This is a genomic window from Mojavia sp. (genome assembly GCF_059505145.1).
On sequence record NZ_JCACKA010000086.1, the window covers coordinates 5638 to 57299 of the forward strand.

Sequence of the window (51662 nt, forward strand, 5' to 3'; positions counted from 1 at the left end):
CCATTGAGAATGTCAGCACCAGCCCCACCATTGAGAATGTCAGCGCCAGCATCTCCATTGAGAATGTCAGCACCAGCCCCACCATTGAGAATGTCAGCGCCAGCATCTCCATTGAGAACATCGTTGCCAGCATCTCCATTGAGAATGTCAGCGCCAATTCCACCATTGAGAATGTCAGCGCCAGCCCCACCAATAAGACTGTCGTTGCCCTCATCACCAAAGCCAGTTAACGGTGTAGCTGTGCCGCTACCATCAAGCGTATCGTTTCCGGCACCGCCTGTAAAAGTAACCGCAGTTACGTCAGTCCCTGCTAGGCTGTCAATTTGGAGGCTATCATTGCCTCCAAGTCCATTGACCTCGAAACTTTCCACACCATTAACAGTCAGGGTGAATGGAACCAAGTTCAGCCGGTCGAATATGGCATTGCCGCCGTTCCCTTGTAAGCGGAATACGTCGCCCACTGCCGCGCCATTGACCTCAACCACGTCGCTGCCACCATTGCCATTCATGATGTCGCTGCCGTCACCGTTATTCCAAATTAGTCGGTCGTTGCCAGCCCCACCATTGAAAATGTCGTTCCCAGTATCTCCTACTAGGGTATCGCTGCCAATTCCACCATTAAGAATGTCGATGCCAGCCCCACCATTGAGAAGGTCATTCCCATTACCACCATTGAGAGTATCGTTGCCATCCCCACCATTGAGAGTATCGTTGCCACCCCCACCATTGAGAATATCATTCCCACCAAGACCATTTAAGACATCAGAAGCTGCATTACTAGTACCGATATCTGGGCCATTAGTTGGTACATTTGCGCCATTTAGACCTGGAATCCATGTTACTGCCATGATAGTTTCTCCTAATTGGCTATTTCTCAGAAAATATCGAGCTACTAGTACTTCATCTCTAGGAAGAGATGAAGTACTAGTATGTCAGCAACTTGTTATTTATAATTTTCTAATATTGCTCCTGAATTGCTGACTAACAATGTCTGCTTTGTTAATTCAAAAAGCAGTCCTCGCAAAAGTATATGAGTGCTTTATAGTGGGCTAAAAAACACTATCGGCGTCAATTTAAACTGAAAGCTAGACTTGATAAAGGTTTGAGAAATACCTCATTACCAGGTTATATTTAGCGGCAAGCTCTAAAAACTTTTCAGACTTAAATTGACACTATTGACAAAATACTAGATGTCTCAAACGAAGGTTTTCTAATTTCTAAATTTTGTCTTTCTTACACCCATAAATTTGTCTACTGGAAGATAGAAGACCTACTTGTAAGTCTATACAAGATGGCGGAAAATTCCCAATTCAAATTGTAAATTATTATGAAAATAATAATTTTACGTCAGTATTAGTTATGCTAAATTAATAATTAAAATTTTCTACAATTAAATTTCTAATTTTAAATTTATAAAACTTAGTAAACTTGTTGGCAGCAATTTTAATTGTTGTTTGAAAACTTGTTACTTTTTAGAACTGCCAATAACTACTATTTATCTGACTTATATTCGCATACAGGTCAGTAAGTTCTTGTTTTCTGGTTATTTAGCTCAACCTTGATACAAGGTTGTTTGACCTATTTCTAATCGTTGTAACTCAGATGGCTTTGAGCCTATCAAGTCTTGAGATGCGTCTTTTAACATTGTCTCAATCTCTTCTGGGCTGACATTGTTTCTTTGTGCTACATTCTTCACATCATTTTTTAAAATTTGATTGACAATATTTTTGGCAAATCGACAAGTATATGTTCTTCTTTTTTTGACAAAGTTAAATTCTTCACTGAATGGTTTATTACAGACACAACACTTGAATTGTCGGCGATTTATATCCAAATATACTGGTTGGCTCATTAATGGTAAGTCTTTCACCAGATATCTGTGATTTTGATGTATTTTCTGGCTGAGTTCTCCACATTGAGGACAGATAGATTTTTTCGATTCTGCTGTTAAATGCAATATTACTCCTACTCCCTCATGATGAATGTAACTTTCTACTTTCATTCCTTCCAGATTGAGTAGTTCTGTGAGAATTTTCGAGTGGGGTTTTGCTGTCATACTGCCCTCTCTGCTAATTTCTCTCATCTTGATAGGTTGAGCTAACAGTAATTTTATCTCGTTTGTCAATATATGTCAGCTTTTCAGCTTGATTGTAATAATGCTTTTTGCTTATTGAATGCAACATTTGCTATTTTATTGGCATAACAAGTACTATATAGCTTAAATAGCAAACAAGCCCAACTATAAAGCTATTAACTATTGTAAAACCAGATATAAAACCAGATAAATTCACACAGTATAATTCAATACTTTAAATTTAAAAACACTAACTATTATATCTATGATAATCTTAGAATTACTAGGTTAAATCGTTTCACATCACTCAGCATACTGCTTTTAAAAAAGCTCAAATTTTATACAGCTTTTACGTAACTCAGGGATATTTTCTGTCAATCTGTTCCGTGAGCATGATTAGTGAAAAATTCATAATTCTCTAAGCTGTGCATTGCTAGCCCTACGAAGTTTTCACAAATTAAGTTATTTCTTGTCAACGCTTGAGCCTCAACACCTTGCAGAACGTGGCAACATAAACTTCTGTTCCTCCGCTGCAAATTTACCGCGCACCATCAGCACCGCTTCATCAATGACGTAGGGAAGTGCTTGTACATTTTCGATATTGAGAAGCTCAGGACTAAAGTAAATTACTACCTCTTCAATGAGTTGAGGTATTCTTGCGAGGATGTTTTGCAAAGGGTATATCTGTGTTGCAACGATATCAAAAAGATGAAGTCGGGTATCTTCTATCTCCAAACAAGCGATCAAATCTAAATCTTGTGCATAATGCAAAGGGCGACTTCCCTCATTGACGCAGAACGCGGCTTTTTCGTTGACTACCCCAACTATATTAGAGACGGGAACGCGTGTTTCCAAAAGTCTGTGCAGCAATGTTAAATCTTGGGCATCTGCAAAATCCAGTGTTCTCAAACCATAAGTGCTACCTATGGAACCACACTTGACTTTGAAGATGTTTTCTTCAACTACGCGAAAGCCAAAAGGTTGGTAAAGCTCTGGTTGCGATGTCGTTAATACTAGTGTTTCATAAAGTTGGTCGCAATATTCCAGTACTTCGTTCATTACTTCACGGTAATAGCCTCTTCTGCGAAATTCGGGATGGGTAGATACTGCATGGATTCCTCCAACAGTCACTTTTTGCCCCATAATTTGCATAGGAATTTCTACTACTCCGACATGAGTAATGGCAATATCATCATGAAGGCGAATAAAGGGAGTCGAAGCAGCTTCCCAGGATGCACCTAGTTTTCTCGCACATTCTGCTGCACTGCTGATTCCAGGAAATGTGACTTCTAACAAGTCAAAAAGCTTATTACTTAAGCTAGGGTCAACAGAGAATGAATGTTTAAAGCGATACTGGCTCATAGTTCAAACTTAAAAGCTGCTAATAGTACAAACTTAGGAGTTATCCGAACCGTATTGCATATGAATGATATTTATCAATCTAGTAGTTTTAGAGTTGATTACTGAGGATCTTCAAATAACATTAAGCCAAACTCCTCTCCAGTAGCCTGAAAACCAATACCTTTATATGCTGCTTGTGCTGCCAAGTTTTCTCGATTTGTAAATAAGATAGCGCGTTCTACTCCTTGCGATCGCGCCTCTAGCAATGAGCCTGCTACTACGCTTTTAGCATAGCCTTTACCCCGCAATTGCGGAGGTGTCCACACTCCCCCAATCTGCACAATATCAGGTAGGCGAGCATTGAAGGCACTATAAGAAACAGGAGTATTTTTTACTACTAAGACCCAATGGCTAGCCTTAGCTTGATGGGACTCAAGTGTTTGGCGACAAGCTGGAAGCAACTCAGGAGTTTCTTGTTGTCTTAAGGCTTCCACATTATAGGCAACGCTCCACTTACTGAGCAAATCCAATTCATCTAGATGTGGCAATCGACATCGCACTTCCCCTGATGCTAAAGCTTTTGGTATCTGTAAGTTTTGCAGCGGCAAGGACAACAGTATTTCACGCTCATCTAAGTAAGTTGGTTCGTTAGCAAGCCCCAAGATTTTTTTTGTAGCTTCGACTTGTTTTGCTGGGCCAGCAATTCCAGAAATGCTTCTGCCAGACTGCGCCACAACTGCTTCCACCACGTCTGCAAGTTGCACTGGTGCTTGGACAATTACCATCCCGTTCCAATAGTGGGCGGCGACTGCCACTATCTTTTTATCTACGATCGCGGCTACATAAGTCCCTTGAAACCTGCTATCCTGGTCAAATAGCCCAGCTTCTCGCAAATTCGACCGTAAAAACATAGAAGTATCGGCGTGTTGTAAAAGAAAGGCTTCTAACAACACTTCATCTCCAGGTTGCAAAGTTTTCAAGGTAGGCACACAAAACTCCTAAATGTCCAACTCAGTTTGCCTAACGTATGAGACTTTTTCTACAGTAGTTGCTATGTTTATTTTTTTACCAACTTACAGGTCAGTTTAAGTGTGTTTGAATTTAGCATTGCCAAGGCTAGAACTATACAGGTATGTGGCGTTGTGTATTAAGGTTTCAAGGATTTGCCTCGCTTGATGGGATGAAGCAATTGGACAATAGCCTGCACTAACATCTCCGGATCAACAGGCTTGGAGATATGCATTTGAAATCCGGCAGCCAAGGCTTGTTGCTGGTTAATTTCTCCTGCATAAGCAGTAAGCGCAATCGCCTTCGGCATAGTTTCACTTACCGCCGCACACTTTCTAATTTGCCGAATCAAGGAATAGCCATCCATTTCAGGCATACCAATATCACACAGTAAAAGATCCGGGACAGACTGATTGAAGAAAGCTAATGCCTCTGCTGCTGAAGCGGCTGTGGTAACTTCTGCGCCAGATTGCGTCAGGATGAATTCTGCCAACTCCCGCATATCTGCATCATCATCTACAACCAATATTTGAATACCTGTTAAGGGAGCGCTGATTGCTGATTCCTCATTATTGAGTATTGCATTTTCAGTTCTAATTCTTTGTTGATCAATCCTATTTAACGGTAGCCGGACAGTGAATGTTGCTCCTAAATTTTGTCCTGGACTATCTGCCTCAACGATTCCTCCATGCAGTTGGGTTAAATGACGGACGATCGCCAGCCCCAATCCCAAGCCGCCAAATTTTCGCGTCCTTGTGCCATCTTCTTGCCGGAAGTATTCAAACACATAAGGTACAAATTCTGGGCTGATACCAATTCCTGTATCTTTGACTTGAATTTGAGCATATGTGCCAACCTGAGCCAGTTCCACCTCAACTCGTCCTCCAGATGGTGTGAACTTGACAGCGTTAGAGAGGAGATTCCAGACAACTTGTTGTAGGCGGTTGGTATCGCCGGAAACAGTGCCTGAAATTGAGTTGAGTGTGGTCTGGATTTGAATATTTTTGGCTTCTGCTGCTAATTGTACAGTTTCTTTGGCTGCTTCAATTGTGGCAGCTAAATCAACTGGGGCAACGTTTAAGGTCATTTTGCCTTGGAGAATGCGGGAAACATCTAATAAGTCTTCAATCAATTGTGCTTGCAACTTCGCATTGCGTTCAATCGTTTCTAAAGCTTGGTCAGCTTTTGTGGAATCTAGCCGCTTACTTCGTAGTATTTTTGTCCAGCCGAGAATTGGATTTAGGGGCGATCGCAATTCGTGGGAAAGTACAGCCAGAAATTCGTCTTTAATTCGGTTAGCGGCTTCTGCTTTGGCGCGATCGCTTTGAGCTACCCGATACAATTGAGCATTATCAATTGCTAAGGAAGCACGGTAAGCTAGTTCTTCTGCTAGTTGCAAATTCCTCTGGTCATATTTTTGCCCAGACTCAGCTGAAATAAAGGATATAACACCGAGAATCCGTGTTTGGGTTCGTAGTGGCACTGTCATTACAGATTTAAACCCAACAGAGCGCAAAATTTCTAAATGTTCTGCGTCACGGGCTGCTTGTACCAGCAACTCATCTGGAATATCCGCTAACAAATCTGATTGCCCAGTTCGCAATGTCAATGCAGCACCGCGAAGATCATCCCGGTTCAGAGGGTATTTGTCTCTAATTTGATTAGCCCATTCCAGTTTGGCAGGGTCGGAGTGAGCTACTGCAATCTGCTCAATCGCACCATCTTCTTCAACTATGTGGACTGTACACCAATCTGCCAACTCAGATACTGCCAGCTGTGCCACTCGCTCCAGGGTGATTTGATAATCAAGCGATGAGGCCAAAACTGCGCTCGCCTCTGCCAGAAAACGTTGGTTACGCTCTAACCTGACTTGCTCTGTCACGTCTAAGACATACACTAAAACATTTTTTACCTGCTGATTTGAGTTCGTTGTTGGCAGATAGTAAACGTTGTAGTAACCGGGAGAGCGATCGCTGCGTCCGGGAACTTTGACAGCAAATTTAGGTGAGATAAAAGGATTGCCTGTGGTGTAAATGTAGTCAAAAACTTCAACTAATTTGGGATCGGATTGACCAAACAGTTCGGGAATTGAATGCCCTAAGTGTTGTTCACGGGTGAGTCCGTTGATTTCGGCTAATGCTTCATTAATCGCAATAAATCGCTGCTCGGCATCTAACAGGGCAATGCCCACCGGAGAGGTTTCAAACATAGTTGCCAGTTGACGCTGTGCAGCTTCTGCTTGAGTCCGAGCAATGCGTTCACGCTCTAGCAATTGTTCCCGTTCTTGTTCAGCTTGCTTACGCTCTGTGATGTCAATGACAGCGCCGATTGAGTGTTTAGGATTTTCTTGAGAATCGTAAGTAAATTGTCCCCTTGTTTCTATCCAGTGAATCGAGCCATCCGGCCACCGCAGGCGATATTCGTGGTGATACTCCTTTTTTTCCAGCATAGCTTGCCGAAGTTTCGCCTTCGTTGGTGCTAAATCATCAGGATGCACTTGATTTGCCCAAACTTTATAGCTGGGTTCGCACTCATACGGTTGCAGACCTAAAATGGTGAAGTGTCCTTCTGACCAGATCATTTTGCCAGTCTGTGTATCCCAGTTCCACGTTCCCATACGTCCGACCTTGAGCGCAAATTGCAGGTAAGCCTCACTTTCTCGTAGTGCCTTTTCTGCCCGCGATCGCTCCACGACTAACCAAGTTTGTTCGGCAATTTGTTCCATCAGCCCCACTTCATTTTCTGTCCAGTGACGAGGAGAAACATGGTGCAACACAAATAGCGCCACAAACCGTCCCGCTTTCACCAAGGGAATACACAGAAGAGATTTCGTCTCAATTGCATCAAAGGCGGCTGTCCCAGATCCAGCAGTCCGAGGATCGGTATCGACATCATCCACGACTATTGTTTTGCCCTGCTTTAGTTCAGCAATAATTTCCGGGCCAAAGGAATTCATGTGGTGACTGCCAACCACACTGATTACACCATTACAATAGTCGCGATCGACAATTACGTATTCCTGCGTTGAATCAATTTCACCATAAGTACAGCGACTGACTTGGAACTGTTGCCCTGTGGCACGAACCACCTGCCACATAATTTCCTGCGGGTCTTGAATTGCCCGAATCGCGTCATTTAATTCGATCAGGAATTGCTGAATTTCTTCTTTCTGCTGGAGATGCTTGAGCAGTTGTTCAATTTGTTGCCGTGCCCGGACTTGGGCTGTCACTTCAATGTTATAAATTAACACGCCCTGAATGTTTCCCGACCCATCCCGCCAAGCTGTAAAGACGCAGTTGAAGAATGCCTCTTCCAACACACCATCACCGTTCCGATCCCAGTAGGTGGGCGACTCATCCCGAATGAACGTTTCTCCTGTGCGGTAAACTTGATCGAGTACATCAAAGTAAATTTGCCCCTCTAACTCCGGGAAAACGTCCCGAATCGGTTTGCCAATAATATCTGGAGTACGCCCAGCCACTTGCAGATAGGTAGGATTAGCAAATTCATACACAAGATCGGGGCCTGTAACAATTCCAATCATGGCAGGAAACTGCATCAGGATATCATACAGCCGCTGGCGTTCTGTTTCTGCTTCCAGCCTGGCAGCTTGTTCTCGTTCTAAAAGGCGATCGCTTTGCGTGCGAAGCATCTCGCGCTCGGTTATATTGTCAAATACCGCAACGGCTGCAACAATTTGCTCTTGGTGATCTAAAATTGGTGCTGAGTTCACACTAATGAAAATACGGCTACCGTCTTTCTTTTGTAGTTCGATTTCTTCGTTAGATACTACTTCACCTGTTAAGAGCGATCGCACCAGTGGATATTCGTTAACTGCGTAAATTTGTCCATCACAGCGAAAGGCTGTAAATGGAGTAATGGCTACATACTCCTCAAGCTCAAGCGACTGTTCATAACCGTACCCAACAATCTGTTTGGCTTGTTCATTGGTCAGAACCAGCTTACCAGAAGCGGCATCGGCAATCATCACGCCAGCAGGCATTTGTCGTAAAACCGCTTCAAACCGAGTGCGTTCTGTTTCTAACTCTTGCAGCAACCTCTCCCGCTCTGCCTCAGCTTGTTTGCGCTTTGTGATATCACGGAAATAGACTGCCACACCCTCAGCAGACGGATAAGCATTCACTTCTAACCAACGCTCGATCGGTTGTCCAAATTCTTCCCAGGAAACAGGGACTTGTTCAGCCAATGCCCGATGCAGTTCCTGGTATGCTATACTACCCACTTTATCGGGAAAAACCTCATACCAAACGTGTTTTCCAAGTAGCTCTTCTGGCTTTGTATGAAGAATTTCAGCCGCCGCATGATTCACATAGGTGTAGCGCCAATTGCGATCAAAGGCAACAAAGGCATCCGTAATGCTTTCCAGGATCATTGCCACCTTGCGCTCAGTTGCTTGGGCAGTTATGAGTTGGGTGCGCTGTTGTTGGGCAAGTCTAGTTTCGGTAATGTCACGGCTGATGACTACGACAGATATTGGCATTCCCTCAGCATTCAATTCGGGAACTAACCTAGCCTGATAGAACCGTACACCAAACGGGGTGGCAAATTCAAATTCAATCTCCTGTTCTTGAGCCGTTACAAATGCCTGACGTAAATGCTCTTCCCAAAACTGGTTAATTGGGTCTGACATAAATTCAGACATGGATTTACCCAGTAAAGCATCCCGTGAAAATCCCAAAGTTTGCTCGACAATTCGGTTAGCATATAGGTAACAAAGTTGCGAATCAAAGCGGGCGATTCCATCTGGAGCATTTTCCAGCAAAGTTTCTAATTCCTGTTTCTGATGCTGCAAGGTGGCGATCGCTTGCTGCTGCTCTATGATGCATTCTTGTAGCAAAGCGTTTTCACCATTCGCCCCATGAACATTGGAGAGATGTTGCTCACTTCCAAAGCTACGGGCAACGTGTTCAATCACTTCCGAACGGGAAATTCCTCGTTTTTGAGCTTCCTCATCGAGCGATCGCCACGCTGTACTGGTAAGAGATAAGCTAACTCGTTGTTTCCTTTCTGAGTCCCAATTACTAACAAACTTACCAGTGGTATCGCGCTTCATGAAGATTTATCCGTATGCATACACGGTCTCTTCTATTTAATCCGACTTACTCCTTAATCAGGATCTTCCTTAAGAGTGAGGTTATGGCTTTGGGGAAAGTTTGAATGAACTTGACACGGGGAAAAAACGAAAAATCGAAGGTTTTGGCGGGTGGAGTATGAGGGTGTAGGCGTTCAAAAGCCTTACACCCAGTCTCAAGGGATAAACTTGGTACGGTCAATCAGTGTTCCATCTGTTCGGCACAGTACCAGACCGACGGGACATTGTTCAATTAACTGACGGTTATATTCCTCAAGTTGGCTAGACATGGTTGTTTTCTTAGTGGTGTAAGTGGCTAGGTTGAGAACAACAGAACCAGGACAACAAGGTGGCGTAAAGCTTTAATGAAATTGGGTGGCGTTGAAATATGTAGTAAATTTGAGCAGGTGATGCAGCGTCAACTTCTGAATTTTGCTGCGAAAGTCGCCGGAGCAGTTGAGTATGTCGAATCAACAGCTCCGTAGGTTTGAGCATGGGAGTTGTTGATGGAATGAATCCGTCTGCATCAGGAGTAGGGGATGACTCGGTTGGGGAAATTGGCGGGGCGATCGCCTTTGGCACTGCGCGCAGCGCAATCGCCGTCTTCGGTGCAGAGGTGCAACTCTCGCCTTCAGCAGCTTCCATCACTGCACAATTCACCGGAATCTGAATCCAGAATTCTGTCCCTTCACCTGGCTGAGAACGACATTTGAGAATTCCCCGATGCCTTTCCACAACAATTTGGTGGCTGATTGCCATACCCAACCCGGTTCCCTTGCCAATATCTTTTGTGGTGAAGAAGGGATCGTAAATCCGACGGATTACCTCCTCCTTCATACCAGGGCCGTTGTCAGCAATGCGAATTACAACCCACTGGTCGTCAATAACTTCGGTGCGAATGGTAATAGTTGGGAGTGTTGTTTTTGATTTGTTTACCACTGGCCACTGACTACTAACTACTGACTCTTCTAGGGCATCAATAGCATTTGCCAGGATGTTCATAAAAACTTGATTCAACTGTCCGGGGTAGCATTCAATTAGGGGGAGTTCTGCATAATCTTTAACGATTTCAATTGCTGCATTGTGAACACCTGCTTTGAGACGATGCCGGAGAATCATCAGCGTCCCGTCAATGCCATCGTGGATGTTGACGGCTTTCATTTGGGCTGCATCATGGCGGGAGAAGTTTTTCAGGGATTGTACAATTTCCACAATGCGATCGCTACCCACCTTCATCGAATCCAGCAGTTTGGGCAAATCCTCCATGATAAATTCCAAATCGATATTGTCTAGCTCTGATTCCAGATCTGGCGGAGTAACAGGCAAGAATTTCTGATACTCTTGCAGCAGGTACAACAAGTCTTTGGCGTACTCGGCAACATACTTCAAATTGCCGCCAATGAAGTTTACTGGGTTGTTGATTTCGTGGGCAACTCCGGCAATCAGTTGCCCCAAACTCGACATTTTCTCGCTTTGGATTAACTGGGTTTGCGCTAGTTGCAAATCATGAAGGGCTTGCTGAAGCCTTTGTGTCTGGGCTTTTGCCTGGGCGGTTGCTTGAGTGCTTTGCTCGTAAAGTAAGGCTTTTTCAATGGCGATCGCTGTTTGTGAGGCAAAGATACTCACGAGTTTGAGGTGTTCGGCTTTGTAGGCGTAAGTTTTTTGCGTGCCAATGGCGATCGCTCCCAGTACCCGCTCCCTGGCTCTCAACGGTACACAAATCAGCGCACTCACGTTTTCCTGCCCCTCTAATCGAGGATCGGCTTGCACATCATTAATAAGTTCTGCCCGACCAGATTGCACAATATTGCCAATAATTCCCTTACCAGGTTCCGGCTGATTGTGGTCAAAAAACTGTCCAAATTCGGCAATGATTTCCAATGCAGTTGCATCCGAACTGAGGAGCAAAATCATCCCCGCAGACGAATCAATTAATTGACTCATTTCCTGTAGTACAAGTTGGGCAATCTGTCGCCTATCCAAACTTGTTGTGAGTTGCGTCGAGATATCCTCAAACAAATCAATTTCCTGGTATCGCTCCAGCAATTCTTTAGCTATTTCTTTCTTCTCAGCTTCTTGTTTTGCCAGAAGCGAGAGCAAAGTCGCCACTAAGGTTGCTTGTTCTTCCCCAACAACCCAACCAATGATTTCTCCTGACACCTCAATTGGATATCGGTTTTTTGAGGTTTGCTTTCCAATGCTCATCAGTTTTGTGCCATCTACCAGCTCAACATCAATCGCAATATTGAACTGGTTAACTAAATCCTGAAGCAGAGACAGCAACTCTTTTTTGTTCAAAATTTTTCTGAGGTTAACTGCGGACATGAAACACCTCATCTAAAGCGAGTTGGAAATTGACTGCATTCAAACCAAGCGAGTCATTATTTTCATGCGCCACCTTATAACCAATTGTCCGATAGAAAAGAGTTCGACTTTCAGGGTAAATCTCTTCGGTGATGTGATAGTCGGTAATCTCAACGGTTGCTTTAGCGTAGCTATCCGTTCGCCTAGCATCGCCGGGCAAGAGAGGAATTGCCATAAAAGTTTATCAATATTTACTAACAAGATTAGTTTTCCCAAAAAGATTAGCCGCTTAACGGTGAAGTTGAGCGGCGAGAAATAATGGGGACTGGGGATTGGGGGCTGGGAACTAGGGACTAGGTATTAGGGAAAAAGATTTTCATGCCTTCATTGTCGGCTTTTGCCCTTGGTTAGCAAGATATTTGAAGTTTCAAAGTAACTCTCTAATTCGTAAATTTTAATTCGTAATTCATAATTGCTTTTTCAATTACGAATTATGAACTACGAACTAGTAATTAAATGGCTACTTGGGTGAATCGGCTTGTCTGTAACAGGCAAATTCCATGGTGAAAGTTGCCATACCAGAAGTAAGCGATCGCAAGTCTGTAGAATAGCCAAACATTCGCGCTAGTGGTACTTCAGCCCGAATCACTGAATATCCTTGCATCGTCTCGGAACCCAAGAGCAAACCTCTACGGGATGAGAGGTCGCCTTGAACTCTACCCATGAATTCGTTAGGTGTTTCCACTTCTACAAGCATGATCGGTTCAAGGATGTAGGAATTGGCTTTGCGAATTGCCCCCTCAAGTGCTTGATGGGCTGCTGACCGGAATGCTAATTCTGAAGAGTCTACTGGGTGATAGGAACCCCCTTCCAAAACGACTTTCACCCCGGTGACAGGATAACCTTCTAGCTGTCCTGATTGCATCGCCTCGCGGAAACCCTTCTCACAGGCTGGGATATATTCTTTGGGAATTGCGCCCCCAACGACTCGGTTTTCAAAGACAAATGGCTCGTCTGTCGGTTCAATCCACCCGGTGACGTGGGCGTATTGGCCTGATCCGCCAGTTTGTTTCTTGAGTCGGTAGTCGAAGTGAGCTTTTTGCCCAATAGTTTCCCGATATGCTACGGCTGGTGTACCAACGTATACCTCAGCGTTATATTCGCGTTGAATGCGCTCTAGGTAAATTTCTAGATGAAGTTCTCCCATGCCAGAAATCAGAGTTGCCCCTGATTCAGGGTCAATGCTCAAGCGAAAAGTGGGATCTTCTTTTTGAAAGCGGTTGAGTGCTTTCGAGAGGCGATCGCTATCTTCTTGTTTTTTGGGTGTAATTGCCAGAGTAATTACTGGTTCTGGCACAAACATTTTCTCTAAGGATACCAGCGGCTCCCCACTACAAAATGTATCGCCAGAAGCACAATCAACACCCAACAGAGCGACAATATCCCCTGCTACGGCAACTTGCACCTCTTCTCGCTTGTTGGCGTGCATTCTCACCAACCGGCCAATTTGCACCCGTTTTCCAGTACGGGAGTTGTAAACGGTATCACCCGGTTTCAATGTCCCTGAGTAAATGCGGGTATAAGTTAATTGCCCAAAGGATTCGACAGTAAGTTTGAATGCCAAAGCCACTAAGGAAGCATCAGGATCGGGGTAGAGACTTATAGACTCTACGGTTTTGACTACTTCCCTATCTATAGGAGATGGGAGATACAGGGTAACTGCATCTAACAAGTTTTGTACTCCCTTGTTTTTAAATGCCGAACCCAGTAGCACTGGTGTGAGTTGTAGGCTCAAGGTAGCTTGGCGGATGGTCTGCCAAATCAGTTCAGGGGGAATCTCTCGTTCTGCTAGTAGCATTTCGGTCATTGGTTCCGAGAACAGCGACAAAGCATCTAGTAGCTTATCTCGTGCCTGTTGCGCCTGATCCATAAGTGCATCAGGAATTGGCTTTTTCACCCAGTTTTCTCCATTCTCACCCTCAAAGTAGTGAGCATTCATCTCTATGAGGTCTATCACCCCTTGGAATTGGTCTTCGCTACCAATGGGATATTGAAGCAGCAAGGGATTTAATTCCAAGCGATCGCGCATGGCTTGCACCACGGAAAATGGATTTGCTCCGGTGCGATCCATCTTGTTGATGAACGCTAAACGCGGTACGCGATAGCGCTTCATCTGACGATCTACTGTGATTGACTGGGACTGTACACCTGCTACAGCACACAGCACCATTACTGCCCCATCTAGTACCCGCAGGGCACGCTCTACTTCAATCGTAAAATCAACGTGTCCTGGTGTATCAATTAAGTTGATTTGATAATCGTGCCACTGACAGGTGGTAGCAGCCGAAGTGATGGTTATACCATGTAGTTTTTCCTCTGGCATAAAGTCCATCGTCGCACCCTTGCCGCCTCCCCGTACCTCCTCAATGGCGTGGATTCTGCCCGTGTAGAAGAGAATTCGCTCTGACAGCGTAGTTTTACCAGAGTCGATGTGAGCAGAAATACCAATATTACGGATGCGCGTTCGGGGAATCATAAAATTTCCTTTCGCTCAAGCAATAAACAGTCTTAGCTTTAGAGCGGTAACAAAATCATTATACTACATTTGTATTACAAATTCAGTTGATGTTTGTCCTTGCTGACATCTAATATCATCAGAACTTACGCACTCAGATCCCCCAACCCCCTTAGAAAGGGGCAGCCCTGCGCCCTTGCGGGTTAAGCGACTCCCTCAGTGGCGTGGCTTTAGACGTTCCCCCCTTTTTAAGGGGGGCTAGGGGGGATCGGGGTTTCAGGCTTGAGTGCGTAAGTCCTAATCATGTCCGGCAAATTACTTGTGATATGTCATTGCGTTCGCCCCTGGCGTTCCCGAAGGGTATGCAACGAAGTGGAATGTAGACACGAAGTGGCTTCCCGCAGGGTAGCAATCGCAAGGGTTTGGAGATTGCTTTACTTCGTACCCTTCTCCTGTCGGAGACGCTACGCGAACGGGAAGGCTTCGCCTACGCAATGAAAATTGTTCAACCGGACATGATATAAAATAAATATTCAAGCGGAGGAAATAAAAGCTTGAAACTGATATTGGTAGCTCCCAACCCTTTGCTGTGTGCAGCCTTTCAACAGAAGTTTAACTACTTGCCCAATGTAGAAATAGTTAATAACTATTTCGAGCGGTTGCCAAATTATGATTGTATGGTCAGCCCAGCAAACTCTTTCGGAATGATGGACGGTGGCATTGATGCTGCGATTATCCGTTTCTTTGGTGATTCTCTCATGAAGAGAGTACAGCAGCGCATCCTAGAAGATTATTTGGGTGAACAGCTGTACAGTGACTTTTTATTTGTCGCTGTGACAAAATAATGTCATTAAGAGTGTAAAGCTTGCAATCTCTAGCTTTACGCCTAGAATTAGCCCAAAGAATTTACAAGCCATATCAACAGCAACAATTGCAAACCTGAAGTGGGTAAGGCTTAAATTCATGACATGAATTTGTCTTAATGCCATTTAATTTGTCACTGTACACCAGGGCCATAAAAAGGCTAGCAATCGACAAAGCATCACTGTATCAAACAATAGAACACCGCTGCCGCAGCATAAATATATTGCGATTTCAGTAATTTCACTCCGACAAAACAAATTTTACGCTACACTCCGTAAAAGCGCATACTTAGGCTGTAAAAATTCCACAGTGTTTCAGTAGCAAAACTTCAAGAGGGGATGAGGCAGTGGTAAAAATCAAGCTCCTTTAGCAACAATGGTTATCTCATGACCAGCAGAAGCGAGAAAGCTGGGGATATTAGACTTGTCCAAAATATTAACTTAAGAAAAATTACTGCTGACAAAGCTAGATCTAGCGTCGTCATCAAGTCAGTTCTGCTGTAGCACATTTATAACTGCCTTGACCAACATTTCTGGTTCCACAGGTTTTGTGATGTGAGCTTGGAATCCTGACTGGAGTGCCTTTTGTCGCTCAAAATCCATAGCATAAGCAGTCAAGGCGATCGCTCTTATCTTTCCGCCGCGATGAGGTGGAAGACAGCGAATTTGCTCTATTAGCATATAACCGTCCATCTGGGCCATGCCGACATCACTGACTAGCACATCGGGAGTAGACTGTTCGAGTGCTTGCAATGCTTCAAAGCCAGAAGCAACAGCCCTCACCCTTGCTCCACTCTGGCTTAACACAAAAGCTTGAAACTCACGGGTATCTGGTTCATCATCTACCAGCAGAATTTGAATGCCTGCTAGCGGCAATCCTGCATCTGCTTGAGTTTGGATAGGTTGAGGTGCAATGGGTGATGTCTGTTGCATCGTCGGCAATTGTACAATAAACGTTGCGCCTTGCCCTACACCGTGGCTATCTGCCTGCACTGTTCCCCCGTGCATCTGGACAATTTGCCGCGCAATCGCCAGTCCTAATCCCAAGCCGCCAAATTTGCGCGTAGTTGAACCATCTTCTTGCCGAAAATACTCAAATACATGCGGCAAAAACTGCGGATTGATGCCTTTGCCTGTGTCAATGACTCGAATTTGTGCCAGTCCGTCAAGTTGCCGCAGTTCAACACTCACTTGTCCTTTATGGGGCGTGAATTTGACGGCATTGGTCAGCAAGTTCCAGACAACCTGCTGCAAACGAGCGGCATCTCCAGAAACCGGAGCAATCGCTGGATGAAAATCCAGCACGATCCCAATATTTTTTGCCTCTGCCGCCAATCGCACCGTTTCTACAGCAGCAGAAATCACAAACGTCAAACTGACAGGAGCTACGGTTAAAGATAGTTTGCCTCGCATAATGCGGGAGATGTCGAGCAGGTCTTCGATCAACTGCGTCTGTAGTTTAGCGTTACGTTCAATAGTTGCCAGGGCTTCTCGTTGACGGGCAGCATCGAGTTTGCCGTTCTGTAACAACCGAGTCCAACCCAGGATGGGATTGAGGGGCGAACGCAACTCATGGGACAGCACTGCCAAAAACTCATCTTTGATCCGATTGGCGTTCTCGGCGGCTTCTCGTGCGGTTTGTTCTCGCTGTAAGAGTTGTTCTCGTTGGGCCTGGGCGCGTCTGAACTCTTCAATGTCTGTGCTAGTGCCAAACCACTGCACAATTTGTCCCTGTTCGTCACGAATGGCGATCGCGCGGGAGAGAAACCAACGATAGGTATGATCAACTTGGTGTTTCAAACGCAATTCAGCTTCATAGGGTGTTCCTGTGGCCAGCGCAGTACTCCACAGTTGACTCGCGATCTCAAAGTCATCGGGGTGAATGGCTCCAGTCGCATAGTGAATGTCTTGAGTCTGCTCCAGTGTCAGCCCGGTGTAAGTTGTCCATTGCTGATTTACGTATTGCGTGTTGCCTTGAGCATCGGTAATCCAAACCTGTTGCGGCATTGCGTCCGCTAGTTGGCGAAATTGCGCTGACCGTTGCACAATTGTGGCTTCTGCTTGTTTACGAGCAGTGATGTCGGCATTTACACCAACGAATCGCAACGGTTCACCGTCGGCGGCAAATTCAAACTGTCCGTTGACTTCGAGCCAGCGTATTGTTCCGTCTTTGCGACAAATACGGTAACTCGTTTGGCGCAAACTGCCCGTTTGCATCGCTTGTGTAAATTTGGCTCTAAAGGCTTCAGCATCGTCTGGATGCAGGTAGCTGTTGAAAAACTCTTGAGCCGAAACTGAACCATCGGCGGGCGTGAGTCCGAACATTTCGTACAGTCGATCATTCTCCCAAATTGTGACATCCTCTGGTACTTTCCACTCGAATATTCCTAATTGTGCTGCTTGTGTCGCAATAGTCAGTCGTTGTTCACGCTCACGCAGGGCTTGTTCTGCCTGCTTGCGCTCGTGGATATCGATTGATGCGCCGAACCAGTGAACAATCTCACCCGTTTGCAGATCTCGATAAGGCTCGGCGCAAACCAAAAACCAGCGATAGGTTCCCGCCGCCGAACGAATCCGGTGTTCGACCGAGAAAATGCTGCCAGTGCGCCGCGCTTCGTTAAACGCCGCCATTGTACGCTCACTATCTTCCGGGTGAACGAAGTTAGCACTCACCTGGGCTGCCGTTGTCGGTTCGTAAGCGACTCCGGTGTAGTCGCTCCATTGCTTGTTGAAGAACTCAACGCGCCCCTCGGCATCTGTAATCCAAACAATTTGTGGAACAGCATCTGCCATCAATCGGAAGCGTTGCTCACTTTCACGTAAGGCAACTTCGGCACGGGCGAGTTCCACCGCGGCCCAAGTTCGTTCTGCGGTTTCTTCAACCAGTTTGATCTCGGTTTGCGTCCACTGACGTGGCGTGGATTGGTGAACGGCAAGCAGGGCAACGAATTGATTGTTTTTAATTAGCGGTACGTCAATGTGTGCCGCAATGTCGATCTCGCGGTAACTCGCCTTCTGAGCATCCGTATATTGCGGATTATTGGGAATGTTAGTGACAACCTGGGTAAGTCCAGCCTGATGATCAATGGTTAGGTTGCGTCGGTAGTCCTCCAAACGGTATCGTCCGCTCAATTGAGCTACACCATTCGTGTAGTTTACATGAACGATGACTTCTTCACCACTCGGCACCACTTCAGTGTAAATGACCCGGTTTGCTCCCAAAGACTCACCCAAAATGCGAGCGGCGAGCGCTTGGATCTCTGAAGCATCGGTGAGCGGGCGAAGCGCGTCCGCCAGTTTGACTCGGAACGCATTGAGTTGATTGGCTTGCTGTAAGGCTTCTGCGGCAGAGTTATTCTGTAGCATATCAGAGTCTAGCTGCGCCTTTTCGGGTGGCTTGGCTCGATCCAGTTGGGTCAGTATAATCTGCATTGCCGTTTTCAGGTCGTCTGACCATGTTTCCACAGCCCCTAATGAGGTTTGTGACCAATCGTGCGAGCGCAACAACGCCCCCAATTCGCCGCCCCCAACAAACAAATTCTCTGCCATTACCCCCAATTCCTCTGCCCTGTGCGATCTCCCTTCTCAAAGCAATAGTAAGCGATCGCATCCCTAGTGGTACACCACAGAAACTTTGCGTAGTGGTGAGCAGAGGAGCAGAGAGATTTTCTTTCCCCTCTGCACCGAATGGCACGCTTGAAAAGCACTTGAGGCTAGGGGAGCAAAGAAGAAAACTTGTATATATAAATATTAAAATAGCCTTGAATTCACTTATTTCTTTGTCTCCCCCAGCACAAGAGCGCTCCCCCCGCTCAAGAACAGCTTGCCTCAACAAATAACGCGCGCAAGCGTGCCATTCACCCCTGCACCCTTGCTGTCTCCACCCAACAATTTTGGGTTGGCAGAGTACTAGATAGTGCTGAATAGATCGTGTTCGAGAGTTACGCCAGCCTGGATTTCAGCCTTAACGACCAAAATTTTTCCGTTGCTAAAACTAAGCCACTTCGTAGAAAGCATTCGGAGTTGTTGCATCAACCCGACGCGATCGCTTCCCTTCGCCCCAAAACTCACACCATCCACTGCACCCAATCGGGAGCAGCCGCAACCAACTGGCCAAATTTAAGAGGCTCAACCTCATCAAACTCCAACATCACTCCCCATCTTTCGTCACTCGTCAGCGTACTGAGGAATTCTTTAACCGATTCCACACCATACTCCACCCTTTGAATCACTAACCCAGCATAATATTTAACCCTTCCCCACCACGAATCACTTCCGCTCTCATCGCCGTCCATACCCCCCCGATTATTACTTCCATCTTCATTAATGGGGGGGTTGGACGGAGGGGTGATACCATAAATAGTCTGCATTCTAGCCGCATAAGCCGCCTGATGTTCTTGTTTTTCCTGACGCCTCCTTTGTTTCTCCTCTCGCTGCCGTTGACGATACTCCAAAACCCGCTTTGCAAAAGCAACATCATCGGGATTGAGCCGATAGTACCGAACCCGTTGTCCATTCTCAACAGGACGACGAGACTGGGTAGACAAACCAAGTTGCAAAAGATACTGGCTTAAAATCCACACTGGGGTTTCATCAAGCGGTATAGTCATATTCAGAATACCCTTGATATGCGGCACATTCCGCTTGGAAAAATCAGCCAATGCTTCAATGATCGCCTCATCCCCTTTAATCTCAACCCCATCCATTAAATCCGTCAACACCGCCCTCAACCTCAGCCGATGACGTATAAGCCAGGATGTAGAATGATTGCCCCAGTCTGTACATATAGGCAGGCGATCGCGTTCCGACTTATCCCGTTCCGTCACCACATCCGGCGGCGTAACAAATTCTCGTCCATACTCCGAGGTGATAGCTTTCCCGGGGAAGCTATATCTATTCTTTAACTAATAAATATTAACAAATGCTGAAGTCAAAGCTTCGTCAGGGTACAACAAATATTTTCATGAAAAGCTGAGAATTGCTCAAGTTAAATAAGTAGAATAAATCTAGTGCATACAGCTAACATCAGTTGAAAGTAAAGTTTTTTACTTTTATAGCTTTATTCCCATCAAGCACAAAAATAACTGTTGAAGTTGAGCAAAACAATTTCAAGAGCGCAGTGATAGTTCTTCTGTCAACGTAGTCTACGCGTAGCTTGCTTAGACATAGGAGTACATCGCTAAGGCTGCTCCCGCTCGCAATTCACAATTAAATACACTTCCATCCACTTGAATAGTTGGATAATTTGTGGATTTCAAGCCGTCACTAATCTTTGAGTCAGTAGTCTTCAATGGGTGGCGAGTTCAAGCTCCCTAGAATTGTAACTGCAAATTGTTTTGACGCTAGCAGATAACAAAATTTTGAATGAAGTAAAAAAGTCTATGAGTCAAATTTCTTCATTTGGTAAACCTGTATTTCATCAAAGTGGAATAGGTGTAGCTGATATTTTGAAACTTTTGCTCAAGCTTTACACAACATTAAATATAAGGATGAATTCGTATGAGTAAACTGATAGTTCCTCCTAATATTATCGGTACAAATCAGTCCGACCTTGTTCAGGGAGTTGATAAGGGTGGTATACCTAGCATCGGTATTGAAGTTTTAATTAATGGCATTATTGATACTCGTTTAGGAAACGACACGATCACTGGTGAAGGTCAGGGGTTTTATTCTAGTGCAATTGGTATCTCTAATGACGGCACTATAAAGACTGGTTTAGGAAATGATACGATCGCAGGCACAGGTGAAGGCGCTAGTTTCCCTAAATACATCTATCCAGGAATCGGCATCTTCAACAGTACTACAGGTATTATTAGTGCTGGGTTAGGAAATGATACGATTACAGGCACAGGTGAGGGCGGTAGCGATAACGATGACAGTAAAGGTATAGGTATCTCAAATCAAGGCAAGATTAGTACAGATGCAGGCAACGATAATATCAAAGGCATCGGTACAGGAGGGATGTATTCAGGAGATGGGATTGGGATCTTAAGCAGTGGTAGTGTTGATGGTGGTACGGGAAATGACTCACTCATCGGCACTGGTAGTGGTAATACTATTGTCTATGGTGGCGTAGGTGGTCAGGGAATCGGCATCTCTAATACAGGCAAGATTAATGGGAATGCAGGGAAAGACGATATTATTGGGACTGGAACAGGCGGTGATGGCCCTGGGAACGGCGGCAAAGGAATCGGTATCCAAAACACTGGCAGTATCAGTGGTGGTTCAGAAGATGATTTAATTACTGGTATTGGCAAAGGAAGCAACAGCGGCGGCATCGGTGGCGATGGTATAGGTATTGCTAACACCTCCGACCTGGGTGGTGGCGATGGAAGCGATGTCTTGACGGGAATCGGTATTGGTGGAAAAGGGGGTTATGGGGCAAACGGGCATGGAGTCGGCATCTCCAATACTGCCGGGCGCATCAGTGCAGGTAACGGCAATGACCAAATTCTTGGCTACGGCACAAGCGTGGGAATCGAGGGCAATGGTGTCAATGTCGTTGGCATTGATGGTGGAGTTGGTGATGATTTGTTCAAAGCAAGGAAAATCAGCGGTTTAGACGCTAAAAACAATCCCATCGAAAGTGCCAATCAAAATGGATCTGTTTCCAGTATCTTCATCAGTGGAGGCAAAGGAAAGGATATCTTTGACGTTGGATTCGGAACTGCCAAGTTGAGTGGTGGTCAAGACTACGATACTTTAATCCTTCCGATTCTCGCTAAAGGTACTTACACGATTGGAAAACCTGATGTCAATGGCTGGTTGCAGATTACGAATACTGCGAGTGTGAATGTCTTATCAGTTAGCAGCATTGAACATATCTTATCTGGTGGAGTTACTCTTTTGAACGTCAGTTAGATGAGTTGAAACAGGCACAACAAAGCGCTCGTCTGGAATTGGACGAGAAATACGCACCGTGTCGAGAGCGATTGTGCTTCTTAGGCACTTTACAAACTAAAGCCTACGACTTCATTGCAGACTTCATCTGACCAATTTAAGCAGGGGTGCAGAGGCAGGGAGGGGGTAAGGGGGAAAAAATCTTGAAAATTGTTGCCTCCTGTATCCCTGCAATCTGATCGCAAGAAAGTGAATAAACTCTTTGAAACTGCCGTTAAATTCCTTATCGCCCACTAAACCCCTCCATTTATGGATCTGACTTTTCCCGTTAAGTTTCATTTGCAAGCTGCCAGCCTTCACAAAGGTCGTGCAATTTTAACCAACCTCGCCACAGTACTTGGATACCAATGGGCGTTTTACGTCGATGTTCGAGATAGCCACCAAGCCGAGCAACGGCTTCAACTGCCCAACTAACTGTTAGCACTTTGGGAAATTTAGGGGACTTAGCTTTTAAAATCTTGAGTTCAAGGGGATTGAGAATTTTAGTTGCCGGAGAATCGGGCTGAGTGCGGTGGAGATAAGTTAATTGCAACAGTTCAACAGCAATGACACTCAAGAAACCGATAAGAGTCTTCATCCCATCAGCAGCAAGCCTGTATTTTTCTACCTGACATCCCGAAAAAGAAAATTTTATGGTATTCTTCGACACGCCAGCGATAAGAGTACCAGCGCAAAACCATTGAAGCTGTCTCGATATCTGCAACAACTTCTGTAGTAAGCAATATCCACTCAACAGGGGTTTCACCTTCGGGGCAATCAATTTCTGTGGCATATACAGCATACACAGCTAGCGGGTCACGATTATCAAAACGGTAAGGAATACGGAGATTAACAGCACAGAATCTGATAGCCAGTTTTGTTTGGCGTTCTGGACGCTTTTGAGTCGCTGGTAATTCGATTTTTTGTTCAAAACTAATGGGTTGTGCTTTTAGCTTCGACCACAGATGTTCACTATTGGAATCTAAACTGCGGTTATGAGCCGCGCGAACCAGAACTCCAGTGTGTTGAAGTTGACGAGTTTTATCAAAAACTTCTGTGATATCACCAACAGGAGTCGAAAACATGGATCACTCGTGTTTGCTGACTTACAAGGTTTTCAACCCAAGTGAGTGCTTCTACCCACTTATAAGATTCTTTCTGTTCAAGCGGGTGATTTCGGGCTTCTTTACGAGCTGCTACTTGTCGTTGTTTCTTCTGCGTTGGGGTTTCATCTTGTAGTGGTTTCGGCTTTGGCTCCCGATTCCATAGTTTTTGCCACAACAAGCCCAAGGATTGACCATTCTGCGGTTCTATAGCCAAAGCACTGTGCAATATTAGACCGTTTCCTCCCTTACCAATTGGGCCGTAACCTTCTTTTTTCGCCTCAATACTGCCATAACCCTTGAAAAGTCGTGTCTCCAATGCACAGCACCACCTTGTGTTCTGCAACAGTCTCCGCCGTCATTTGGCAGTGCGGTTCAATCACGCTGGAAAATTGTACTTTTGGGTTGGCAAAAACTCATAGGCTCTCTTCAGCATTGTTCCACTGTTGAAGATTTCTGACAGCGCTTTCCCAAATCCTTGGCTTAGAGCGTAGCCTATCAACATTGCGCGCTCATTCAATCGGCGATCGCCCAGTTCTAGGGTTGCAAAATTCTTCTCCCACCAGTCCAGCATTGCTCGTTACCTTTAGCACCCGATTTCAATTACTCTCCCACAAAGTGCGATCGCCAAAGGTCACAGCGCAGATAAGTAGGTCGATGTTAAAAATTGTCGTTATGACAAGGCAGGAGGCAGAGGGCAGAAGGCAAAAGGGAAGAGGGTTTTAGGTAACTTTACTTTTCGTTACATACTTCGGTTTATTTGCACCGTTCTACTTATAGAGTTTAAAAAGGCTAAAGAAATAGTTGGGCGAGGCTGGTATCCTATTGTTTTGGTCAATAGCAAGACAAATTGACCCGACAGCAAAGGTGATGCTAGGGCGTGTTTGTGCTTTTGGGAGCAACTGAAAGTCGTCAACAAATTAACCCATCCACTGCACCCAATCAGGAGCAGCCGCAACCAACCGACCAAATTTTTCCGGTTCCACCTCATCAAACTCCACCATTACCCCCCATCGCTGATCACTGGTTAGGGTACTGAGGAATCCTTTAACTGTTAACTGCATCAAACCCTTATGATTAACGCTTTACAGAGCTTGTATCTGGCTGAAGAAGAATTGGCATCCCTCCCTGCCCAGAACCGACAATAATGATTTTAGAGTTTTGAGATTGGGCAAGTTTTTGAGTGGCTTCAATTGCTCGTAGCTGCAATACTTGAGTGCTTAATCCACTGGAAATTATCTTTTGTGAGTCGGCAATACCTTGAGCTTCAATGCGCTTGCGCTGGGATTCCTGGCGCTCTTTCTCAAGAATAAACTTCATCTGCTGACTTTCTTGTTCAGCTTTGAGTTTATTTTGAATCGCTGCCTGAAGCTCTGGTGGCATTTTGACGTTTCGCAATAGTGTTTCCTCGACAACAAAACCTAACGGTGGTAACTGTTGGGTTAGCTGTTCGTCAAGTTTTTGAGCAATTTCTTCCCGTTTGCTTGAATAAATCTCAGTAGCCGGATACTTCGCAGTGATAGCACGTATAGTTGAACGAAAGCGTGAAATAACTAACTGAGTTTCATCTGTACCAATATTTTTATATACTGTTGCAGCTTTTTTAGGGTCAAGTTTGTACTGAAGACCAACATCAAGATTCAAGCTCAAACCTTCTTGAGAAGTAGAATCTACATTTTCTTTGACATCCTTAAGCCGAGTTGAGAAATTTAAAACTTTAGCAAATGGATTAACAATATGAATGCCAGGGTCTAATACATCATCAGATACCTCACCAAAAAAGTTGATAACACCGACGTTACCTGGAGGAACGATTGCTAAAACTCGAAACACTGTAACTAAGCCAGCAATACTAGCGATGAGTATGGTAATACCACGTATAATTAGACGACTGCGCTCACTGGATATGCTACTGGAGCTAAAGTAAACCAGAATCGCCACTAAGCTTGCAAGCAGGGAAACTATAAAACCCATAATTGTCATTTGAGTTAGATGTAACGTGATTGTGTTGTACTGCCTAGCCACCTTTCACGACGATATAAACAAATTCAGTCTGTTTTATTTTCGCCGCTTGTCGATCTGCCTTCGCTCATCATTTCTGATGCCATAGTTTCCGACTACCCCTAGTAGTTTGTTAACTACTAAATTCATGATTGGAAACGGGGAACCCATCCACCGCAATGCCTCCGGGAGCTTTGCCTCAACGATAAATATTTAAGCCAAGCTACTTATTTTTCTTGAATGAGTTGCAGACTTAACCAGTCACTAAGTTCATAGGCCAGCCAGTCTAACTCAATCTCCGAGAGTAAGCCACCTCCACCAATTGTGAACTTTTTAGTTCCAGCCCAAATATTTATCAGCAAGACAAAGAAACTACACCTACTGTCAGTAATTTTTTGACTTTATTATTACCCATAAGTTTACCTTGCTCTAGTATGGGAGATCTAAACCAAATAAAATGCCCTGCCGTCAATGCGCGACCTCGGTAGCAAACAAGAGTAACTTAGATGTGTTTCCCCTAATTACGTAAGGTCTTCCATTCCACTATTCTTTTTAGCGACATCATTTAGAGATACAAAATACCCAGAAAAATCTCCAAAAATTTGAGTATAAATTGGGGGTTAAGGATAAAGTCAGCAGACTCAGAAGTTAACTTGTAGTTCTCAAAAAACTTAAAACTGAATTCAAAGCTGTCTATTCCAAAATTTCTGGTAGCATTTGTCAGGTTTAAAACAGTAATATATGTTAGATAAAATTGATGGGCACTGCAATATTCAGTCAGCATTCTAAGAAGTACAAGTAGAATCCAAATCAAATACTGTAAGCTTTCAGTGCTAATAGCAGCCCCGAAGTTTAGCCAATCACAAATAAAGTTAATAGCTATTTATTATTTAACAAATAGGCGCATAAAATTATCTGAAAAAATGCAATCAAAATTTACATAGGTTTCCTTTCTGGTAGAGTTATATATGTGTGTATTATGACATCAATTCAGAACTCAGATTTTTCGTAGAAAGCTGAAATATTTACAAAACTTGAGAATAGGAATTATCTAGCCATTGGTGTCAACTTAAGCAAAAACAAAGAGGTGGAGGGAGCAAGGCGTTCAAGCGTTAAATCTTCATGAAATCAGCAGAGGGAGAGGAAAGTGCCAGAGGAGAAAAGAAAATTATTTTAATTGGCTGTTAAATAGCTAAAACCCTTACAAGATAGAGAATATCCGCCTGAAAACATTTTCTTATTCTTGTGTTTCCTTCCAAGCGCTTGCCCAGCTTCAATGCCCTGCCATCTCACTTGCATCGCATTGCTCTTGTCTACATAAGGCGTGGATGGGCCAGCCTCGGTTTTCGATATCTTTGTGGGCGTAAATAATTGCATAAGCCCAAGGTTGCCTGACGGACAGTGCTTTCATATTGCTAAAACTCCAATAGCTGGATGTATGCGTCCAATGCTGCGTAGACGCGTAAGCGGCTTGTCGCAGACATCGCTGGGTGAGGATGAGGCTGAGACTTCAGCCCATTGCAGATAACCGCAGTAGCTCCCTGTTCACCAAAAGTGAATCCAATGCTGGAGTGTCGAGCTGCGCAGTGGTTGATAATGGTCAGCAAGATGAAATTGAGTTGTTGTAGAGTAAAGCCCTGTCCATTTTCTAAGCGCCAAGCAAAGTTTTCAGTAGTAATCAACCGCCAAGCATCGGTTGATTCACACTTTTCTACTGCTGGTAGGATTCGGACTTTAAATTTAAAATCGTGATTAGTTGTTTGGCATTCGTCAGGTGCAAGGGTGGCCCAAGAGTGAAGAAGTTTTTGGTATGTTGCACTCATGTTGTCAATCCTCAAAATGTTGAATTGTGTGCTTGCGTTGTTCCTGTTCTTCCTTCAGCCATTGTCGTGCGATTCCCTTGGGGTCAATTTCATGACCATTTTTTGAATTGAATTGATTTGACTTTGCGCTTCCGTCCAGTGCGATCGCAGTAACATCTGCGGCTTTATGAACTTTTGTAAAAATTTGGGATTTTCACGAAAAATCTGAGTTTTGAATTGATGTCATAGTACATGGATATGTATAACGTCTAATGAAGAGAATACTTTTATAAAGTTTAATCGCGTTATTTAATACTTTTAGTTAAGGCTGCTGGGTCTATACTTTCAAACCCAATTTAATACTCAAATATTTGTAGAATTGTCAAAATATTTTGTATCTCTAAAACACCTAGCTAATAAAAATAATAATCAAATGGAAGACCTGACGCAACGCAAAATCTTATCTGCTCTAAGTCATGGAGCAATATTTTTTAGCTCTACAATAGTTTCGATTGGAATACCAATTGCAATTTTGTTAATTAGTAAAGATACAGTAGTTAAAGAAAATGCTAAAGAAGCTTTAAATTTTCACGTAACCTTTTACATATATTTATTTATATCTATATTGTTATGTATTGTAGTTATTGGATATCTTTTATTAATTGTGTTAATAATAGCCAGTTTTATCATGCCAATTATTGCGATTGCCAAAGTTTTAAGCCAGCCAAATATGCCGTACCGTTATCCATCGATTTTTCATTTTTTTATTAATATAAATTAACCTGACTGTAACGTTATTTAAATTGTTAATCATACACAGGAATGTTTTCATGTTTCGAGTTAATAAACTAATAGAATTTACTGATGCTAGCTTAGAAGAATACCAGATTTTTTACAGACACAAGTTATATCTAATTGTTAAGTATTAAATAACTATTAACATAATTTGTGATTGACTAAGCTCTATTACTATTCGTGGAGTATTGCAATGTTTGGTTGCAGGTTAAATCATTGGGGCAGTGTCTTAGGTATTGCAATGTGTGCCAGCATTTCTGGTGCGAATTGTGCAATCGCTCAAATTAGCTCGGATGGCATTTTGCCTATTAACTCTAACGTTAATAAACAAGTACCCTGATTGAGAGTTCAGTTGAAGGAAGAGATGCTACTGGAAAGGGTCTCGTTGAGCAAGGAGATGCTGGCAACATCTCCATTCAAGCAGGCGGTAACGTTTCTTTTATAGATAGTACTAGTATCGCAAACTCTACCACTGGTCAGAAGAATGTTGGCAACGTCTCTATTCAAGCAGGCGGTAACGTTTTTTTGAGAATGAGAGTGAAATTGTTAACAGCACCTTTGGAGAGGGGAATGCTGGCAACGTCTTTATTCAAGCAAATGGGGATGTTTTTTTCGTAAATAGTTTCATCAAGAGCGGCACACAAGGCGGGGGTAAGGGAGGTGATATCCAAATTCAGGCGCGATCAATTTCTCTTACTGACGGTGCTGAATTTATAGCCGTAACCCAAGGAAGCAAAAATGCTGGAAATATTCAAATTGAAGCAAAAGATTCTGTTACTATTTCTGGGGTTAATAGTGTAGAACAATTCTCTAGTGGATTGTTTACAAATACTGATGAAGGAGCTAGTGGTAAGGGCGGTAATATAACAGTACGCACAGGTGCGTTATATATATTAGATGGAGCAGTTTTGAGTGCTATAAGCAGAAGTGACTTTGATGGGGGAGATATCACAGTTGACGTAAACACCCTTGAAATTACTGGTGGACAAATAGTTACAAATGCTTTTAGTCAAGGGAATGCAGGCAACATTACAGCAAATGTCTCACAAATCCGATTAAGTGGCTCTTCAAGTGGTTTATTTGCTCAGACAACTAATATAGGTTCGGCTGGAAATATAACTCTCCAACCTAATGGGCAAGAACAAAGCTTAATGGCTAATTTCTTTGACAGAGCGCAGATATCAGTTTCAACTTCAGGTAGTGGTTATGGAGGAAATCTTAAAGTCTTTGCACCTGAGTCCATCACTTTCAGTGGTAATGGCACTTTAGCCGCCGCATCTGAAGTTACTGCTAGTGGGCAAGCTGGAAATTTGTTTTTTAATACCGAAAATCTCACTATTGCTAATGGAATGCAAGTTTCAGCAGCTACTAATTCTGTTAATGCCGCAGCTAGTGGTGGTAATCTAACTGTGCAAGCTACACAATTGAACCTTACAGAAGGCAGCAGCTTAGAAGCTGGAACGACAGGACTTGCACCAAGTGGAAACTTGACAATTCAACCCAATGGTAACAGGAAAACCTTAGCTGTAAACTTCACCCAAGGAGCAACGGTATCAGCTGCTAGCTCAGGTAGTGGTCAAGGAGGAATCCTGAATGTCACAGCCCCTGAATCTATTACCCTCACTGGTGATGGCTCGCTAATTACTGCTGAGACAACAGGACAAGGAGCAGGTGGTGATTTGACGCTGACAACAGGAAAATTAGCAGTTGAGAATGGGGCGAAAATAACTGTCAGTAGTACAGGCTCAGGGCGTGCGGGTGACTTAAAAATTCATGCTAACTCTGTATATTTAAATAACAATGCCAAAATTACTGCTGACACTACAGGAGGTGGCGGAAATATTTTTGTGCGCTCCCCCTGGTTATTATTACGCAATCAAAGTTCTATCACCACCAATGCCAAAGGCCCTGGCATACCTGGTGGCAACATCGCTATTGATGCACTAGATGGCTTTATCATTGTTGTTCCTAACGAGGATAGTGATATTAGTGCCAATTCTGCTGACTCTCGTGGTGGAAATGTCGAAATCAGCGCTCAAGGAATCTTTGGGATTCAGCGTCGCAATACATCGACTCCAAAAAGCGACATCACTGCAACAGGAGCAAGTCCTCAATTTAACGGCACAATAGAACTCAACACACCTGGTATCGACCCCAACAGTGGCTTAGTGGAGCTACCCACAATACAAGTAGACACTGAAGTAGCCCAAGTCTGCGATTCTGCGGGTTATGCTCAAAGCAGTTTTGTCATCACCGGACGCGGTGGTTTACCTTCCAATCCTACGAAAGATGTTGCGGCTCCTGATGGAGTAGAAGTAGGTTGGGTATCGCTCAAACCAAGAGGCGATGCTAAAGGCGGGCTACGCCTACGCAACGAGCAATCCGTTATTACTAAGCCAATTAGCAATATGCCAGAACGTATTGTAGAAGCAAGTGGGTGGTCGGTGAATAATAAAGGAGAAGTGGTACTCACAGCTAATGTACCCAACACCAGCCGTAGTTCATGGCACAATGCTACAGCTTGCAATGTTCCTCACCGCTCACAAGTAAAAACGCACATATAGCGCTCCCTCAGATCAAGAACAGCTTACCTCAACAAATAGCGCACACTCTTGGTGCCATTTCCCTTAGCCCCAAGGGGAGATGGCATTGATGAACAAACCTGTTGAATTGTTATACCAGTCTGAGTGCGATTGCATCTTTGACAAGAGCGCGATCGCCTTGCCAACCCAACAATTCATTCCATCCATTGCACCTTGCGGGGCAATCGCAATCAATTTATCAAAACTAATCTTTTAGAATTAACTTCACTAACTCTTGTAATATTTATCTACCATGCCTATCTACGGCCCAGATGTAATTAATTTTGAAGGGGTGAATGGCGATCGCTACTGGTTTTACGAGCCTTTTGCTTATACTGGGATAGCTGATATTGATGAGCGATTAAGTGGCTTTCCTGTTGCTGTGTTTTTACCACAGAATCGACCTGTAGAGCATACGCCTCTGGTAATTGGTTTACAAGGGATGTGTGCCCCTTATGGCTGGAACGCCTTCATTGTGCCAACTTTGACACAGATGGGGATAGCTGTAGCTTTATTCGATACACCTTTGTCCGGTGAGCGTAGCCTAGTACGTAGTTTCACCGCTGTAGTAGAAAATGAGATTAAACCATTGATTGAGCGGGATGTCTGCTTTGACACTAAGCTACTGCTGCATATCTTTCAACAGATTGCAGTTGACATTGCTAGAATACGTAACTTCTGCTGTGAACGCTACGGCATCAGTGATAGTCGTTTGGCTTTGTTTGGAGTCAGTATGGGAGTTTTACAAGCAGCCTATGCCTTTAATGCTAATGGTCTTGGAGAGCGACTGCTGGGAACAATTGGTCATGCTAATCTTCAATCTTTTGCTCAAAGTTGGGGACACTGGTTTTTACCAGAATTAGCAGCTTCACCCTTTGGTGGACTAGCAGAAGTAATTTTGCAGCGAGTCAAACCAGAAATCAAACCTTTAGTTAAGATCTTACAGTTAGCCAATAATCTCAAATACCCTGACGAACATAGTAATGCCTGCAACCCAATGACTTATATTGAGCGGGTTCAGCCGACACGTCGAGTTCGCTTTCTGGTTGGTGCTAACGACGGGCTTGTCAGCAAACAAGATGCTATTGAATGTGCCAAGTGTTTTGGTGATGGTGCTTGTTATGTAGTTCCTGGCATGGGACATGGCACTCATAAATGGGGAGCTTCTTTCGTTGACCATGTGCGCTATTTTTTAGTAACACAGTTAGCTGATTGGCGAAATTAAAAAACCTGAATTGATTGAAATTTACTCTGCTCAACTACTTCAAGCTTAATTAGATAAATACCAGAAACTTTTCTAACTACGTTTTTAAGTAAGTTATTAAATATACAATTACATGATCAAATACTAATAAATTTATTTTCCGCCGAGTATATGAACTTTTGTAATAGTTTGAAATCTACGCGAAAAATCTAATTATCGAATTGATAACACAATAGAGGCAAAAAGTCAGATGAGCAGTGTGAATTTGTCTAGCTGTTTGTCTCAACTTGTGAACCTCATTTAAATCTCAAAAAATAATAAGTTTTGAATTCATCAAGTAGGAGGAATTTTATAGCAAGGTACTTCTACAGTAGTATGGGTAACGATCAAGAAAAATCTAAGGCTTTTTTGGGCGGGCGAGGCAATCATCTGACTGGTTGTACTCGGTGGAAATCTGAAGGGTTGACATCCGTGTTGAGCATTATTCACTAAAGTTCAGTCGTAAAAATGGAATCGCTTTGGCTCATGTTTTGAAATTTTTGTTCAAGCTTTACAGGACATCAAATATAAGGATGAATTCGTATGAGTAAACTGAAAATTCCTCCCAATATTATCGGTACAGATAATGCCGACCTAATTCAAGGTATTGACGAGAATGTCGATTATCAACAAAACGACATTGAATTTATTGGTATTCAAGTTTTAACCAATGGCATCATTGATACTCGTTCGGGAGACGACACTATCAATGGTGAAGGTCGGGGTTCTTATTCTTCAAAGGGAACTGGTATTTCTAATAGCGGCACCATCAAGACTGGTTCGGGAAATGATACGATCACAGGCACAGGTAATGGTTGGAGTTCTGGCCCTTTAAGCGGAACTGGTATTTTCAATAGCGGTACCATAGAGACTGGTTTGGGAAACGACACCATCATTGGTAAGGGTGACGCTGCTGGTTCTTCAAGCGGAACTGGTATTTTCAATAGCGGTACGATAAAGACTGGCTTGGAAAATGACACTATCCTTGGTGAAGGTGAGGGTGGTTTTGGTTTTTCAAACGGAGTTGGTATTGACAATAGCGGTACCATAGAGACTGGTTCGGGCAACGATACGATCACAGGCACAGGTAATGGCGGCGGTGCCCCTAAGTACTATGCGCCAGGAATCGGCATCCTTAACACTACCACAGGCATCATCAGTGCTGGAGGAGGAAATGATACGATCACAGGCACAGGTCAGGGTGGTGACACTAAAGGTATAGGTATCTCAAATCAAGGCAAGATTAGTGGAGATGCAGGCAGCGACAATATCAAAGGCATCGGCATAGGAGAATTTTATGGGGGAGATGGCATTGGAATTTTAAGCAGTGGTAGTATCAGTGGCGGTACGGGAAATGATTCACTCATGGGCACTGGCACTGGCGGTGATGACATCTTTGGTGGTACAGGTGGAGATGGAATCGGCATCTCCAACACGGGCAAGATTGATGGGAATGCAGGAAAAGACTCTATTGTCGGGACTGGAACAGGCGTTCAAGTAAGTTACATCTTAGGTGATCGTACTAACGTTGGTGGAGATGGAATCGGCATCTCCAACACGGGCAGCATCAGTGGTGGTTCAGAAGATGATTTAATTTCTGGTATTGGCACAGGAGGCAAAGGAGCGCAGGATAATGGATTTGAGGGCAATTTTGTAGGCCCTGGTGGTGAAGGTATAGGTATTGCTAACACCTCCGAACTGAGTGCTGGCAATGGAAACGATGTCCTGACGGGAATCGGTATTGGCGGAATAGGTAAGCCTGGCTCAAACGGGCGTGGAGTCGGCATCTCCAATACAGGTACAGGTCGTATCAGCGCAGGTAACGGCAATGACCAAATTATAGGCTACGGCACTACTGTAGGAATCGAGGGTAATGGTGTCAATGTCGTTGGCATTGATGGTGGGACTGGTGATGATTTGTTCAAAGCAAGGAAAATCAGCGGTTTAAACGCTCAAGACAATCCGATTGAAAGTGCCAATCAAGATGGAGCTGTTGCCAATATCTTTATCAGCGCAGGCAACGGAAACGACTCCTTTGACCTTGGATTCGGTAGTGCCAAGTTAAGTGGTGGTCAAGGCTACGATACCTTACTGCTTCCAGTTCTCGGTACTGGCAGCTATAGCATTGGAAAACCTGATGTCAATGGCTGGTTGCAGATTACGAATACTGCGAGTGTGAATGTCTTATCAGTTAGCAGCATTGAACATATCTTATCTGGTGGAGTTACTCTTGTTTAACGTGATCTCGACGCTTTGAAAAAGGAACAAAAAAGGCACTCGTCTGGAATTCAACGAAAATACGCACCATGTCGAGAGCGATTGCACTTCTCCCTAAAGTGCAATCATCTGATTACACCTCACAAGCTAAAGTCTACGGCTCCATTGTAGACTTCGGCTGACCAAATCAAGTGATGCTATATCTTTTACTGGTTTAGGGAATATTTATCAACAACAAGCGAATTTCGATGAAGCAATTAACTACTATCAAAAAGCTTTAGTTTTAGCTCCTAATTGTAATACTTACTTTGGTTTAGCTACCTGTTTTACTGCACAAAAAAAATCTAGATGAAGCTATTAATTACTTAACTCAAGGACTAAAAATGGAAACGTCGAGAAGGCAGTAATTGGGTAGCAATATCTAATAGCCCAACTTCTCAGAGTGCTTATCATCAACAAATGTTTGCCCGATGGATAACTTCTGTAGTTACCGAGCTTCCTAATAATTGTGTTTATGCCCCTGTGGTATTCCCTATAGCTAAATGGTTAGGAGTTAATAATTGTTCAGCACCCGTTTTTCAAGGTGTACCTGCACTGTTGCAAACGATGGTTAACTGTCCTGAGTGTTTAACACAAATGCAAGTGCAGGCGATAGCTCTTGCTGTTGCTAATTATAAGCTCCCTGAAAATACTACCCCAACGCCTAAACCAATTCCCAAACCAAAGCTCGTTAAACGTCAAGATTCTAGCAGTTGAGTGTTGCTGCTTTATTGTTCAAGCAAAAATTAAATAGACTTATATAGCAGTATGATTTAGATAAACTAACATAACAGTCAGATTATCAATTTGCTTTTAACAGACTTCGGATAATTATCTACATTGTTTAATTTCTTAATAATCATAAGCAAGCTGAACAAGAGATATTGTGATTGGATAGAATTTAGGCAAGCAATTGAAATCAAGATAACAGTGAGTGTTCCTGCTCAAAACAAGCTGGCTTTAATCCTTCCAAGATCGCCGATTTTAATGAGTGACGGCTCAAATTGGGCAAACATTCACTTTGCCCACTTTCAGCAACCTCCGTGTGAGGTGCCGGAGCATGTATCGTCTCGACATACCGTTTGTATGAATGTCGGCAAGCCTGTGCGACTGGAGCAAGTCGTTGATGGACAAGGCAAGGTGGTTGACTCAATCCCAGGAGATTTGGCAATTTATCCGGCTGATCTAAGCCAACAGTTTTGTTGGCACAAAGAAGCTGAGTTTTTCAATCTGTTTTTAGAACCGTCATTTGTGACTCAAGTCGGTTATGAGGTGTTTGGCAGCGATCGCTTAGAACTGATTCCCCATCTGGCGACCTTAGTTGATCCATTAGTACAACAGATTGGCTTTGCGCTCTCTACATCGCTAGAGATTGATAGAGAAAACAGCAGTTTATATGCTGATGCGATGGGCTATGCACTGGTTGTCCATCTTTTAGCTCGATATTCAACTCATTCACGCCAAATGAAACCGATTGCAGGCGCCTTGACTCAAACACAATTGAAGTCCGTGATTGATTTCATGAATGCAAACCTGGATAAAAACATTAACTTGGCTTGTTTGGCAAAGATTGTGCAATTGAGTCCTTATCATTTTGCTCACTTGTTCAAAAAATCAACCAATACATCACCTCATCAATATATAATTCGTTGCCGGATTGAACGAGCTAAACAACTGATAGCGCTCGGAGATTTGTCAATTGCGACAATTGCTCAGATCCTTGGTTTTGCCAGCCAAGGACATTTCACCTACCATTTTAAAAAGCTTGTAGGAGTAACGCCCAAAGTTTATTCGCAGCGCACAACAAACCCGCCAGAACCGCAAGAACATTGAAGACGAGCGCAAGAACATTGAAGCAAAGCGGTCAAAGATTTCTGCATACTGAATCTGTAATCGTTAAAAACTAGTTTGACGATTGTCAAATGCTGCAACGCCACAATTTGTATCAAAGGAAGAAATTGCTATGTCTATCGATAATATTGAGACAACTCGTCGTTTGTTCAAAGCGGTTGAAGAACGCGATGTAGCTGGAGTGCTTGCCGCTTACGATCCTTCTATTGTCATCCGCGATGCTGCATCACTACCTTATGGTGGTGTTCATTACGGCCTCAAAGGGGCAAAACAACACATTGAAGGTGCAGCTCAAACCTGGAATCATCTCCAACCGCAAGCACAAAGAAAGATGGATGCTGTGTTTCTCAATGCAGGCGAGTATGTCGTCGTCCTCTGGCGGCTCAAAGGCTTGGAAGTCAGTAGCGACAGAACACTCGATTTGCCAGTCGCAAGCGTTTATAAAATGCGCGGCGGTAAAATTATTGAATCCCAGATGTTTTACTCCGATACTGTTGCGATCCGACAATTTCTAGCGGGCAATATCTGAAATTGCAAACAAAGCGTAAGTTTCCATATTCTTAAGCGACTTTTGAGTAAAGCTTTGCTCCAGCAGCACTCTCAAGAAGCGATCGCTGTGATTCTAGCAGGTGTGTAACCATCTTGCTTGCAAAAAACCAGCCACAGATCAATGCAAAAGTCCATGTTTGAGTTAGTAGCCCCAAAACCCAGGAGCTTTTGGGTTGCTGGGGGGAGGCGATTGCTCATGGGATAAGCTAATCTTCATTGATTTTTCCAGACTGATTCGGTTGTAGTAAGCGGCTCTATCCTGATTTTATGCAATTTAAATGCTCATTAGCTTAGTATCCAAACAAAGTGATCGCCTTGCTTAAAAAACTTGCAGAAGTTGACAGATGTTCCCAGATAGCATTGCTATTTTGCTGTTTGTGTATTGTCAATTTTCGTATGTTGCTTGATTTTTATTCCTTTTTTCCCTTTTCTGGCAGGAAATAGTGATGCTAGATTTCCTTTATTTAAATGCTTCGAGGTAATTTATAAATAAAGGTGAATTAGTAGATGCTGTGGCAGCCAAGGCGAACATTACAAAAAAGCAAGCATTGGAAGTAATCAGTGCTTTTTTAGAAGTCGTGACCGAAGCTGTAGCTAATGGTGAGAAGGTAACGCTCGTAGGGTTTGGCTCATTCGAGCGACGCGAACGCTCTAAGCGTTCAGGGCGTAATCCCAAAACCAATGAGTCAATGACTATTCGGGCTACAAAAGTGCCTGCGTTTTCTGCTGGCAAGCTGTTTCGGGAAAAAGTCGCACCATAAGTGGTAACTGTCAAATCGTAAATGTTACAGATGGCGATCGCCACTTGCGACACTGTGCGCTTGTTGTGAGCGCGCTTATCCAGATTTTTGCATACCACCCAACTCGGCAGACTTGAATTTAGAACTTACGCATTGACAAGAAAGACAATAAATGCATAAGGAGAATGTAGAAAAAAACAAGCGATCGCTAATTACTAGAGGCGTGAAAAGCAGATAATTTACCTGTCTATATTTAGGGTTCGGACGATTAGAGCGATTACTAAGCCATCTACCGCCAAGTGTGACCTGAACACTTATACTTTGTTTCTACTGGCAGAATCAAAGTATCCAGGTTGTACGCGTTTAGCAGACATCATGGAAAATTTGTCTCATGATAGTGTCAACAGATTTTTGCTACGTGAACGGTACGAACCCAAGGACTTATTTGAAGAGATAAAGCCAAACATCAATTTAGTAGGAGGTACTTTAAGTGGAGATGATACGGTAATTGACAAACCACATAGCGATCCAAAATTAACACAACTAATTAACTACGTTTATTCAGGTAGGCATCATCGTGCCGTCAAAGGAATTCAGTTAATTACCTTGTACTACACGGATTTGTCTCTTAAGTCTGTACCTATAAATTATCGCATTTATAACAAAGATGAGGGGAAGACCAAAAATGATTATTTACGAGAAATGATTGCAGAGGTTTTAGCTTGGGGTTTAAGTCCAACAACAGTAACTACTGATACTTGGTATTCTAGTCAAAAGAACCTGAAGTTCTTTAAAAACAAGGGATTAGGGTTTTTAACTGGAATAGCTAAAAATCGCTCATGTTCAGTTGATGGTAAAACTTTTACTCAAGTCAAAAACTTAGAAATTCCAGAAGTAAGTTTAGTCGTGTATCTGAAAAACTTTGGCCAAGTGAAGGTATTTCGGAGAAGTTTCAAAAACGAAACTTACAGATATTACATTATGTTTATAGCTGAGGGAGATACACTAAAATCAATTTCAAGAACAGAATTTAAGGAATTACATTCAATACATTGGGGTATTGAGTGCTATCACAGAGCTATCAAGCAAGTTTGTGGCATTGAACGATTCATGGTGAGCCAGCGCGCCCTTGCGGGTTCCCCGACTTGAAGCAACTGGCGAACCCGTAAGGGTCAGAACAACTGAAGCTGTTCATACTCATTTTTTTAATGCAATTCGAGCTTTTACACAATTAGAATTAATGCGGGCAGAAGAGTTAATTGAAAATTGGTATGAACTCCAAAGAAATTTATCTCTTCAAGTAGCTCGTGATTTTATCTTGGAACACCTAACACAGAAGTTGGGCTTAATTGCATAATCTCTATTTTCCGTCAATGCGTAAGTTCTAGAATTGTTCTGATATTTCTTACCGCAGATTTAGAGTGATGCCACCAGACCCGCATGGTTTCGATAGGGATGGGGATGGTGTGGGTTGCGAAAGATAACTATGCCAAAATGCGGCTTTGGGTTAGGCAGGGAAAATTTTTCACATAAATCAAGATTGTGAAATTGACTCGGAATCTTTAAAAACTGTAGGAATGGCCATCACCATCAACATGATTAAGTTAGCAAGCCAAAACAACACAACAACCCCAAAACCCACCCTTGTTAAATAGGAAAATGTTAATTGCTTAAATCCGCCTAGCAGTTGCCATAACCGAAAAGCTGTGTAGAAAAAACCAATGGGTACAACCACACTTGGCACTAACCATCTACTAAAGACGCGTTCACTGATGAGTTGTATGACGACTATCAACAGGTAACTGCCCCAGAATACCCATGAAGATGGTTGTCTCCAAGCTAGAGCTAACAAGCATATCGGTAACAAAATTCCAGCAATTAAAGCTAACTTGACCCACCATCGCAGAAATTGCCATTGCTTTTCGCTAAATCCAATTTCTGCTGTAAAAGGTAAACGTTGAGCTTTCACGCCAAAGCCAAAGCCAAGAGCTAGACTCGTAGCTATTAAAACAAACAGCGTCAGAATTAATCCGCTATTAACTACCATCTGCTTAAAACTACTAACTCTTATACCTCTAGTTTAATCAGGCTCTCACATCCTGCCTCATCTTGGCTGCCAATATTGATAGCACTGCAATTGGTAACTCCATACCAAACTTAATGATTTGCATTTTTGAATAATCCAGCCGTTAACAAAATAATACCAGTTGAAAAAATATAAATACTCTGAAGTAAATAACGATCAGCACTAATTCGTCTGTAAGTTGCAACCGTTTGCACATCAGCACCACCAAGTTTACCAAAGAAGAGACTCAGGCTACTTTCGACTTGCGATGGTAGTGACCAAATACTGAAAAAGGCAATCGTAATCAGCACGATCCCGATGATTATTAAACTTAGATTGGGAGGTAAGCGTCGTAACATGGCCTAAATAGCGAAATTCTGAGCTTATCAAACAATAGGAAAATACTGCGAAATATTGCTCAATGAGTAATAACCAAAGCATCCCGTGGTATGGTCAGTGACATTCCAAAAGCACTCTTATGATTGTTTTTGACATTCTTTGCAATGGCACAGGTAGAGAGTTAATTGACAACCTCCAGTATATGGAAGATTCACGAGTTAATCTCCTTTTTGTTTTTCTGCTCGAATAGTTTGGTCAGCTTGTTGTCTTAAATTAGTAACACCTGCTTGGTTTAACGTCATAGCTGTAATGTTGCCTGTGTCATCTTGCTCAAAACAAATATTTGTATTTACAGCTTTTGCAAAAAATTCTAGCTCCGAGGTAGGAAAGAACTGTAATGGTGGTTGCTGCTGACATTGGACAAACAAATTTCCGTCCAAATTCATGACTTGAAACTGCAACCCTGCCTTAGTTGAGTACAACCCACAATATCTATCAGCTTGTACCAAAGGAACAATTGTTTTTTCTTTTGCAAAGGCATCAGGCCAGTCATACTCAAGTGCAAGCGCTCGCATGACTTCTGGTATCAATTGGCTTTGATTCGAGTTAAGCATGACAATAGCACCTTTGCCAATATGAGCGTAAACACGCATTAGTGATACAAATCCTTCATTGTGACCACTATGAAAAAAGTAGAAACCATCGCCAATTCCACCACCTGCAAAGAATCCTAATCCGACAAATAATCCATTGCCTAATCCGATAAACTGCTCATTAGCTCCTTGTATCTGCTCTGGCTGTTGAGGACGCAACATTTGTTCTAGTGTCTGTTGATTCCACACAGTAGGAGGAAAACCATGTAATACTCGCATCATTTCAACTGCAAGTTTGGCTAAATCTGATGGAGTTGTCCATAAGCCTGCGGCTGCCATTTCCGGATAAACGTAGTGTTTACCTTCAACTGGGATGCCAGAACCTAAGTGTGCAGTTGCGGTCTTAGTTAACCAATCGTCCGACAGTGGCTGTTGATAAGTGCTATTCGCCATGCCCAAAGGTTGAAGCACTAATTCGTGCATGATTTTGGGAAAAGGTTGCCCTAGTAAATCAACCAAAACCTGTTGAGCAACTGTCATGCCACCACCGGAATAGCGAAAATGCAACCCAGGAATTATATTTATTTCTACTTTTTCGGTATTAGCCGGAGGTTCGCCATTGAGAATTTGAATTAAAGTTGGCAATAGAGCTGATTTGGGATAACCAGGAAAACCATGTATCGTCAAGCCAGCAGTATGACTCAACAATTGGCGTAACGTGAGCCGAGGTTGCCAATCACTGACTTTTGGCACACGCCAAGAAGTTAAATAAGTATTGACATCTTCATCGATATCCAGGTAGCCTTCTTGTGCCAGACGCATTACTGCTAAAGCAAAGACAGGTTTGCTGATGGAAGCTGCTTGAAATAATGTGTCTGGTGTAACTTGATGATTTGTTCCATTTTCACACACACCAAATCCATGCGCCCATTCGATTTCAAAATCATTAATCACAGCAATACTGATGCCTGGTGTGTGGTGATGCGCTAACCGTTCGTCTAAAGTTTTTGGTTCATCAAATCGGTCTTCTATCGCCGTCGCTGGTAAAAGATGAGTGATGACACTTTCAATGCGCTGCTCAACAGATTTTTGCATTAAGACCCTCTAAATATTGGTTAGCGTTTTTATGCAAAAACATAGCTATAGGTGACTTTTGCTGATATATGCTCTGACTGTTTCATTAATTACAAAAATTACAAATTTATGTTGAGCATCATTCAACAGAGCAAAAGGATTTCATCTAGAAAAAGAAACTATACTTGCGAACAAATTAGGATGTTACCCACCAATTGGTGCAACTATTGCGTCCTTGTAAGCAGTATCAATTCCAATTTCTCTCCATTGTTCAAATTCTTGCTGTTCGGCTGTCCGCTTTTGTTCCCACATTCCGTAAGCGTCCGCTCCAAGCATCAATCGCAATGGCGGATTCTCTGATTCAATAGACATTTATTCGATTTTGAGCCAAACTCAACGCTTGCGGGTTAGTGATGGCGAGATTAAACCCATTTTAGATGGTTGCAGCCATACTTCAAAGTTACTCGTACTTATATGGTCGCAGTTGGGGGATTTTGATAATTTAGAATACGCTTGGTGGTTGCAAAGGGAAAAAGAACAGATCCAAGCCAGAGGAATTACAATTCGCGCTATTGGAATTGGCGATCACAAATCTGGACTTAAGTTTTGTGAATATACAGGCTTTCCTGAAGAATGGTTGTTTGTGGATGCAAAAGCCCAAATTCATAGTCTTCTAGGTCTTTATCGCGGTTTGTCTATACAATTTCCTTTGCTATCAAGTTCACAGAAAGCTTTGCTAAATTTAATGCTAATGTGTGCAGGGATTGGTAGTCCTGGAACGCTGAAGGAAGTCTTTCGAGGTTATAAAGGTGATAAAAAAGCACCGCAGTTAATTGCTGATGAAGAAGTTGTCAGGGGTACACCTTTACCACCCATCAAAGGTTCATTTTTCAAAGCGGCTGGAGGAAAAGATTTTCAGCGGCCATTTGAACTAGCAACCCTGCGCCTGCGAAACATGACCGAAGTTTTAAGCAACTGGAATATTTATGTACCAGACTCATCTTATTTGACACAACGTGGAGCAACTTTTCTATTTGATTCTCAAGGACAATTAATCTACGAATATCGAGATCGCGGCATTTTAGGTTTTGCGGAAAATATGAGCAATCCCTTATCTTTTCTGTACGAGTAATTCATTCTGGTATTTAAACTTGTTGAGAGTTTCTCATGCCTTGCCTTGATTTCAATTGAGGTCGTTGCGATTAGGGGCTGGCAATTCAAGTACCTCAGAAAAACGCGAATACTTTAGAACTTACGCATCGTACATAAGTACTATACGCAATTTGGGTGTTTCAACCATGTTTAGCACCTAGCGATCGCAAATATGCGAATACATCAGGGTTATGCGAAGCGCCTAAAACGACCAAATACGGTTACACATATTATGGTTAATTTGTACAGTGCGTAAGTCCTATACTTAACCGCATTGGTAGGAGGATAATCTGCCGACACAGCAATTAATCCAACTTTTATATCCTCGAAATAAATCACACCCCCAATACGCCGTTATCCGCAAAATTATCCATGTAAAACAACCAAATATTGGATAAGTCTGCTTCATCCGTCAGTTTTTGCTTCAGTTCCTGCAATCGCTTGATGTTCATAGTATGGATATTGATGAAGTGGTATAAGCAGACAGTACTGTTAAAAATTTACCATAAGCATTTTTTAATCAGAATTGTCACATGGAACCTGGAGCTTCCCAATTGATAGGCGTGATTGCCTGCATAGGGTGTTTTCCTCTAAGAACGGAAGCGATCGCCCAGTTTCCCTGATAATTATGTTTTGATTGCACAATCAGGTAAACTTTTTGCGTTGAATGGGAAGAGAAGATGAATCCAAATGCCACAGCCGCTCGATATGATCAAATTGCCCAATGGTGGCAGACTGAGCATCAAGATTCAACCTACGGGATCGCGCAATTGGAGCGGGCTATCAAATTTACTTCTAAGAGGCACTTAGCTATTGATGTAGGTTGTGGAAGCAGTGGGCGTTTTATCAACATCTTATCCAAGCATGGATTTCAGGTTGAAGGACTTGATATTTCCCCAGAAATGATAAATTTAGCCAAGCACCTGCATCCAGAGATTACATTTTACACTGAAGACATCTGCTGTTGGATTCCTGGGAAACTGTATAGTTTAATTTCTGCTTGGGACAGCATTTTTCATCTGCCGTTAAATGTGCAAGAGCCTGTGATGAAAAAGTTATGCGATGCTCTTGAACCGGAGGGAGTACTCCTATTCACATGTGGTGGCGGACATACAAAAAGTGAGATTTCGGGGGCATTTCAAGGTCAGGACTTTGAGTACAGCACTTTGGGCGTAGATACTTTGCTACAAATTCTCACTGACCATGACTGCACATGCCGCCACCTCGAATATGACCAATATCCTGAAAATCATGTTTATATCATTGCTCAAAAGACCTAACCATTCATTAACCCCTTATCTTCTCGAAAATGGATAAAGTCGAGCTTAGGAACAATCTAAAATTTTACTCAGTCGTCGATACCAAAATTGAGAATTTAAATTATGCTTGATTTCTCTAAAGTTATAGCTTTGGCTTTAACAAGCTTAAGTTTTTACGGTATAGGTGTATCAACGTTATCAAAATCTGCGCTTGCTGGAGAACCAATTATCGATAGAAACTGCCGTCGTCATGAAAGAACACAAGAAGTATTTCAGCAAATACCACCACAGAATCAAGCTAGAATATTGATGACATCTTCCTTTCAAGTTAATAATCAAAAATACGCTCTACAATTACTAAAATTTCCCAACTCTACAGGTGTTTTATGTCTTTGGAAACCTAATGCTCGGCTACCACAGAGGTTAAAAGACGTGTCAATTATTCAAGACAAGGTAATTGAGAAATTTGAAAAAGACCCTTCTCGACCAGCAAATTATATAATTACAGTCAAAGGCGAGAAAACGGAAGATATCTTAAAAACTGCTTATCGATTAAACCTAACTAATCCCAATCAACCAAAGGTGACACCGTTAGTCAGAGTTTACAAAAATTAGACGGAGATTTTTGTCTGTAGATGTTTATCTACTTTAAGTCAAAATAGTTATGGCTACTGCAATTCCAGTCCAGCCGATGGCACTAGCAAGTATCCACCAGCGTGATCGCTCATACCCAGATTTTTGCATCCCGCCCAACTCGGCAGATTTGGATTGCCCTGATATTCCCTACCGCAGATTTAGAGTAGTTCCACCAGATCCGCACGGGTTTGATAGAGATGGGGATGGTGTGGGTTGCGAAAGATAACTATTAGAGGTTATGGTTGCATTTATTTTCATACCTAAGCGATCGCCTACGCTGGAGCGGAGCATCATCGCCAATGGGTTTAAACTAATTCCAAATAAGGGGATTTACCCCGACCAGTTTCAATTTCAACCTGATGAGGTAAGAATCAGATACATTTATCATCATATTAAAAGAGATGATGTAACAGGCGGGATTTTAGAAGATAGATTTGTTGTGATTCCCAAAATTAGAGTCTGTCGTTAATTCTGGCGCTCAATTAATTCAAAGAATTGCGAAATTTGTTTAGTCGAGCGAATGTGATAAACACTTTTGATGTTTTGAGCCTGCTCGATATACCCACGATATTTTGGCATCAAATATTTGTGACATAACCAAAGTACGCGGTAGCTAGTAAGCGAACTCCTCAATATCGGACTGTTGTCAGACCAGCCTGATGGCGGTTGAAAGTAACCTGTGATAAATCGTTTAGTTACCCACCAAAAATGCACATACAGAGGTAGATCGACAAAAACTAAAGTATCCGCTTCGTCAAGCCGTGGCCAAAGTGTTTCCATGCAACCAAACCCATCAATAATCCATTGCTCGGTAGCTAAAATTTGCTGATGGATACGCTTGTAGTCTTCATGTGGAACTTCAGCGCCCCCAGCCTGATATTTAATCTTGTCCAAGACGTGAAGTGGCAAACCAGTAATTTGGGATAATTTTTTGCTCAGAGTTGATTTACCGCCTCCAGTATTGCCAAATACCGCTACTTTTTTCATCCTCACTTTCCTTTTAGTGCAATAGAGTCCAAGCTGGCACAAGCTTGTCACGACAGAATTAAGAGTTTTATTTATATTACTCTTATACTACAAAATGTAATGCAAAATCTCCTGTCTTGCTCCTGATACCACCTACGCCATATCTATAGCCGTGAATGTGATCAATGAGTTACTGTTACCCACCGAGTAGCTAATCTAAATGGCTAGCTCCCCGCTCACTCGCGATCGCACTTAAGATAGGACATTGACTTTCAAGCGAACACAACTGGTACGCCACCATTGCCATGTAAAAACCAAATGTTCCAGCTGCTAATAAACACATTAGACCCAAAAATTGAATAACATCTTTCAAGATTCTCTGAGGCATGATTTTGAGATTGTTATAGACGCTTTATTATAGATATACAAGCCATTGTGTAGAGATTACGTTCAAGGATTTCAATAAAAATATCTTTCACCTCTCGAAAGAGGATTTTCACTAATCTATTAGCCATCTTGAGTTTCTGCATCCGCCCTGGCCTCATCTTTGATCTTGCGGCGATCGCCAGTTTCTTTGTGCTATCACTCCCCCACAGGACACCGCCGCATCATTTCTGCAACCGCTACAGCCTTACCCCTCCGTGTGTACACTACCTCACCAGACATCGCAATCACAATCCGTTGTTTCCTTGCCCACTCAAACCAATCTTTCACAGCAGATTTAACCTGTGCAGACTCCGGTTTTCGTCCCTCTTTACAAGCAGCTACAAACACGGCTTCAGGTGACTTGATCCCTTTCCAAGTTTGTAACGCTTCTTTGAGATAAGCGATCACACCCGGTACATTCTCCCAGCACCGCCGAACTGTGCGCCCAATCTCTGCATTTAGCCGAAATTGTGGGGTACAAGGTATTTCTATCACCAATTAAACTATAGGAATCATATTTGATTTTTGAAAAAGACTACGAGATAATACTGAAAAAGAGTCTTGTCTGATAGCTAACGATGATAAACCAGTTTGACAGAATAGCGCTTTCCTCACCTCACGTGCATCTGGGCGATCATCTATAAATTCTTGTAGTTCTGCGATCGCGGCTTGTAGATGCTGGTTTATCATTGTTTGCTCTTAGACATATATACTCCGTATTATCTTGTAGTTTTTTCAGAAATCAAATATGATTCCTATATATATCCAAAGATTAATTTTAAATAATAGTGTTACTTACTTGGTTAGCAGTATTCGTAACGCTATCAACGATGAGATACGTTTTAGCTCCTTTGCTTGCACCTGTTCCTGAGTTACCCGCACAACTGATTACTGTTGGCATTGTTTTGTGTTTACTCACTTACATTGTCATGCCTCAATTGACTCGATTGTTTTACAAATGGCTGTACCCAAACTCCTAAAGCCAAGTGGCTTGGCTAAAACGCTTAATTCTGGGGTGGAATGTCTTTCGGCAGTTGGCTTTTGAGAATGCACAGAGGATGGCAATGTCCAAGGGCAAGCCGACGCGTCTACGCTGTTCATGCTGGGGTGTGGAGTCAGGGCAAATCAAATCTGCATTCAAATTAAGTGCTAAAAAGATTTTTTTACACCAGCTAGTATCAGAGCAATCGCTTCTTGTGCGTGGCTCATTAGCATAGCTCTGCTCAAAAGCCGTTTACCTTGGGGAAAGTGCTGGATATTTCCCGCACCAATAAAATAAAACAAGCAAGTCCCCATGATATTAATTGCCGACCCAAACGGATCAAGTGGACGAAAACTGCCTTCTTCCACGCCTCGTTGCAAAATCGAAATTAAGATAGTATCAATGCTCACGGAACTACTGTGTTGATAATACTTTCCCCCGTTTTGCACTGCCTCGTGAAACATGATAGCGGGAAGTCTTGGATTATTTGATACACAATCTAGTAATGCTGTGAGAAATCTTAAGAGTGCTTGTTGTGCTGGTAAGTTTTGCGTCTCCAAATTCTCAAGTGTATGCAAAAGCTCGGCGTGTGTTTGCTCTAAGACTGCTCGATACAAACCTTCTTTATCTTTGAAGTAGTAATAAATCATTGATTTAGCAACCCCTGTCTTAGCAGCGATCGCCATCTGTAACATCTGCGATTTGACAGTTACCACTTATGGTGCGACTTTTTCTTTAAACTGCTTGCTAGCAGAAAACGCAGGCACTTTTGTAGCTGGAATTATGATTGTCTCCTTGGTTTTGGGATTACGCCCTGAACGCTTAGAGCGTTCGCGTCGCTCAAATGAGCCAAACCCTACGAGCGTTACCTTCTCACCATTAGCTACAGCTTCGGTCACGACTTCTAAAAAGGCACTGATTACTTCCAATGCTTGCTTTTTTGTGATGTTGGTCTTTGCTGCTACAGCATCCACTAATTCACCACTGAAATAAATTTGACTGATGCGATTCGCCAACTCAAGCTGGAGACGCTACGGTGCCTGGGCTTTGTTGAGTTTGGTTTGTAGTTTTTGATAGAAAGTAATCATCAGTTCGGCGGTAGAAGCATCGGGAACCACCCACAGAGAGACTACTAAACTAGGCGTGCCTGCTGAGATAAAAGCACGAGACAACCCAATTACTCCATCACCTGTAATTCTTCCTCTACCTGTATCGCAGGCGCTTAATACTACTAGTTCAGCAACTAGATGTTGGTCAAAAATTTCATTGGCAGTCAATAACCCATCATCCTGGTCATCAGGAGCGAGGGCTAAGGCTCCCGGAACTTCTAAACCCTCTAAAGAAGAACTACTTTTTTGACTGCGGTATTCTAATAACCCATGAGTTGCAAAATGCACTACATTTGCCTGAGCTAATAATTGCTTTACTTTGGCTTTGGTAGCCTGAGCGCCAATGAGTGCCTTGTATTTGAGCAACTTGGCAATCTCAACGGCTTCCCGTTCAGATGCTGCTAGATTTGGGAGTTGTTCTGGGGGTTCTCCTAGTATCTGAGATACTATAGGCATGATCGGATTACCAATAATTAGCGGCTGCAAAGGCTTGCGGTTTTGTTCGTCCAAGCGATTTTTTTGCTTTCTGGTCAAATCTAATACCTGAATTGCTGGGGCAGTAATGATGGTATGCTGTTCAATTAGGTATTTACTATCAGCATTCTGTAGGGCGGCGAAAGGTACTAAAAATAGGGACTCCTGAGGGATAAAAACTACGTGGGCGTTTGGGTCTTTGGGTAATAAGTCGGCAATAGGTTCAATGAGGAATTTGTGGAGTTTGCGGAGTCCGATATATCTACTATTGCTTTCTTTTCCCAAGTTAGCTATAATTATAGCTTGCTTTTTGCAGTAAATCCCACCATCTAAGCAACGGCTAGCATTCACCAAGTCGGTGAGGGTCAGATTGTGCTGCCAGATATGTTTTAGATCAACACGGCGTAAGGCGACTTCACCTGTAGGCTGAACCACCCAAATCAACAATTCCGATTCTCTAGCACGCTGTTTGCCGCGAAACTTAAAGTCATCATCGGGGACGATAGCATACTCAACCAAGGTGGCATTTTGCTGACGAGCGATCGCCCGAATTTGCTCTATAGATAGGGCAGCGATCGCAGATTTCGTATTTGCTCCCATACGCCCTGCTATAATTAATCCATCGCTTACCAAAGTAAGATTGCCATTACTTTGTAACAGAGACAAAGGATTTTTAGTTAACTGAATATTAATTCCTGAATCACCTTGAATAAAAAAGTTTCCTGCTGCCGTAGTAAACTCGCCACCACTACCAACATTATCTACTAGGTTAACTGTGTTTTGAGCTAGTAGGCGGATATCTTCTATAGCATTTAGTTTGCTACTACTTAAACTCAAACTATCTCGACTATTAAGAATTAAACTTCCTTGAGTTTTGGCACTATTTAATGAAATTTCATTACCTTCAATATTTAAATTATTCAAAGGATTATAAGCACCAAATATATTACCACTAACGTTACCCAATCCTGCTTTTAATGTCAGGTTGCGTGGCGAAATACCATCACTATCCACTGCATAATCAGAATAAGTAGAAAATGATATGTCTCCTCCTAGACTATCTCCAGTACTGATAACAGTATCACCTGTTAGAATTACATTGGAAAAAGTACCGAAAGTGATATTTCCACCATTCGTCGTGATGTTACCGCCCAAAGTGATTGGACTAAACAGAGAACTAACTTCCAAAGATGTCAAGGGAACAGTGCTACCCACGGCATTAGTGAAAGTGACACCACCTCTACCACCAGATACAATCAATTTATAGGCACCATCAACACTACCGCTAAAGATTGTATGACCAGTGTTACCTAAAGAGGTTAGTTTGACAGTGGTATCACCAGCTAATGTTACTGGGCCATTAAATTCAACAAAACACTTTTGCAAGAGTTCTACTGTACAACTGAACTCTCCCACACGGTCATTGCCCCTGCTCCCAATCTTCAATCGTCAATCCACTGACACGGCTGAATTCTCTGGTGTTGTGTGTGACTAATGTTAAATTATGTGTCAAGGCAATCGCTGCTATTTGAAAATCGTTGGGGCCAATAGGCGTTCCATTCGCTAATAATTCTGCACGAATTCTTCCATAAACAAGTGCTGTAGAATCATCAAACGGTAGAGAAACAAACAAGTTGAGAAACTCTTGGTGTCTTGCTAATGTTCTATTCGGGTCATTGCTTCTCATCGCCCCATAAAACAACTCTGCTTTGACCACTGAACACACAGCAATATCTTTCACATTTGTTGAGCGTAAGCGTTCTCGAATCAAGAGTGACCTACCGTTGAGATAACGAGCGCAAACATTGGTATCTAATAAATATCTCACACAATTTCTTCCCTTGTCTCAAAATCACCTTCATAGTCAATAACAATTGGGTCGTCTTGACAACTGCCGTAAGTCTGTTCAAAAAATCCTGATGGCCATCCCAATTCTTGGGGTGTTTTTGAGGGTGCTGATGGTTCTATTTGTTGATAAATCACCATTACTTCTATTTCTTTGTCTGTTATGCCAACGGGAATCTCAAGGTGCAAAATGCCATCAGCCCCAACATGAGAACATAACTTTATACTCTGCATTCTCTTTGCCTCGTTTCTTAGTTTTCCAAGAATCATCCCTCATCTACAATCCTATATTCTCGCTCTATCACACCCAACAACTTCTCCTCCACCGCAGTCAAATACGGTCGCTTCAGTTCCCCCAGGTACTTCAACATAGCACGGGCAGCTTTTTCCAAGTTTTCGTTTTCCCGTAGCCTACGAATGCGACCGCTGATCAACTGCATCTGCTGACATTCTGAATCTGAGTAGCTCAGTGCCTTGAGGTGGTCAATTCTCACCGTGTACTGTCCATCCCAAGCTGCCACTGTACAACTGAAGTCCCCTACATGGGTAATGATGCACCAACAGCCACCTTTACCCCTGAGTTCGGGATTATCTTTGGGTAGAATTTGGCATACTTCCCCCATACGGTAAGGATTGGGGGCTTTGACTCGTTCCATGATGCGCTGCACAACATCTTTAACTATGCGACCGGATGGGACTTTGCCGCCTGCTTCTTCCACTGCCCTTTGCCATGCCTCTCGTTGAACCTGGGGTTCTAAAGCAACTAAAGGTCTTACTTGACGTTCATTTGTCGGAAAAATTTGTAGGTCATTTTGGGATATTTCTAAATTTTGTAAACCATTGGTTAACAAATTGTCCATGACTGTGGCTGCGGCAATTTTATAAGAGGCTGCTATTCGCGTGTAACCAAACCTGTCACGACAGTATTCCTCAAAGGTTTTGTGAGTTGAGCGGTACAGTCTGCGATTGGCTTCGCCAGTGCCGGAGGCAATCGCGTAATTCTGCCAAAGCCTTTCCCGCTTCAAAAAACGCCCGTTCGACCTTCCGTTCCAAAAACAGGCGATCGCGCTGTTCATCTTCGGTTAGTTCTGGGACTTCAACAGCAGTGACAGTGATCGTTGCAGTAGAAGGATGTTCTGGATCAAAAGTCTCCTTGTTAGAATTAGCTGATGAGATGTCGCCAGTAGATTGAGCAGAGGTAGATTTTTTACGCTTAGGGGGTGGAGATTTCATTTATCCACCTCTCAATTAACAATTTTTGAGCAGGACAGAGTTCTGCCATTATCTAAATATATTAACTAACACTAGTTTTCTTGCTCACTAGTTGTTGTCTTTAGTCAATCAACTGTGTAGTAGTTGAGCAATTAACAATTACAGTTATTGATTGAATAATTGTCTCTTTAATGTTCATGCTGACTTTTTTTCAAATGGGAACACTACACTACCAATAGATTTTCTTGGTTTATTAGTGTTTAAAGTTATCCCTCTTCTGTCACTCTCGGAAAACAATAATCGAAGCCAAATTCTGAAACTCTGATTTAATCCAGACAGGACTTACGCAACTGGCACAAATAGCGGGCAGCGCTGCGCCTTACCCCGCGACAATTCAAATCAAACCAAGTACATAAGAATACTTGGGCGTTTCAGTTGCTGAATTAAATACAGGACTTACGCAACTGGCACAGGCGATCGCTACTAATAAAAATACCGCCCCAAATCTACTATCTTCACCTGAGGCTGACTT

50 protein-coding genes and 2 pseudogenes are annotated in these 51662 nt (G+C 43.0%); 19 read left to right on the forward strand and 33 right to left on the reverse strand.

Annotated elements, in window-relative coordinates:
• The 8 genes from AC5JL8_RS25240 to fusA form a co-directional block, all read right to left on the reverse strand.
• A partial coding sequence (locus AC5JL8_RS25240) for a calcium-binding protein (protein ID WP_495882422.1) occupies nucleotides 1-848 on the reverse strand: 848 nt, incomplete at its 3' end.
• Nucleotides 849-1552: 704 nt separating this feature from the next.
• The gene (locus AC5JL8_RS25245; protein WP_495882423.1) at nucleotides 1553-2056 is read right to left on the reverse strand and encodes a transposase family protein; all 504 of its coding nucleotides are present in this window, start codon (nucleotides 2054-2056) and stop codon (nucleotides 1553-1555) included.
• A 504-nt stretch (nucleotides 2057-2560) separates the two neighbouring features.
• The gene (locus AC5JL8_RS25250) at nucleotides 2561-3436 is read right to left on the reverse strand and encodes a GNAT family N-acetyltransferase (protein ID WP_495882424.1); all 876 of its coding nucleotides are present in this window, start codon (nucleotides 3434-3436) and stop codon (nucleotides 2561-2563) included.
• A gap of 98 nt (nucleotides 3437-3534) precedes the next feature.
• Complete coding sequence (locus tag AC5JL8_RS25255) at nucleotides 3535-4404, reverse strand: GNAT family N-acetyltransferase (RefSeq protein WP_495882425.1); 870 nt, start codon at nucleotides 4402-4404, stop codon at nucleotides 3535-3537.
• 158 nt (nucleotides 4405-4562) lie between these two features.
• Entirely contained in the window at nucleotides 4563-9497 is a 4935-nt protein-coding gene (locus AC5JL8_RS25260; RefSeq protein WP_495882426.1) for a PAS domain-containing protein, read from the reverse strand.
• A gap of 318 nt (nucleotides 9498-9815) precedes the next feature.
• Nucleotides 9816-11840 (reverse strand): sensor histidine kinase, encoded by a 2025-nt coding sequence (locus AC5JL8_RS25265; protein WP_495882427.1) that lies wholly within the window; start codon nucleotides 11838-11840, stop codon nucleotides 9816-9818.
• Entirely contained in the window at nucleotides 11827-12054 is a 228-nt protein-coding gene (locus AC5JL8_RS25270) for a hypothetical protein (protein WP_495882428.1), read from the reverse strand. Before AC5JL8_RS25270 ends, AC5JL8_RS25265 begins: the two co-directional genes overlap by 14 nt.
• A gap of 285 nt (nucleotides 12055-12339) precedes the next feature.
• Nucleotides 12340-14355 (reverse strand): elongation factor G, encoded by a 2016-nt coding sequence (fusA, locus tag AC5JL8_RS25275; protein ID WP_495882429.1) that lies wholly within the window; start codon nucleotides 14353-14355, stop codon nucleotides 12340-12342.
• A gap of 533 nt (nucleotides 14356-14888) precedes the next feature.
• Here fusA and AC5JL8_RS25280 point away from each other — a divergent pair.
• Nucleotides 14889-15179, forward strand: coding sequence for a macro domain-containing protein (locus AC5JL8_RS25280; protein ID WP_495882430.1), 291 nt, complete (start codon nucleotides 14889-14891; stop codon nucleotides 15177-15179).
• Between the two features lie 507 nt (nucleotides 15180-15686).
• On the opposite strand, the gene AC5JL8_RS25285 is transcribed toward AC5JL8_RS25280, so the two are convergent.
• The 3 genes from AC5JL8_RS25285 to AC5JL8_RS25295 form a co-directional block, all read right to left on the reverse strand.
• Nucleotides 15687-18746 (reverse strand): hybrid sensor histidine kinase/response regulator, encoded by a 3060-nt coding sequence (locus tag AC5JL8_RS25285; RefSeq protein ID WP_495882431.1) that lies wholly within the window; start codon nucleotides 18744-18746, stop codon nucleotides 15687-15689.
• A 360-nt stretch (nucleotides 18747-19106) separates the two neighbouring features.
• Nucleotides 19107-19268, reverse strand: coding sequence for a hypothetical protein (locus tag AC5JL8_RS25290; RefSeq protein ID WP_495882432.1), 162 nt, complete (start codon nucleotides 19266-19268; stop codon nucleotides 19107-19109).
• The gene (locus AC5JL8_RS25295; protein WP_495882433.1) at nucleotides 19265-20023 is read right to left on the reverse strand and encodes a hypothetical protein; all 759 of its coding nucleotides are present in this window, start codon (nucleotides 20021-20023) and stop codon (nucleotides 19265-19267) included. The genes AC5JL8_RS25290 and AC5JL8_RS25295 overlap by 4 nt, the downstream gene beginning before the upstream one ends.
• Before the next feature lie 673 nt (nucleotides 20024-20696).
• On the opposite strand from AC5JL8_RS25295, the gene AC5JL8_RS25300 reads away from it, so the two are divergent.
• Nucleotides 20697-22058 carry a hypothetical protein gene (locus AC5JL8_RS25300; RefSeq protein ID WP_495882434.1) on the forward strand — a complete coding sequence of 454 codons (1362 nt, stop codon included), beginning with the start codon at nucleotides 20697-20699 and terminating at the stop codon, nucleotides 22056-22058.
• Nucleotides 22059-22365: 307 nt separating this feature from the next.
• On the opposite strand, the pseudogene AC5JL8_RS25305 reads toward AC5JL8_RS25300, so the two are convergent.
• The 5 genes and pseudogenes from AC5JL8_RS25305 to AC5JL8_RS25325 all read right to left on the reverse strand — a co-directional run bounded on the left by AC5JL8_RS25305 (nucleotide 22366) and on the right by AC5JL8_RS25325 (nucleotide 27003).
• A pseudogene (locus AC5JL8_RS25305) lies at nucleotides 22366-23753 on the reverse strand (IS4 family transposase).
• Nucleotides 23754-24099: 346 nt separating this feature from the next.
• Nucleotides 24100-24243 carry a hypothetical protein gene (locus AC5JL8_RS25310; protein WP_495882435.1) on the reverse strand — a complete coding sequence of 48 codons (144 nt, stop codon included), beginning with the start codon at nucleotides 24241-24243 and terminating at the stop codon, nucleotides 24100-24102.
• Nucleotides 24244-24256: 13 nt separating this feature from the next.
• Nucleotides 24257-25153 carry a prohibitin family protein gene (locus tag AC5JL8_RS25315; RefSeq protein ID WP_495882468.1) on the reverse strand — a complete coding sequence of 299 codons (897 nt, stop codon included), beginning with the start codon at nucleotides 25151-25153 and terminating at the stop codon, nucleotides 24257-24259.
• A gap of 1300 nt (nucleotides 25154-26453) precedes the next feature.
• On the reverse strand, nucleotides 26454-26591 hold the full coding sequence (locus AC5JL8_RS25320) for a hypothetical protein (protein WP_495882436.1): 138 nt from the start codon (nucleotides 26589-26591) through the stop codon (nucleotides 26454-26456).
• Between the two features lie 4 nt (nucleotides 26592-26595).
• A complete protein-coding gene (locus AC5JL8_RS25325; protein WP_495882437.1) occupies nucleotides 26596-27003 on the reverse strand; it encodes a hypothetical protein in 408 nt (135 codons plus the stop codon).
• Between the two features lie 412 nt (nucleotides 27004-27415).
• Between AC5JL8_RS25325 and AC5JL8_RS25330 the strand changes: the two genes are divergently transcribed.
• From AC5JL8_RS25330 to AC5JL8_RS25370, 9 genes are all read left to right on the forward strand, one after another.
• The gene (locus AC5JL8_RS25330; RefSeq protein ID WP_495882438.1) at nucleotides 27416-27763 is read left to right on the forward strand and encodes a DUF4870 domain-containing protein; all 348 of its coding nucleotides are present in this window, start codon (nucleotides 27416-27418) and stop codon (nucleotides 27761-27763) included.
• Between the two features lie 832 nt (nucleotides 27764-28595).
• Entirely contained in the window at nucleotides 28596-30341 is a 1746-nt protein-coding gene (locus AC5JL8_RS25335) for a hypothetical protein (protein WP_495882439.1), read from the forward strand.
• A gap of 88 nt (nucleotides 30342-30429) precedes the next feature.
• Complete coding sequence (locus AC5JL8_RS25340; RefSeq protein ID WP_495882440.1) at nucleotides 30430-30576, forward strand: hypothetical protein; 147 nt, start codon at nucleotides 30430-30432, stop codon at nucleotides 30574-30576.
• Between the two features lie 36 nt (nucleotides 30577-30612).
• A complete protein-coding gene (locus tag AC5JL8_RS25345; protein WP_495882441.1) occupies nucleotides 30613-31584 on the forward strand; it encodes an alpha/beta hydrolase family protein in 972 nt (323 codons plus the stop codon).
• A gap of 561 nt (nucleotides 31585-32145) precedes the next feature.
• Nucleotides 32146-33840 carry a beta strand repeat-containing protein gene (locus AC5JL8_RS25350; protein WP_495882442.1) on the forward strand — a complete coding sequence of 565 codons (1695 nt, stop codon included), beginning with the start codon at nucleotides 32146-32148 and terminating at the stop codon, nucleotides 33838-33840.
• Nucleotides 33841-34018: 178 nt separating this feature from the next.
• Entirely contained in the window at nucleotides 34019-34171 is a 153-nt protein-coding gene (locus tag AC5JL8_RS25355) for a tetratricopeptide repeat protein (protein WP_495882469.1), read from the forward strand.
• A gap of 107 nt (nucleotides 34172-34278) precedes the next feature.
• Nucleotides 34279-34575 carry a hypothetical protein gene (locus AC5JL8_RS25360; protein ID WP_495882443.1) on the forward strand — a complete coding sequence of 99 codons (297 nt, stop codon included), beginning with the start codon at nucleotides 34279-34281 and terminating at the stop codon, nucleotides 34573-34575.
• 213 nt (nucleotides 34576-34788) lie between these two features.
• Nucleotides 34789-35691 carry a helix-turn-helix transcriptional regulator gene (locus AC5JL8_RS25365; RefSeq protein ID WP_495882444.1) on the forward strand — a complete coding sequence of 301 codons (903 nt, stop codon included), beginning with the start codon at nucleotides 34789-34791 and terminating at the stop codon, nucleotides 35689-35691.
• 130 nt (nucleotides 35692-35821) lie between these two features.
• Nucleotides 35822-36238, forward strand: a complete 417-nt coding sequence (locus AC5JL8_RS25370) for a nuclear transport factor 2 family protein (protein ID WP_495882445.1) — start codon at nucleotides 35822-35824, stop codon at nucleotides 36236-36238.
• 71 nt (nucleotides 36239-36309) lie between these two features.
• Here AC5JL8_RS25370 and AC5JL8_RS25375 read toward each other — a convergent pair whose 3' ends face one another.
• Nucleotides 36310-36456 (reverse strand): hypothetical protein, encoded by a 147-nt coding sequence (locus AC5JL8_RS25375; protein WP_495882446.1) that lies wholly within the window; start codon nucleotides 36454-36456, stop codon nucleotides 36310-36312.
• Nucleotides 36457-36743: 287 nt separating this feature from the next.
• On the opposite strand from AC5JL8_RS25375, the gene AC5JL8_RS25380 reads away from it, so the two are divergent.
• Together AC5JL8_RS25380 and AC5JL8_RS25385 are read left to right on the forward strand one after the other, a co-directional pair.
• Nucleotides 36744-37019 carry an HU family DNA-binding protein gene (locus AC5JL8_RS25380; RefSeq protein WP_495882470.1) on the forward strand — a complete coding sequence of 92 codons (276 nt, stop codon included), beginning with the start codon at nucleotides 36744-36746 and terminating at the stop codon, nucleotides 37017-37019.
• A 246-nt stretch (nucleotides 37020-37265) separates the two neighbouring features.
• Nucleotides 37266-38355: pseudogene (locus AC5JL8_RS25385) on the forward strand (IS701 family transposase).
• Nucleotides 38356-38532: 177 nt separating this feature from the next.
• On the opposite strand, the gene AC5JL8_RS25390 reads toward AC5JL8_RS25385, so the two are convergent.
• The 4 genes from AC5JL8_RS25390 to AC5JL8_RS25405 all read right to left on the reverse strand — a co-directional run bounded on the left by AC5JL8_RS25390 (nucleotide 38533) and on the right by AC5JL8_RS25405 (nucleotide 41441).
• Complete coding sequence (locus AC5JL8_RS25390; protein WP_495882447.1) at nucleotides 38533-39045, reverse strand: hypothetical protein; 513 nt, start codon at nucleotides 39043-39045, stop codon at nucleotides 38533-38535.
• Between the two features lie 110 nt (nucleotides 39046-39155).
• The gene (locus tag AC5JL8_RS25395) at nucleotides 39156-39422 is read right to left on the reverse strand and encodes a hypothetical protein (protein WP_495882448.1); all 267 of its coding nucleotides are present in this window, start codon (nucleotides 39420-39422) and stop codon (nucleotides 39156-39158) included.
• 198 nt (nucleotides 39423-39620) lie between these two features.
• A complete protein-coding gene (locus tag AC5JL8_RS25400) occupies nucleotides 39621-41090 on the reverse strand; it encodes a serine hydrolase (RefSeq protein ID WP_495882449.1) in 1470 nt (489 codons plus the stop codon).
• 183 nt (nucleotides 41091-41273) lie between these two features.
• On the reverse strand, nucleotides 41274-41441 hold the full coding sequence (locus AC5JL8_RS25405; RefSeq protein WP_495882450.1) for a hypothetical protein: 168 nt from the start codon (nucleotides 41439-41441) through the stop codon (nucleotides 41274-41276).
• A 10-nt stretch (nucleotides 41442-41451) separates the two neighbouring features.
• On the opposite strand from AC5JL8_RS25405, the gene AC5JL8_RS25410 reads away from it, so the two are divergent.
• The 5 genes from AC5JL8_RS25410 (at nucleotide 41452) to AC5JL8_RS25430 (ending at nucleotide 44585) form a co-directional block, all read left to right on the forward strand.
• Nucleotides 41452-42201 carry a peroxiredoxin-like family protein gene (locus AC5JL8_RS25410; RefSeq protein ID WP_495882451.1) on the forward strand — a complete coding sequence of 250 codons (750 nt, stop codon included), beginning with the start codon at nucleotides 41452-41454 and terminating at the stop codon, nucleotides 42199-42201.
• Nucleotides 42202-42901: 700 nt separating this feature from the next.
• Entirely contained in the window at nucleotides 42902-43501 is a 600-nt protein-coding gene (locus AC5JL8_RS25415; protein ID WP_495882452.1) for a class I SAM-dependent methyltransferase, read from the forward strand.
• A 102-nt stretch (nucleotides 43502-43603) separates the two neighbouring features.
• Nucleotides 43604-44095 (forward strand): hypothetical protein, encoded by a 492-nt coding sequence (locus AC5JL8_RS25420; RefSeq protein ID WP_495882453.1) that lies wholly within the window; start codon nucleotides 43604-43606, stop codon nucleotides 44093-44095.
• Nucleotides 44096-44144: 49 nt separating this feature from the next.
• Entirely contained in the window at nucleotides 44145-44342 is a 198-nt protein-coding gene (locus tag AC5JL8_RS25425) for a hypothetical protein (protein WP_495882454.1), read from the forward strand.
• 12 nt (nucleotides 44343-44354) lie between these two features.
• Nucleotides 44355-44585 (forward strand): hypothetical protein, encoded by a 231-nt coding sequence (locus AC5JL8_RS25430; RefSeq protein WP_495882455.1) that lies wholly within the window; start codon nucleotides 44355-44357, stop codon nucleotides 44583-44585.
• On the opposite strand, the gene AC5JL8_RS25435 is transcribed toward AC5JL8_RS25430, so the two are convergent.
• The 4 genes from AC5JL8_RS25435 to AC5JL8_RS25450 all read right to left on the reverse strand — a co-directional run bounded on the left by AC5JL8_RS25435 (nucleotide 44582) and on the right by AC5JL8_RS25450 (nucleotide 46198).
• Nucleotides 44582-45103: a P-loop NTPase family protein gene (locus AC5JL8_RS25435; protein ID WP_495882456.1), complete on the reverse strand. Its 522-nt coding sequence runs from the start codon at nucleotides 45101-45103 to the stop codon at nucleotides 44582-44584. The two genes, AC5JL8_RS25430 and AC5JL8_RS25435, sit on opposite strands and share 4 nt — an antisense overlap.
• Before the next feature lie 190 nt (nucleotides 45104-45293).
• On the reverse strand, nucleotides 45294-45470 hold the full coding sequence (locus AC5JL8_RS25440) for a hypothetical protein (protein WP_495882457.1): 177 nt from the start codon (nucleotides 45468-45470) through the stop codon (nucleotides 45294-45296).
• Between the two features lie 194 nt (nucleotides 45471-45664).
• Complete coding sequence (locus AC5JL8_RS25445; protein WP_495882458.1) at nucleotides 45665-46003, reverse strand: hypothetical protein; 339 nt, start codon at nucleotides 46001-46003, stop codon at nucleotides 45665-45667.
• A 3-nt stretch (nucleotides 46004-46006) separates the two neighbouring features.
• Nucleotides 46007-46198: a hypothetical protein gene (locus AC5JL8_RS25450; RefSeq protein ID WP_495882459.1), complete on the reverse strand. Its 192-nt coding sequence runs from the start codon at nucleotides 46196-46198 to the stop codon at nucleotides 46007-46009.
• A 140-nt stretch (nucleotides 46199-46338) separates the two neighbouring features.
• Here AC5JL8_RS25450 and AC5JL8_RS25455 point away from each other — a divergent pair, with 140 nt between their 5' ends.
• On the forward strand, nucleotides 46339-46488 hold the full coding sequence (locus AC5JL8_RS25455) for a hypothetical protein (RefSeq protein WP_495882460.1): 150 nt from the start codon (nucleotides 46339-46341) through the stop codon (nucleotides 46486-46488).
• Here the strand turns inward: AC5JL8_RS25455 and AC5JL8_RS25460 are convergent.
• The 8 genes from AC5JL8_RS25460 to AC5JL8_RS25495 all read right to left on the reverse strand — a co-directional run bounded on the left by AC5JL8_RS25460 (nucleotide 46436) and on the right by AC5JL8_RS25495 (nucleotide 51151).
• Nucleotides 46436-46609 (reverse strand): hypothetical protein, encoded by a 174-nt coding sequence (locus tag AC5JL8_RS25460; RefSeq protein ID WP_495882471.1) that lies wholly within the window; start codon nucleotides 46607-46609, stop codon nucleotides 46436-46438. The two genes, AC5JL8_RS25455 and AC5JL8_RS25460, sit on opposite strands and share 53 nt — an antisense overlap.
• Before the next feature lie 48 nt (nucleotides 46610-46657).
• Nucleotides 46658-47206, reverse strand: a complete 549-nt coding sequence (locus AC5JL8_RS25465) for a TetR/AcrR family transcriptional regulator (protein ID WP_495882461.1) — start codon at nucleotides 47204-47206, stop codon at nucleotides 46658-46660.
• Nucleotides 47207-47506, reverse strand: coding sequence for an HU family DNA-binding protein (locus AC5JL8_RS25470; RefSeq protein WP_495882462.1), 300 nt, complete (start codon nucleotides 47504-47506; stop codon nucleotides 47207-47209). It abuts the gene before it with no gap.
• 15 nt (nucleotides 47507-47521) lie between these two features.
• Complete coding sequence (locus AC5JL8_RS25475; protein WP_495882463.1) at nucleotides 47522-49489, reverse strand: CHAT domain-containing protein; 1968 nt, start codon at nucleotides 49487-49489, stop codon at nucleotides 47522-47524.
• Between the two features lie 4 nt (nucleotides 49490-49493).
• Complete coding sequence (gene vapC / locus AC5JL8_RS25480) at nucleotides 49494-49901, reverse strand: type II toxin-antitoxin system tRNA(fMet)-specific endonuclease VapC (protein ID WP_495882464.1); 408 nt, start codon at nucleotides 49899-49901, stop codon at nucleotides 49494-49496.
• The gene (locus AC5JL8_RS25485) at nucleotides 49898-50152 is read right to left on the reverse strand and encodes a hypothetical protein (RefSeq protein ID WP_495882465.1); all 255 of its coding nucleotides are present in this window, start codon (nucleotides 50150-50152) and stop codon (nucleotides 49898-49900) included. The genes vapC and AC5JL8_RS25485 overlap by 4 nt, the downstream gene beginning before the upstream one ends.
• 32 nt (nucleotides 50153-50184) lie before the next feature.
• Entirely contained in the window at nucleotides 50185-50778 is a 594-nt protein-coding gene (locus AC5JL8_RS25490; RefSeq protein WP_495882466.1) for a hypothetical protein, read from the reverse strand.
• 70 nt (nucleotides 50779-50848) lie between these two features.
• Complete coding sequence (locus AC5JL8_RS25495) at nucleotides 50849-51151, reverse strand: hypothetical protein (RefSeq protein ID WP_495882467.1); 303 nt, start codon at nucleotides 51149-51151, stop codon at nucleotides 50849-50851.
• Between the last annotated feature and the right edge of the window lie 511 nt (nucleotides 51152-51662).

Coding starts and splice junctions, on each gene's coding strand:
- AC5JL8_RS25245 (WP_495882423.1), bottom strand. CDS start 2,056: ATGACAGCAAAACCCCACTCGAAAATTCTCACAGAACTACTCAATCTG.
- AC5JL8_RS25250 (WP_495882424.1), bottom strand. CDS start 3,436: ATGAGCCAGTATCGCTTTAAACATTCATTCTCTGTTGACCCTAGCTTA.
- AC5JL8_RS25260 (WP_495882426.1), bottom strand. CDS start 9,497: ATGAAGCGCGATACCACTGGTAAGTTTGTTAGTAATTGGGACTCAGAA.
- AC5JL8_RS25265 (WP_495882427.1), bottom strand. CDS start 11,840: ATGTCCGCAGTTAACCTCAGAAAAATTTTGAACAAAAAAGAGTTGCTG.
- AC5JL8_RS25270 (WP_495882428.1), bottom strand. CDS start 12,054: ATGGCAATTCCTCTCTTGCCCGGCGATGCTAGGCGAACGGATAGCTAC.
- fusA (WP_495882429.1), bottom strand. CDS start 14,355: ATGATTCCCCGAACGCGCATCCGTAATATTGGTATTTCTGCTCACATC.
- AC5JL8_RS25285 (WP_495882431.1), bottom strand. CDS start 18,746: ATGGCAGAGAATTTGTTTGTTGGGGGCGGCGAATTGGGGGCGTTGTTG.
- AC5JL8_RS25300 (WP_495882434.1), top strand. CDS start 20,697: ATGAGTAAACTGATAGTTCCTCCTAATATTATCGGTACAAATCAGTCC.
- AC5JL8_RS25310 (WP_495882435.1), bottom strand. CDS start 24,243: ATGCAGTTAACAGTTAAAGGATTCCTCAGTACCCTAACCAGTGATCAG.
- AC5JL8_RS25315 (WP_495882468.1), bottom strand. CDS start 25,153: ATGGGTTTTATAGTTTCCCTGCTTGCAAGCTTAGTGGCGATTCTGGTT.
- AC5JL8_RS25320 (WP_495882436.1), bottom strand. CDS start 26,591: ATGAAAGCACTGTCCGTCAGGCAACCTTGGGCTTATGCAATTATTTAC.
- AC5JL8_RS25325 (WP_495882437.1), bottom strand. CDS start 27,003: ATGAGTGCAACATACCAAAAACTTCTTCACTCTTGGGCCACCCTTGCA.
- AC5JL8_RS25330 (WP_495882438.1), top strand. CDS start 27,416: ATGGAAGACCTGACGCAACGCAAAATCTTATCTGCTCTAAGTCATGGA.
- AC5JL8_RS25340 (WP_495882440.1), top strand. CDS start 30,430: ATGAACAAACCTGTTGAATTGTTATACCAGTCTGAGTGCGATTGCATC.
- AC5JL8_RS25345 (WP_495882441.1), top strand. CDS start 30,613: ATGCCTATCTACGGCCCAGATGTAATTAATTTTGAAGGGGTGAATGGC.
- AC5JL8_RS25350 (WP_495882442.1), top strand. CDS start 32,146: ATGAGTAAACTGAAAATTCCTCCCAATATTATCGGTACAGATAATGCC.
- AC5JL8_RS25360 (WP_495882443.1), top strand. CDS start 34,279: ATGTTTGCCCGATGGATAACTTCTGTAGTTACCGAGCTTCCTAATAAT.
- AC5JL8_RS25370 (WP_495882445.1), top strand. CDS start 35,822: ATGTCTATCGATAATATTGAGACAACTCGTCGTTTGTTCAAAGCGGTT.
- AC5JL8_RS25375 (WP_495882446.1), bottom strand. CDS start 36,456: ATGAGCAATCGCCTCCCCCCAGCAACCCAAAAGCTCCTGGGTTTTGGG.
- AC5JL8_RS25390 (WP_495882447.1), bottom strand. CDS start 39,045: ATGGTAGTTAATAGCGGATTAATTCTGACGCTGTTTGTTTTAATAGCT.
- AC5JL8_RS25395 (WP_495882448.1), bottom strand. CDS start 39,422: ATGTTACGACGCTTACCTCCCAATCTAAGTTTAATAATCATCGGGATC.
- AC5JL8_RS25400 (WP_495882449.1), bottom strand. CDS start 41,090: ATGCAAAAATCTGTTGAGCAGCGCATTGAAAGTGTCATCACTCATCTT.
- AC5JL8_RS25405 (WP_495882450.1), bottom strand. CDS start 41,441: ATGTCTATTGAATCAGAGAATCCGCCATTGCGATTGATGCTTGGAGCG.
- AC5JL8_RS25415 (WP_495882452.1), top strand. CDS start 42,902: ATGAATCCAAATGCCACAGCCGCTCGATATGATCAAATTGCCCAATGG.
- AC5JL8_RS25420 (WP_495882453.1), top strand. CDS start 43,604: ATGCTTGATTTCTCTAAAGTTATAGCTTTGGCTTTAACAAGCTTAAGT.
- AC5JL8_RS25425 (WP_495882454.1), top strand. CDS start 44,145: ATGGCTACTGCAATTCCAGTCCAGCCGATGGCACTAGCAAGTATCCAC.
- AC5JL8_RS25430 (WP_495882455.1), top strand. CDS start 44,355: ATGGTTGCATTTATTTTCATACCTAAGCGATCGCCTACGCTGGAGCGG.
- AC5JL8_RS25435 (WP_495882456.1), bottom strand. CDS start 45,103: ATGAAAAAAGTAGCGGTATTTGGCAATACTGGAGGCGGTAAATCAACT.
- AC5JL8_RS25440 (WP_495882457.1), bottom strand. CDS start 45,470: ATGCCTCAGAGAATCTTGAAAGATGTTATTCAATTTTTGGGTCTAATG.
- AC5JL8_RS25450 (WP_495882459.1), bottom strand. CDS start 46,198: ATGATAAACCAGCATCTACAAGCCGCGATCGCAGAACTACAAGAATTT.
- AC5JL8_RS25455 (WP_495882460.1), top strand. CDS start 46,339: ATGAGATACGTTTTAGCTCCTTTGCTTGCACCTGTTCCTGAGTTACCC.
- AC5JL8_RS25460 (WP_495882471.1), bottom strand. CDS start 46,609: ATGAACAGCGTAGACGCGTCGGCTTGCCCTTGGACATTGCCATCCTCT.
- AC5JL8_RS25485 (WP_495882465.1), bottom strand. CDS start 50,152: ATGCAGAGTATAAAGTTATGTTCTCATGTTGGGGCTGATGGCATTTTG.
- AC5JL8_RS25490 (WP_495882466.1), bottom strand. CDS start 50,778: ATGGACAATTTGTTAACCAATGGTTTACAAAATTTAGAAATATCCCAA.
- AC5JL8_RS25495 (WP_495882467.1), bottom strand. CDS start 51,151: ATGAAATCTCCACCCCCTAAGCGTAAAAAATCTACCTCTGCTCAATCT.